This window comes from Roseibacillus persicicus (assembly GCF_014651675.1).
GTDB classification, from domain to species: Bacteria; Verrucomicrobiota; Verrucomicrobiia; order Verrucomicrobiales; family Akkermansiaceae; genus Roseibacillus; species Roseibacillus persicicus.
In genome coordinates this window covers 57,672-115,342 of record NZ_BMXI01000006.1, presented here as the reverse complement: position 1 = coordinate 115,342, position 57,671 = coordinate 57,672, and the positions used below count along the sequence as shown (strand labels likewise).

At 56.6% G+C, this 57,671-nt stretch carries 44 protein-coding genes (2 of these 44 cut by a window edge); 19 read left to right on the top strand and 25 right to left on the bottom strand.

Going from position 1 to position 57,671, the window contains the following annotated elements; all coding sequences use genetic code 11:
• The 5 genes from IE099_RS08475 to IE099_RS08455 form a co-directional block, all read left to right on the top strand.
• On the top strand, positions 1 to 2,957 hold the 3' portion of the coding sequence (locus IE099_RS08475) for an efflux RND transporter permease subunit (RefSeq protein ID WP_189569484.1). It extends 202 nt beyond the left edge of the window; 2,957 of the gene's 3,159 nt are visible here — the last part of the coding sequence; the start codon falls outside the window, past its left edge; the stop codon is at positions 2,955 to 2,957.
• Between the two features lie 34 nt (positions 2,958 to 2,991).
• Positions 2,992 to 3,552 carry a hypothetical protein gene (locus tag IE099_RS08470; RefSeq protein ID WP_189569483.1) on the top strand — a complete coding sequence of 187 codons (561 nt, stop codon included), beginning with the start codon at positions 2,992 to 2,994 and terminating at the stop codon, positions 3,550 to 3,552.
• Between the two features lie 256 nt (positions 3,553 to 3,808).
• Entirely contained in the window at positions 3,809 to 8,749 is a 4,941-nt protein-coding gene (locus tag IE099_RS08465; RefSeq protein ID WP_189569482.1) for a DUF1800 family protein, read from the top strand.
• 22 nt (positions 8,750 to 8,771) lie between these two features.
• Positions 8,772 to 10,220, top strand: coding sequence for a DUF1501 domain-containing protein (locus IE099_RS08460; RefSeq protein WP_189569481.1), 1,449 nt, complete (start codon positions 8,772 to 8,774; stop codon positions 10,218 to 10,220).
• Positions 10,220 to 10,720 carry a hypothetical protein gene (locus tag IE099_RS08455; protein WP_189569480.1) on the top strand — a complete coding sequence of 167 codons (501 nt, stop codon included), beginning with the start codon at positions 10,220 to 10,222 and terminating at the stop codon, positions 10,718 to 10,720. The genes IE099_RS08460 and IE099_RS08455 overlap by 1 nt, the downstream gene beginning before the upstream one ends.
• A gap of 54 nt (positions 10,721 to 10,774) precedes the next feature.
• On the opposite strand, the gene IE099_RS08450 is transcribed toward IE099_RS08455, so the two are convergent.
• The 7 genes from IE099_RS08450 to hisC all read right to left on the bottom strand — a co-directional run bounded on the left by IE099_RS08450 (position 10,775) and on the right by hisC (position 19,956).
• Positions 10,775 to 12,793 carry a cytochrome c biogenesis protein gene (locus tag IE099_RS08450; protein WP_189569479.1) on the bottom strand — a complete coding sequence of 673 codons (2,019 nt, stop codon included), beginning with the start codon at positions 12,791 to 12,793 and terminating at the stop codon, positions 10,775 to 10,777.
• Positions 12,790 to 14,049, bottom strand: a complete 1,260-nt coding sequence (locus IE099_RS08445) for a cytochrome c biogenesis ResB family protein (RefSeq protein ID WP_189569478.1) — start codon at positions 14,047 to 14,049, stop codon at positions 12,790 to 12,792. Before IE099_RS08445 ends, IE099_RS08450 begins: the two co-directional genes overlap by 4 nt.
• Positions 14,050 to 14,110: 61 nt before the next feature.
• Entirely contained in the window at positions 14,111 to 14,755 is a 645-nt protein-coding gene (locus tag IE099_RS08440) for a hypothetical protein (RefSeq protein ID WP_189569477.1), read from the bottom strand.
• Between the two features lie 95 nt (positions 14,756 to 14,850).
• Positions 14,851 to 16,194, bottom strand: coding sequence for a Trk system potassium transporter TrkA (gene trkA / locus IE099_RS08435; protein ID WP_189569476.1), 1,344 nt, complete (start codon positions 16,192 to 16,194; stop codon positions 14,851 to 14,853).
• A gap of 56 nt (positions 16,195 to 16,250) precedes the next feature.
• On the bottom strand, positions 16,251 to 17,582 hold the full coding sequence (gene mnmE / locus IE099_RS08430) for a tRNA uridine-5-carboxymethylaminomethyl(34) synthesis GTPase MnmE (protein ID WP_189569475.1): 1,332 nt from the start codon (positions 17,580 to 17,582) through the stop codon (positions 16,251 to 16,253).
• Positions 17,575 to 18,630 (bottom strand): hypothetical protein, encoded by a 1,056-nt coding sequence (locus IE099_RS08425; RefSeq protein ID WP_189569474.1) that lies wholly within the window; start codon positions 18,628 to 18,630, stop codon positions 17,575 to 17,577. The genes mnmE and IE099_RS08425 overlap by 8 nt, the downstream gene beginning before the upstream one ends.
• Positions 18,631 to 18,861: 231 nt before the next feature.
• Positions 18,862 to 19,956, bottom strand: a complete 1,095-nt coding sequence (hisC, locus tag IE099_RS08420) for a histidinol-phosphate transaminase (RefSeq protein ID WP_189569473.1) — start codon at positions 19,954 to 19,956, stop codon at positions 18,862 to 18,864.
• 226 nt (positions 19,957 to 20,182) lie between these two features.
• On the opposite strand from hisC, the gene IE099_RS08415 reads away from it, so the two are divergent.
• The 8 genes from IE099_RS08415 (at position 20,183) to IE099_RS08380 (ending at position 28,872) form a co-directional block, all read left to right on the top strand.
• Complete coding sequence (locus tag IE099_RS08415) at positions 20,183 to 22,351, top strand: family 1 glycosylhydrolase (RefSeq protein WP_189569472.1); 2,169 nt, start codon at positions 20,183 to 20,185, stop codon at positions 22,349 to 22,351.
• Between the two features lie 79 nt (positions 22,352 to 22,430).
• Entirely contained in the window at positions 22,431 to 23,117 is a 687-nt protein-coding gene (locus IE099_RS08410; RefSeq protein WP_189569471.1) for a peroxiredoxin-like family protein, read from the top strand.
• A gap of 64 nt (positions 23,118 to 23,181) precedes the next feature.
• The gene (locus IE099_RS08405) at positions 23,182 to 24,738 is read left to right on the top strand and encodes a sulfatase (protein ID WP_189569470.1); all 1,557 of its coding nucleotides are present in this window, start codon (positions 23,182 to 23,184) and stop codon (positions 24,736 to 24,738) included.
• A gap of 11 nt (positions 24,739 to 24,749) precedes the next feature.
• Positions 24,750 to 26,072, top strand: coding sequence for a putative molybdenum carrier protein (locus tag IE099_RS08400; RefSeq protein ID WP_189569469.1), 1,323 nt, complete (start codon positions 24,750 to 24,752; stop codon positions 26,070 to 26,072).
• A 76-nt stretch (positions 26,073 to 26,148) separates the two neighbouring features.
• Positions 26,149 to 26,964 carry an alpha/beta hydrolase gene (locus tag IE099_RS08395; protein WP_189569468.1) on the top strand — a complete coding sequence of 272 codons (816 nt, stop codon included), beginning with the start codon at positions 26,149 to 26,151 and terminating at the stop codon, positions 26,962 to 26,964.
• Positions 26,965 to 27,011: 47 nt separating this feature from the next.
• Positions 27,012 to 27,506, top strand: a complete 495-nt coding sequence (locus IE099_RS08390) for a peptidylprolyl isomerase (RefSeq protein WP_189569467.1) — start codon at positions 27,012 to 27,014, stop codon at positions 27,504 to 27,506.
• A gap of 92 nt (positions 27,507 to 27,598) precedes the next feature.
• Positions 27,599 to 28,480 (top strand): endonuclease I family protein, encoded by an 882-nt coding sequence (locus IE099_RS08385; protein ID WP_189569466.1) that lies wholly within the window; start codon positions 27,599 to 27,601, stop codon positions 28,478 to 28,480.
• Complete coding sequence (locus IE099_RS08380) at positions 28,381 to 28,872, top strand: septal ring lytic transglycosylase RlpA family protein (RefSeq protein WP_189569465.1); 492 nt, start codon at positions 28,381 to 28,383, stop codon at positions 28,870 to 28,872. Before IE099_RS08385 ends, IE099_RS08380 begins: the two co-directional genes overlap by 100 nt.
• Here the strand turns inward: IE099_RS08380 and IE099_RS08375 are convergent.
• The 3 genes from IE099_RS08375 to IE099_RS08365 are packed head-to-tail and all read right to left on the bottom strand — an operon-like array spanning position 28,869 to position 32,319.
• Positions 28,869 to 30,089 carry an MFS transporter gene (locus tag IE099_RS08375; RefSeq protein WP_189569464.1) on the bottom strand — a complete coding sequence of 407 codons (1,221 nt, stop codon included), beginning with the start codon at positions 30,087 to 30,089 and terminating at the stop codon, positions 28,869 to 28,871. The two genes, IE099_RS08380 and IE099_RS08375, sit on opposite strands and share 4 nt — an antisense overlap.
• A 9-nt stretch (positions 30,090 to 30,098) precedes the next feature.
• The gene (locus IE099_RS08370) at positions 30,099 to 31,088 is read right to left on the bottom strand and encodes a COX15/CtaA family protein (protein ID WP_189569463.1); all 990 of its coding nucleotides are present in this window, start codon (positions 31,086 to 31,088) and stop codon (positions 30,099 to 30,101) included.
• Positions 31,089 to 31,131: 43 nt separating this feature from the next.
• A complete protein-coding gene (locus tag IE099_RS08365) occupies positions 31,132 to 32,319 on the bottom strand; it encodes an AI-2E family transporter (RefSeq protein ID WP_229809446.1) in 1,188 nt (395 codons plus the stop codon).
• Between the two features lie 127 nt (positions 32,320 to 32,446).
• Between IE099_RS08365 and IE099_RS08360 the strand changes: the two genes are divergently transcribed.
• Positions 32,447 to 33,187, top strand: a complete 741-nt coding sequence (locus IE099_RS08360) for a 7-carboxy-7-deazaguanine synthase QueE (RefSeq protein WP_189569462.1) — start codon at positions 32,447 to 32,449, stop codon at positions 33,185 to 33,187.
• A gap of 14 nt (positions 33,188 to 33,201) precedes the next feature.
• Here the strand turns inward: IE099_RS08360 and IE099_RS08355 are convergent, their stop codons facing one another.
• From IE099_RS08355 to IE099_RS08300, 12 genes are all read right to left on the bottom strand, one after another.
• The gene (locus IE099_RS08355) at positions 33,202 to 33,528 is read right to left on the bottom strand and encodes a putative signal transducing protein (RefSeq protein ID WP_189569461.1); all 327 of its coding nucleotides are present in this window, start codon (positions 33,526 to 33,528) and stop codon (positions 33,202 to 33,204) included.
• Positions 33,529 to 33,730: 202 nt separating this feature from the next.
• Positions 33,731 to 36,136: a secretin N-terminal domain-containing protein gene (locus IE099_RS08350; protein ID WP_189569460.1), complete on the bottom strand. Its 2,406-nt coding sequence runs from the start codon at positions 36,134 to 36,136 to the stop codon at positions 33,731 to 33,733.
• A gap of 6 nt (positions 36,137 to 36,142) precedes the next feature.
• Complete coding sequence (locus tag IE099_RS08345) at positions 36,143 to 36,727, bottom strand: hypothetical protein (protein ID WP_189569459.1); 585 nt, start codon at positions 36,725 to 36,727, stop codon at positions 36,143 to 36,145.
• Entirely contained in the window at positions 36,724 to 37,263 is a 540-nt protein-coding gene (locus IE099_RS08340; protein ID WP_189569458.1) for a hypothetical protein, read from the bottom strand. The genes IE099_RS08345 and IE099_RS08340 overlap by 4 nt, the downstream gene beginning before the upstream one ends.
• A gap of 6 nt (positions 37,264 to 37,269) precedes the next feature.
• Positions 37,270 to 38,463, bottom strand: a complete 1,194-nt coding sequence (locus IE099_RS08335) for a hypothetical protein (protein WP_189569457.1) — start codon at positions 38,461 to 38,463, stop codon at positions 37,270 to 37,272.
• Between the two features lie 123 nt (positions 38,464 to 38,586).
• Positions 38,587 to 39,540 (bottom strand): type II secretion system minor pseudopilin, encoded by a 954-nt coding sequence (locus IE099_RS08330; protein ID WP_189569456.1) that lies wholly within the window; start codon positions 39,538 to 39,540, stop codon positions 38,587 to 38,589.
• A complete protein-coding gene (locus IE099_RS08325; RefSeq protein WP_189569455.1) occupies positions 39,537 to 40,301 on the bottom strand; it encodes a hypothetical protein in 765 nt (254 codons plus the stop codon). The genes IE099_RS08330 and IE099_RS08325 overlap by 4 nt, the downstream gene beginning before the upstream one ends.
• Positions 40,279 to 40,683: a PulJ/GspJ family protein gene (locus IE099_RS08320; RefSeq protein ID WP_189569454.1), complete on the bottom strand. Its 405-nt coding sequence runs from the start codon at positions 40,681 to 40,683 to the stop codon at positions 40,279 to 40,281. The genes IE099_RS08325 and IE099_RS08320 overlap by 23 nt, the downstream gene beginning before the upstream one ends.
• Positions 40,676 to 41,281, bottom strand: coding sequence for a pilus assembly FimT family protein (locus IE099_RS08315; RefSeq protein WP_189569453.1), 606 nt, complete (start codon positions 41,279 to 41,281; stop codon positions 40,676 to 40,678). The genes IE099_RS08320 and IE099_RS08315 overlap by 8 nt, the downstream gene beginning before the upstream one ends.
• A complete protein-coding gene (gene gspG / locus IE099_RS08310; RefSeq protein WP_189569452.1) occupies positions 41,259 to 41,699 on the bottom strand; it encodes a type II secretion system major pseudopilin GspG in 441 nt (146 codons plus the stop codon). Before gspG ends, IE099_RS08315 begins: the two co-directional genes overlap by 23 nt.
• A 201-nt stretch (positions 41,700 to 41,900) precedes the next feature.
• The gene (locus IE099_RS08305) at positions 41,901 to 44,447 is read right to left on the bottom strand and encodes a lamin tail domain-containing protein (protein WP_189569451.1); all 2,547 of its coding nucleotides are present in this window, start codon (positions 44,445 to 44,447) and stop codon (positions 41,901 to 41,903) included.
• A gap of 193 nt (positions 44,448 to 44,640) precedes the next feature.
• Entirely contained in the window at positions 44,641 to 47,265 is a 2,625-nt protein-coding gene (locus tag IE099_RS08300; RefSeq protein WP_189569450.1) for a lamin tail domain-containing protein, read from the bottom strand.
• A gap of 222 nt (positions 47,266 to 47,487) precedes the next feature.
• On the opposite strand from IE099_RS08300, the gene acs reads away from it, so the two are divergent.
• Entirely contained in the window at positions 47,488 to 49,446 is a 1,959-nt protein-coding gene (gene acs / locus IE099_RS08295; RefSeq protein ID WP_189569449.1) for an acetate--CoA ligase, read from the top strand.
• A gap of 4 nt (positions 49,447 to 49,450) precedes the next feature.
• Positions 49,451 to 50,320 carry a hypothetical protein gene (locus IE099_RS08290; protein WP_189569448.1) on the top strand — a complete coding sequence of 290 codons (870 nt, stop codon included), beginning with the start codon at positions 49,451 to 49,453 and terminating at the stop codon, positions 50,318 to 50,320.
• Between the two features lie 88 nt (positions 50,321 to 50,408).
• Here IE099_RS08290 and IE099_RS08285 read toward each other — a convergent pair whose 3' ends face one another.
• Together IE099_RS08285 and purE are read right to left on the bottom strand one after the other, a co-directional pair.
• Positions 50,409 to 51,533 carry a 5-(carboxyamino)imidazole ribonucleotide synthase gene (locus tag IE099_RS08285; RefSeq protein ID WP_229809456.1) on the bottom strand — a complete coding sequence of 375 codons (1,125 nt, stop codon included), beginning with the start codon at positions 51,531 to 51,533 and terminating at the stop codon, positions 50,409 to 50,411.
• Between the two features lie 22 nt (positions 51,534 to 51,555).
• Positions 51,556 to 52,053, bottom strand: coding sequence for a 5-(carboxyamino)imidazole ribonucleotide mutase (purE, locus tag IE099_RS08280; protein WP_189569608.1), 498 nt, complete (start codon positions 52,051 to 52,053; stop codon positions 51,556 to 51,558).
• 168 nt (positions 52,054 to 52,221) lie between these two features.
• Here purE and IE099_RS08275 point away from each other — a divergent pair, with 168 nt between their 5' ends.
• Entirely contained in the window at positions 52,222 to 53,121 is a 900-nt protein-coding gene (locus IE099_RS08275; protein ID WP_189569446.1) for a TIM barrel protein, read from the top strand.
• A 28-nt stretch (positions 53,122 to 53,149) separates the two neighbouring features.
• Complete coding sequence (locus IE099_RS08270; RefSeq protein WP_189569445.1) at positions 53,150 to 54,676, top strand: arylsulfatase B; 1,527 nt, start codon at positions 53,150 to 53,152, stop codon at positions 54,674 to 54,676.
• Between the two features lie 57 nt (positions 54,677 to 54,733).
• Here IE099_RS08270 and IE099_RS08265 read toward each other — a convergent pair whose 3' ends face one another.
• Positions 54,734 to 55,642: a helix-turn-helix domain-containing protein gene (locus IE099_RS08265; protein ID WP_189569444.1), complete on the bottom strand. Its 909-nt coding sequence runs from the start codon at positions 55,640 to 55,642 to the stop codon at positions 54,734 to 54,736.
• A 77-nt stretch (positions 55,643 to 55,719) separates the two neighbouring features.
• Here IE099_RS08265 and nqrF point away from each other — a divergent pair, with 77 nt between their 5' ends.
• Positions 55,720 to 57,671, top strand: partial view of an NADH:ubiquinone reductase (Na(+)-transporting) subunit F gene (nqrF, locus tag IE099_RS08260; RefSeq protein ID WP_189569443.1) — the 5' portion only. Its footprint extends 343 nt past the window's final position; the window shows 1,952 of its 2,295 coding nt (coding positions 1–1,952); the start codon lies at positions 55,720 to 55,722; the stop codon falls past the right edge of the window.

Sequence of the window (57,671 nt, the reverse complement as noted above, 5' to 3'; positions counted from 1 at the left end):
CGTTGGAAAACTCCTTGATGGGAGTCAGCGGCGTGACCCGGATGCGCTCCGTCAACGACATCTCGCTTTCCCTCATCTTCGTGGAATTCGAGTGGGGAACGGACATCTACAAGGCCCGGCAGTTCGTGCAAGAACGTCTCACCGGAGCTACCGACTACCTCCCCGACGGCGTGACCCCCTACATGACCCCGGTCGCTTCCCTGATGGGAGAAATCATGCTGGTCGGCGTCATCGATCCCTCTGGAAAAACCGAGCCTCGCGAGCTGCGCAACCTCACCGACTGGACCATCGCCCGACGTCTGCAAAGCATCACTGGTATCGCGGAAACCCTTTCCATGGGCGGCGGGGTGAAGCAAGTCCAAGTCCTCCCCGACCCCGAGCGCATGCTCGCCCTCGGCATCAGCTTCGATGAGCTGCGAGAGGCGACGGCCAATGCGGTCAAAAACACCACGGGGGGATTCCTCACCGAGTCGTCCCAAGAGATCATGGTGCGCAATCTGGCGATGACCTCTGACCTCAGCAAAATCGCCGAGACCCCTGTCCGTCACGAAAACGACCGCGTCACCCTCATCAGCGATGTCGCGGAAGTGCAATGGGGCATTGAACCCATGCGAGGTGACGCCGGTCTGGGAAGTCACCGGATCGATAGCGGCGAAGAGGCTCCGACAAAGGGCTATCCCGGGGTGATTCTCAGTGTCACCAAGTCACCCGGCTTTGACACCTTGGCTCTAACCGAAGAGGTCGAGAACGCCCTCGTCGATCTGCGCAAGACCCTGCCCGATGGAGTCGAGGTCTTGCCCGTCTATCGTCAGGCCGATTTCATCGAACTCGCGGTCGGGAATTTGGAAGAGGCTCTCCGTGACGGGGCAATCATGGTCTCGATCATCCTCTTTCTTTTCCTCCTCAATTTCCGCATCACCTTCATCACCCTCACCGCAATTCCCCTCTCCTTGGGGGTAGCGATTCTGGTTTTCCAGCTCTTTGGTCTGGGAGTCAATTCCATGACCCTCGGTGGCCTCGCGGTCGCGATCGGGATGGTAGTCGATGACGCCATTGTGGACGTCGAAAACGTCTACCGACGCCTGCGCGAAAATGCCTCGCGGGAAAAACAGCTCGACCGATTGACCGTGATTGCGAGCGCTTCGGCGGAAGTTCGCTCCTCGATTCTTTACGCAACCATTCTGATTATCTTGGTCTTCCTCCCCCTGCTGGGTCTTTCCGGCGTGGAGGGCAAGCTCTTCGCCCCCATTGCCATCGCGACCATCGTCAGTATGGCTGCTTCGTTCGTGGTTTCTCTGACTGTGATCCCTGTCCTGAGTTCTCTCTTGCTCAACCCCAAGGCAGGCAAAGAACATAAAGACACTTGGTTCGTGCGCGGGATGAAGTGGCTCTTTACCCAGACCTGGTTGCGCTTCTCCCTCTCGCAGCCCTTGCTTCTGCTCCTCCTGACCCTCGGGATACTCGGCTTTACCGCCATCACCTACCCGAAGATGGGAGCCAACTTTCTCCCCGCCTTCCGCGAGCCCACCGCAGTCGTTGCCACCACGATGTCACCGGGAACCTCGTTGAAGACCACCACCAAGATGGCCCACACCGCGCAGGATCTGCTGCTGCGAATCCCGGGTATTGAGACGGTTGGTTTCCGTGTCGGCCGGGCCGAACGAGGCGACCACGTGGTTCCGGTTTCAACCGCAGAATTCGATATCGAATTCGACAAAGAATCCTCGCGCGAGGTCAGCGAGATCAAGAAGGACATCAGCGCCGCCATGGCGGGCATCCCGGGCTCATTCAGCGTTGTCAGCGGCCCCTTGGCCGACCGAATCGGGCACATGCTCAGCGGCGTTTCGGCCAAGGTCGCGGTAAAAATCTACGGCCCCGATCTGGCCGAAATCCAACGATTGGGCGGTGAGATTGTCACCGTAGCCCGCAGCATTCCGGGACTCGAAGAGGCCCGCGGCGAACAACAAGCGCCCGTTCCTCAATTGCGAATCGAGGTGGATCGCAAACGCGCGGCCGCCTATGGGGTTTTGCCCGGAAAGCTCAACGAACAACTGGCAGCTCTCCTCGGCGGCGAAGCCTTGGCCGAAGTCTACGAGGGTGAGCGGGTCTACGACCTCATCATTCGCCTGCCCATTGAGTGGCGCGAATCTCCCAAGAAGCTGGAGTCGCTTTACATCGATACCCTCGATGGCAACCGCGTCCCGCTCTCCTACGTCGCGGAGATTCGTCAGGCCAAAGGACCGAACAACATTCTGCGCGAAAACTCCCAACGTCGCTATGTCGTCTCCATCAACCCCACGACCGAAGACCTCGGCGGAGTGGTCGAGACGTTGAAAAAGGAAATCGCAGAGAAGGTCGAGCTCCCCGTGGGCTACCGGATCTCATTCGAAGGTGAGTATGAAGCCCAGCAGGACGCCACCCGACGCATTGCCTTCATGTCCGGCCTCATTCTTCTCATCATCGTCTTCCTGCTCTTCAGCTACTTCAAGAGTTTCAACCTGGTGCTCCTGGTGCTGGCTAACATCCCAATCTCCATCGTGGGCGGGGTCTTTCTCACCCGCTACACCCTCGACAACGTCAGCATTGCGACTCTGGTGGGTTTCATCGCGATTTCAGGGATTGCCGCCCGCAACTCCATCATGATGATCTCGCACTACCTGCATCTGATGCGTCACGAGGGCGAACAATTCGGGCCCGCCATGATCATCAGGGGGACGGAAGAGCGGCTGGTGCCCGTTCTCATGACCGCGCTCTCGGCAGGGATCGCGCTCCTTCCCCTTGTCATTGCGGCGGAAGAACCGGGCAAAGAAATTCTCAACCCGGTCGCCATCGTAATTGTGGGAGGGCTCATCAGCTCCACTTTGCTGGGCTTGGCCATCACTCCGTCCTTCTTCTACGCCTTCTGTCGCAAGTCAGCGAACAAGTCGGTCACCCAAAACTCTCCGGCCTCGCAATAGAGGTCGCCAATCCAAACTGAAAACAAACAAGACAATGAAACTAAAAAAGAAAAACAATACCCTCCTCGCCATCGGAATCACCTCCTTGGCCTACCTCAGTAGCCCTCTCGCTTTTGCCGACGAGCATGACCACGCAAAGGAAGGTGTTGCAGAGCATGCCGATCATGACGACCACGAAGGACACGATCACGCCAAGGTGCCAGCCAGCCCGAACGGCGGTCGCATCTTGACCGAGATCGAGCCTCACGCCGAACTACTTGTAACCGAAAATCGCAAACTCCAAATCACCTTCCTTGATGACGAGGGCAAGAAAGTGGCTGTAGACCAACAATCAGCCTCAGCGCACACAGGTCAGCGAAGTGCGCCAGTTCGAATGACATTTGAGGTAAAGGACGGCATCCTCATCTCGGACAAAGCACTGCCAAAGGGAATGAATATTCCGGCAATCCTCCAAGTGAAAATCACCCCCGAAGCCAAGAGCCTGACGATTCGACTCAACTTGAATCTAGAAAACTGCCCGACTTGCGACTACCTTGAGTATGCCTGCACCTGCGACCACACTGCAGAGGACGGACACGAAGGCCACGACCACTAAATTCGCATTTCCCCTTTCGACGCCACCTTGGAGATCGCTCCGAGGTGGCGTATTTCATTTTAGGTAACTACTTGTTTGGACTTTCCACCGAATCATCCTGCAGAAGGCAAGATCGAGCACGTTCGCAATTCCATGATATCTCCAATCTTTCCAACCCCGCTGAATTGAACAAGCCAAGGCCATTTTTTCGCGGATTGCCTTCTTTAGGCAGAACTGATAATCATCCCCTTTTAACGGAAAAAGCTGCCCCCCTTTTATGAAAGCCCACTTCCTCACTTACTATCTCAGCGGGATGGTCGTTGCCTCGGCCGCCATTGAAACAGTTTTCCTGATCGGAGAGGACGATAGCAGCCATGAACCGTTTGGTCCCGAGACCGGAATCACCGAAGTCGCGCCAGGCTCCGCCTCCGCGCTCGACGATCACTATTACATCACCAGCGGGGAATCTCCTGCGAACTTCGAGCGCGCTCTCACGACCTGGGATCCGAGAAATGTGGTTCACTTCGACCTCAGTTCGACTCAGGCCAACCCCGACGGCCACTTCACCCTCAAGGTCGACTTTATCTGGTCAGGCAGAGTCGAAGAGGGCGCGGTCAGCAACGTGATCACCGTTCGGCTCAATGGAGAAGACCTTCACGTCACCCCTCCATTCGAGTCCTATCAGGAATTCATCATCGAATTCGATGCGGCCGAAGCCCTTGTGCAAGCAGGAACAAACTCTTTGGAAATTGCAAGAACCGGCGGCTCGCCGAGTACTTGGCTGGGCTTTGACTCCATCAGCTTGCAAGTCGACCCCACCGCCAATGAGGACAGCGATGCTGACGGACTCCCGCTCTATTGGGAAACCCTCTACCAACTTTCGGACAACGACCCTACGGATGCGGCATCCAGCGCCGACGAAGACCTCTTGACCAATCTGCAGGAATTCCAGGCCGGAACCAATCCTCGGAATCCTGATAGCGATGACGACGGCTTGGCTGATCATCTGGAGACCGCTAGCAACCCTCTCGACTCCGACAGCGACGACGACGGACTCTTGGATGGCGAAGAAACCAGCTCCAGCCCGATTCTAGCCGACACCGATGGCGACGGCTCCGGTGATGCTTGGGAGATTCGAACGGGCTACGATCCATCTAGTAATTCATCCACTCCTCCGGCTTTCTCCGGAGCCATTGGCATTAACTTTCGCTCGGGATTCGACGAAGAGCGAGGCCTCTGGAGCGACCGGGCACCCAATGGATGGATCCCTCAGACCAATTGGAACCACACTTCCCCTCTCAGGGAATGGGGAGTTGCCAATGGGGAAGCCTTGCTCACTGGAGACACCGGCGAAATCGTGTCGCCTTTGCCCGGAAAATTGGTTGATGCCGCCGGGAACGAGGTCGCGACCACGGTCTCCTTCAGCTACGACGGATGCTGGACCAGCGCGAACTCCGGAAAGGCTTCCGCGGAACTCTTGAACGGTTACCTGCGCAGCGACGAGACTCACAGAGTTCACGTCACCCTCGCAGGTATTCCTTTTGCCAATTACGATCTCTACGCCTATCTGGCTGCCGAGTATGTCGCCCCCGAGGCCACACTGCGTCTCAACGGGGACTCTGCTACCAATCGAACCCTCCGCGTGCAGGCAACAGCTCCAACCCGGGACTTTCTCCCCGAGTATCAAACCGCAGGCCCCCTGCTCCCTCGCTACAACGTGGTGCGCTTTGCCAATCTCAGCAGCCCCCAACTGGTCCTCGAATTACTGGAAGGAGATGGCACCAACGGACTGGCCGCGATCCAGATTGTCGACATCGATGCGGATTCCGACGGGGACCTTCTCCCCGATTATTGGGAGCTGCAACACCGGACCGGTGCCGGCTCCAGCAATGCCACGCAAGACTCCGACGGAGACCTCTTGGACAATGCGGGAGAATTCGCCCGAGGTACCGATCCCAATCGACCCGACAGCGACGACGACGGACTCAGTGACTTCGTCGAAACAAATTTGGGCACCTTTGTTGACCACGAAAATACTGGGACAAACCCGCTCTTTGGCGACAGCGACAATGATGGCGTGAGTGACTCCGAGGAAATCGCCAACCCTCTTCCCAGCAATCCCCTCTTGGCTGACACAGATGGTGACGGGTTGAATGATGCCCTTGAGCGGTCTCATCATTTCGATCCCAATGACGGCAATTCCGCGTGGATTCCAGTGCCCACTTTTGACGGTCCCGACCATCTCAATTGGCAAGTCACAAACGTCCAACTGGTCCAAAATCACGACACCCCTCCCGATACTGAGTATAACAGCCAGCACCCACTCCTTTCCATCAACGTGACCAACGCCCTGCAGCCTGGTTGGCGGACCTTCGAATTCCTTCTGACGGAAATTGAAGGCCGGGTGGGTTACTATCTGATCGCCCGTGGGCCAGGCGGTTTTCGCCATCCCGACAACTATGATCTCTATTTCGCCGATTTGGTCACCGACCTGCGACAGGCACTGGGGCTTTCCGGCTTTGGATCTTGTGACATCTCCGATCCGCTGACTTTCGAGATGCACGCCAACCCCAATCCCGCCCCTGCCACGGATTGGACGATCAACTATCGCGTCATCAACCAACGAACCGCGGCGACGGTGATTGCCCACAGCTTTTCCAACGGAGTCGTCGCCACAACTATCGCAGACCAGACTGCCACTTGGCGCGACCAAGAATCAGTCCCCGATCGGTCTTCAATCTACACAGGCCTCGGAGTAGACGCCTACTTCACCGCCACCCCTCTCGAAGACCTCCCCGCATTCATTGCTCACGCCGATAGCGACAACGACGGCATCCCCGACACCTGGGAGCTCACCCACGGACTCAACCCGAACAACCCGGCGGACGCAACATCTGATGCCGACTCAGACGGATTGAATAGCCGCGAGGAATTCTACCATGGAACATCTCCCAACGATTCGGACAGCGATGACGACGGAGCGAATGATGCTGAGGAAGTCCGCGAATTCAGCAACCCGACCGAGTCAACTTCCAGTCCGCCCTACCTAAGCGCGGCCCTCGTCTATGACCCGGACCTCGACAACAACGGTCTTCCCGATGCTTGGGAAGCAGCATTTCGCGCTATCGGTCTACAAGCAGACGGTGATGACGACAACGATGGCTACAGCAATGCGGAGGAAGCTTCAGCCGGGACCGACCCACTGGACGCCAACTCCCACCCCTTTCTTGACCTTGCCCGAACTGAAAGCGGTTTCCGGTTAAGCTGGCCCCGGGTTCCAGGCAAAAACCAGACTCTTCAAAGCTCCCCCAACCTCCTGAACTGGGAGCCTGTTTCTGGAAGCCCATCCTTGACCGGTGACCTCTCTTCACAGGAAATCATCGCTCTGAATCCGAGCTTTTTTTTCCAAGTCCAATCCCAAGACCAGGATTCCGACGGCGACACCTTGAACGACTGGACCGAACTCGCTTTGGGACTTTCCCCTGCCGGGGCCAACTCCAGCCAGCGGCCCGCGCCACTGGACCTGGACGGTGACGGCGCGGCCGATTCCAGCACCGCAGGCGACCTCATCTTTTGGCACAACACTTTCGCCAATTCTCTGGAGTTGAAAGGCGGTGGAAGCGTTTCCGCGCCGACTCCCTTCGATGCATCGCGACTCCTGCTTCAAGCGACCTTCGGTCCCACCATGAACGACATTCAAGACATGCGGCGGCTGGGACTGGAAGGATGGATCGACGACCAAATCCAGAATCAACCCGCAACTCACCTCGGGGATTACATCAAAGACATTCAGGAGGACTTCGACGGTTCCCGGACAGATCTTACCTACTCCTACAACGAGCTCGACGACTTTTTGAATGGCAGCAATGTCGATACCGCTTTCGCCCGCGCAGCGATCTCAGGTCCTGACCAGCTGAGACAAAGAGTCGCCTTTGCCCTTTCCCAAATCATCGTCATTTCGCGCCGCGACGCCGATCTCGCCAATGCTCTGGTCGGGGTCACCGACTTCTACGATCTGCTCATTGACCAAGCCTTTGGGAACTACGAAGAACTCCTCATGGCGGTGACCCTTCATCCCACGATGGGGCGCTATCTCTCCCATGTCGGCAACCAGCCTCCCGCCCCCGAGCTCAATCGCTACCCGGACGAAAACTACGCTCGCGAATTGATGCAGCTCTTTACCATCGGCATCTGGGAACTCGAACAAGACGGCACGCGTAAACTGGATTCCTCGGGCAACCCCATTCCGACCTATTCGAATGAAGAAATCACCAACTTTGCCCGCGTGATGACGGGGCTATGGTTCGGCGGTAATCCCTGGGGTTCCGGGGGATGGCAAGGACCCGACTACGCCGTCCCCATGTCCATGCATCCCGGCTACCACGACTTCGAGGCCAAGACCCTACTCGATGGATTCACCATCCCGAAGCGTCCTCCCAGTGTAACGAACGGTCTTTTGGATCTGGAAGATGCGGTGGGCAACCTCTTCCGACACGCCAACTGCGCTCCCTTCGTCAGCAAGGCGCTCATTCAATTCCTGGTCACTTCCAATCCCTCGCCCGCCTATGTCCAGCGGATCTCAGCGGTCTTTGACAACGATGGTCAGGGCGAGAGAGGCAATTTGGGTGCGGTGGTGAAAGCTATTTTGATGGACCCCGAAGCACGCGATCCTGCCATAGCCAACACTCCCGAATTTGGCATTTTTCGAGAGCCGGTCATCCGCACGATTCACTTGGCCCGACTGACCGATGTGAATCAAAAGGGAGACCTTGTTTGGTGGGATTATGGCAACTACTACGAGAGTTCGTTTCAACAGGCGCTATCCTCCCCTTCCGTCTTCAACTTCTTTCGCCCGGACTATCGGGCCCCTGGTGTCCTAACCGAGAACGGCCTGGTTTCCCCCGCCTTGGAAATCACCAATTCCTATAGCGCGGTATCTTTTCCCAACAAACTCTGGGAATATGCCGACCAGGGAATTTCGCTCTATCAGGACTATTCATTCCCTCCAGACTACTCTCCATTGCGGCCCTATGCCCACGACCACGAAGCTCTCTTGGACTACCTCAACCTCGTCGTGTGCGGAGGCCACCTGACTGCTCAAACACGGAGTATTATTAAAGAGGCACTGGACAATACCGACCCCACCGATGATGCCGCGCGAATGCGGCTCGCTCTCTACTTGGCACTGATGTCACCGCAAGGAGCAGTGCAACGTTAAGATTCAACCACCCCAGATTCCAATGAACCGTCGCAAATTTTTAGGAGAGTCAGCATGTGCAGCCTTGGGCTCTACCTCCGTGATGTCGACCCTGCTCAATCTCAAGATGGCTGGACAAGCGGTAGCCGCAGGGTTGCCAGCAAGCGGAACAGACCACAAGACGCTGGTTTGCATTTTCCTCCATGGAGGCATTGATTCCTTCAACGTGCTGGTGCCCCGCGATGCCGCCCGCTATGCCGAGTATGCGGCTTCCCGGACCAATCTGGCCCTGTCCAGTTCCTCCCTGCTCACCCTCAATCAGACTGGAGGCGACGGTGAGCTTTACGGCCTCCATCCCGGTACGGGTGAATTGGAAGAGCTCTTCAATGGCATGGGAGGCGATGCCCTCAAGCGAAGGTTGGCCTTTGTAGCCAATGTCGGCACTCTCATTCAGCCAACTAGTCTGAGCGACTATCAAAACGAGAACGTCAGCCTGCCCCGGGCCTTGTTCTCCCACATCGACCAAATTGAACAATGGCAAACCTCGCTTCCCCAAGGAGCGAGCAATCTCACCGGCTGGGCCGGGCGGGCGGCGGATGTCCTGCACTGCACCCACAATCAGGAGCTCACCTCAATGTCGCTTTCCTTCGCGGGTAACAATATTTTCCAAGTGGGCAACACCACCCAACAGTTTGTGATGACTCCTGGAGGGGCGCTCTCTTTTTCCCAACAGGGCTCGAATTCTTACAACCCGACGGTCCAAAAAAACATTGCAGTCAAGTCCCTGGTTGAGCAGCACTACACCAACTTGATTGAAACGGCCTTTGCGGATCTCACGAGACAATCCGTCGAGCAGCAGGAGTTCGTGCAGGAGCAATTTGACTCTCTGCCGGAGGATTTCGTCACCACCGAGTTCCCCAACTCTTCTATCGCCCAACAGCTACAAGGAGCACTTCGCATGATTCGCCTGCGCGAGGAACTGGGCCTGCGGCGTCAGACCATCTTTCTCTCCTTCGGGGGCTGGGACCATCATGGAGAACTGTTAGATAATCAGGATGCGATGTTGAGAATACTTTCACCAGCTCTGGGGGCTTTTCAAGCGGGCTTGGAAGAACTCGAACTCGCAGACTCTGTCATCAGCTTCACCGCCTCGGACTTCGGTCGCACTCTCCGTTCCAATGGCCGGGGCACGGACCACGCTTGGGGAGGAAACCAACTCGTGATGGGAGGGCCCGTCGCCGGCGGTCAAGTGGCCGGAACCTACCCCAGCCTTGCCCTGGATGGCCCCAATGACGTCGGACGCGGCGGACGACTGCTTCCTTCGACCTCGGTGGATGAGCTCTTTGCGGAGCTGCTGCTTTGGTTCGGTCTGGCACCAAACGACTTCGAAGAAGTCCTCCCCAACCTGTCCAACTTCTACGATCCCTACACCGCAGTCGCCAGTGACCCTGCCACCCTGCCGGTTGGTTTCCTCAAGCCCAATCAATTCTAGTGAATGCTGTTTCGAAGGTGCTTCTAACTGCCGGCACTCTGGGGCTGATTGCCTTGCTTTCTTTAAGAAACGAACGGAAACCGGAGTCCGAAGGCAAACCCCAGCTTTCCCAGATACCTGCTGAACCCGAATCCCCTCAAAGGCCGAACAGGCTGACCCTCGGGGACCAGATTCTCTCCAGCTATGCAAGCCCCCATTCGACTCCTAGCAGTGACTTGACCCTTTTTAAAAACTACTTGGCCAATGTCTTCCTATTGGTGAAGCAGCGCGATTCCCGTCACTACTCGACCAATGAAGACCTCGCCTTGTTCCTCTTGGGACGCCAAGGAAATCAAGAGGCCTATCTTTCGGAGGACTCGAAATTGCTGAACGCAGATCGCCAGTTGGTAGACCGGTTTGGCTCGCCCTTGATTGTCCATCCGCTCTCCAAAGACCAAATCGAAATCCGCTCAGCCGGACCTGACCGAGTGCCCTACACGGATGACGACTTGGTTCGATAGAAAATAAATTCGAGCCTCGGCTTGCTCAGGTTTGAGTTGGCCCCGGGCCACGTCCTAGGCTGGCTCGTTAGCGGGAACTTTCGCAGTCTCGTTCTTCTTAGCCGCCTTCTTCGCCTTCTGTTGGGAACTTTCCCAGAACGAATACGCCATGCCACCCACAATCACGAAGGTCGCAGCTCCGTAGAAATACCAGATCGCTTCTTTACCGTCCGTGAAACCATAGGAGTGAAGACCGGTCCCCAACATGTTGACGTGGAACCAAGAGAAGGTCACAACCACTCCTCCGAACGCGGCGGCGAGGTTGACACCCCACTCACGCAAAAGCCCTGCGGCGCGACCATGCAGGATGAAGAGCGTCCAGAGCACAATCATCAACGCTCCATTCTCCTTGGGATCCCAGCCCCAGAATCGGCCCCAGGAATAGTTCGCCCAGATTCCCCCCAAGACAGTCCCGATCAAAGAAAGAACGAGAGTGAAGCAGATGATTCCGTAGGTCATTCGGGTGATCGCACGCCGGAAATTTTTGTCACCGCCATCCAGTCCCAGCACGCGGCTGAAGATGTAGATGAAGCCAATCACCGCCGCACCCAAGCCTGCCGCATAACCAAAAGTCACCGTCAACACGTGGGTGGTAAGCCAGAAGTTCGAGCGCAGCACTGCCACCAGTGGGTCCAACGAGTCAGAAGCGGCCGCCACCTGGAACACGGCAGCGAGAACCATCCCGGCCATCCCCACCACGGGAGCTGCGACCAAAGCAATTCGGTTTTTGGTAGCCAGCTCAACCAGCAGGAACAGCAAAACCGTCCCCGCAGTAATATAGGGAATGGTCTCGTAGAGGTTCGTGACCGGAGGGCGGAGGACCACCATGTAACGATGGACGATTCCTGCCAAAATCAAAAACAAGCCGACGGAGGTAAAGCTCCAGAGCGCCACTCGCAACCACTTGCCGACTGCACCTTCATGGATAAAGAGATAAACCAAGAGTGCCAGCGCCCCAAAGCTGAAGGTGTAGAGCGCTTTCCGGAACCAATCCACCCGATTGAATGACAACTCGGTATCGACTGACCGCTCGGCATCCTTGCCTGCCCGAGTCATGGTCGAAGCACGGAAGTCCGCGAGATTCTTCGCAAAGCTTTTTTCACCCTCGCGGTATGCATCGTAGAGTTCTTCCAAGCGCTGCACATCACGCACCGCTTGATTGGGGTCAGCAATTTGCCCGGTCAGAGTGGCCTCGATCAGCTCTCCGACTGATGACCACTTTTCCTCTTCGGCAGTGGTGGGTGGAAGGGGGTGAAAGACAAACTTGGAGCTCATCACCGACTGGTCGATTTGCATGAGAAGCTCATTGATGTGAGGAGGAATGCCTCCGGATTCCTGGCTCTTGCGGATGGCATCGACGATTTGACCGGAAGTAGCGAGCACTGTGCTCATGGAAACCTTTTTCCCCTCACCTTCTCCAGCTCGCAGAATGATTCCCTCTCTCACAAAGTTGAAGTAATTGGTGAGATAGAAGTAAGTCTGCAGAGAGGTCGCGAGGTCGAGCGTTTGCTCTTCCACCGGCGTCAAATCCGCGCCCCGCGAGCTCAACTCCTGGTAGTCACCAGCCTTTTGCATCACCGTCGGCAAATGCGTCTCCAGCTCGGCATAGCTGTAGCGGTCGCGCTTCTTGCGGTCATCAAACTCAATGCCGAGAGACTTGAGCACTTCCGCGTTGTCGACCCGGAAACTCGGCAACTCGGCCGCAATTTCAGGTCGGAAAAAGATATCCAACATCCAGGCCGTTGGTCCAACCCTCACCTTTTCTCCCCCCTTGCCTTCGATAGTGATCCGGCGATCACCACGCATCTGCAACATGGCATAGCTGGCCCGTGTTTCCAGAGGCTTGATTCGTCCACCTTCCTGCACGGGAAGACTCGCGGCGAGGTCAATGACCTCCTCGGACCACGGTGCGTATTCAGGAATCGAAACAACATTTTTCTGAGGCTTCAACTCCTCCACTCCCTTGAAAAAGAGACCTAACAGGAGCCCGACCAACAGGACCAGGGCGATGATTTTTCCAACGACAACTCTCATGATACGGCAGACTTACGGGGCTTGGTGAGGAACAGGGTGAGCTTGTAGACAAAGTGTCCGATGAGGCCGGCCATCGAGATGAGCAGCGACCAGAGTGGCCAGTGGTCCGCGGGGTTGTGAACCACCTCGAAGACGGAATAATACTCGGCGGGGTTCGGGTCATCCTGCGGCCCCCAGTTCGCTTGGAAAAAAGTCCAGCCCCGTCGACGCATGGGCTCATTCATCTGAATAAGAACTTCCTCAGTTTCGACTCCATCAAGACGAGTCACGTCGCTTTCGTAGGCCGCCGCCCGGTTGGTTCCGGGGTCACGCTCAACGCGAAAATCATCCAATTGAACCTTGAAAGGAAGAGGCCAAAGCTTCTTGCGCATTTGCAAGAGATAGGGCCGTCCGTCCACGCTCACGGTGGCAGGTTTCAAGCTCCGGGAACCGAGCAGAAGCTCCTGTAGATTTTCACCACCTTTGCTCAAAACCGAAAGCTCAACTCCCGCCATGTGCGCTTCAGTTTCCTTGGCCCGAGGAAGTGCTTTGAGGTGAAATCCATCGATGACCTTTTCGCCTTTAACAGGCGGAACGAACTGGGCCGGGCTTACCTGAGCATTCTCGACGAGGTTGGTCACCTTCAGGTCAAAAGGCAAATTGCTGAGCTTGAACATTCGTTCTCCGCCGCCGCGCAAATCCTTGAGAAACTCCCAATCAACGAGATGGACCTTTGTCACTTTGCCATCAGCCAATTCGGAAATCTCAATCACTTCCGCGTGATAGTCACGGGCTGCGTCACTCACCTTTCCCTCATAGATCTGCAATGCTCCCCTCTTCTCGGTGAACTTGGTCACCCCCGCGGCCACCATCAAAAAGACGATCGAGAAGTGTGAGAGAAGGATACCGATCTTCTGCGGGCTTTTGCGAAAACGAATCAATCCCCCCAGGGTCAGGTTGATGGTAAACAGCACGCACAGCCAGAAGCCACTGGGCATGGGAAAACGAATTGTGATGGGCACCATCGCGCCGTCCTTCTGCCAAGGCTTTCCAATCTCGGGAAAGAAGAAGAGCTCCTTCCAGTTGAAGTATTTGTCCATCATCGGCTTCAGTCCGTTGACGGTTTGCTCCAGTGTTGCGAACCACGTCAGGACGAAAAGCGCCAGCAGCAGAAAAGTGGCGAGTTGTGTGCTCGACAGAAATTTGACTACGGCCTCCAGAGGATTACTGGCCGCGGACTTCTTTGGTCGAGAGTTGGGTGAATTGGAATTCTCCATGAAAAGCAGGGAATAAAAAGCTGATATCGGGGTGTGTTACGGAGCAACTCCCGCGAGTTGTTCACTTGCGAGCGAGAGAAGCCACGAATTTCACGAATTGCTCGCGTCGAGCTTGCACATCGGCTTCGGGACCAATCATTTTCACGGTCACAAGACGCCCTTGGTCTTCGACGATAGCTCCGAGAAGGGCTTGCCCGTCTTTCCCCGGACGCCCCATGCCCGGCTCGTAACGTCCGGTGGCTTCCACGAGGTAACCCTGTTTGCCGAGAAATTCCAGACGCCCCAATTCCGCGATGGGCTGGGTATCGGCACCGAACTGGCGATACCAGCGATCGACATTGGGCTGCAGGCCGCCGCCTGACACGCTGAGATACACCTCCCCCGCCTGCTCGCCGTCACCAAAGGTCAGGTTGACCTCGCGCATAGGGGCTTTGTCGGCCTCCTTCCAGTCGGCGGCTGGCAAGAGATAGATCCAAGCCGAACTTCCCGCGGCTGCCTCCGAACCATCTAGCGACTGACCGCTGGCTTGGATTTGAGATAAGACTTCAGGGGGAAGAAATTGCTCCGAACTCGTCGCATTGACCGCTGGCTCTTCGTCCAAGGTCGTCAGAACCCGGGTCTCGCTAATTTCGACTTCGTCGGGCTTGCGACAGCTTACAGTCACCAGACCGAAAAACAGAACAGGTAGGAAGGCGCGGGCTTTCATTCGGGGGACTAGTAAACCCTCCCCCTGATTCGTGCAAGTGATCCTCAGCTCTTTTCAACAAGGGCTGATGACGCTTGCAAAAGGCCGCTAAAACCTTACCCCAAAAGCTTCACAAAAGGCTTGAGGGACTTGCGACCGACCATCGCATACAGGATATCTCCCGCTTCCAATACGTCATCACGCCCCGGCACCTCCGCCTGCAATCCTCTTTGACGCCCCACCAAGACCACTCCGGGAGGCCAAGGCACCTCGCTCACCGGCTTTCCAGCCAGGGAGGACTTGCTTTCGATACGGGTCTCAATCACCTGCCCCGGCCCGAGTTTCTTGACCACGTGATACTTCTCCGAGGTCAAATAGCGTTCGATATCGCGGCGGGTGGCTTCACGGGGGCTAACTGCCGCAACCACTCCAAAGTGACGCCCACTGCTGCCAATCGCCCGGGCATAATCCGCGCGGTGAATGATGGTGAGGCAATTTTTCACCCCGATATTGTTAGCCTGCAGACAGGTCATGACGTTGTCCTCATCACTGTCACTGGTCGCCACAAAGAAATCCGCATCGCCAACCTGCTCGTCCTCCAACTCGGCCAAGACCGTGGCATCTACATTGATGACGGTCGTATTCGCGAGGCGGTCAGCCAACTCATGACAACGCTCTTGATCGGTTTCGAAAATGCGCACCTTGCAATCCCAGCTCTCGAGCATTTGAGCCAAGGAGAACCCGTATTCACCCCCACCGAAGATGACCACCTTGAGTCCTTCCAAACCACCATCAGACTTTTGCAAACTCGCCGCAAGCTTCCGCAGGCGGCGGGGTTCTCCGAAAATTGTGGCGATATCCCCGGCTTCCAGCGTGCTGTCCGCATTGGGGATCAGATGCGAATCCTCCCGCGAGATGGCGGCAATGCGGGTGCGTTCCGGCAACTTGAGTTCACGCAAAGGCTTGCCGATGGCCCCACTTTTGGCATGAACGCGCACCTGCTGAAGCTCGATCTTTCCCTGCGCCAGCTCCTCCACCGTCAGGGAGTCGGGATTGCGGATGAACTTTGCCAGCTCGATGGCGGTGAGGCGCTCGGAGCTAAATAGGTGGTCGATATTGAAGTGGCCCCGGTAATCGAAAAGCCACTCCTCCCGCTGCAGCCCGGGATGAACGCGCGCAATCACCCGTTCCACGCCCATGGCCTTGGCCATGGAAGCACTCATCAAATTCGCATTATTGCTGCTGGTTAGCCCCAAGAAGAGTTCGCACTCCCCCACGTTCGCCTCCGCGAGAGCGTTGACCGAATTGCCGTCGCCCCGAACCACATTGGCGTCGATGGACTGCTCCAATTCGGCAGCCAGCTTGCTATCGACTTCAATCACGGAGAGAGCATGGGAACGAGAAAGCTCTTGCGCCAAGTGACGACCAATCTCTCCGGCTCCAACGATGATGATGTTCATAATATTGAATCAGCCGTGCGGTGCGGCGTGGGACTGCTAGAAAACCCTATCCGAGGCTACTTTCCGATGCAAAATTGACTGAAAATGCTTCCCAAAATCTCATCGGTGTCAATCCGTCCGGCGATCTCTCCCACTGCGTGAAGGGCCTCGCGGAGCGGCAAACTGACGAACTCGGGCTCCTCTCCGGAGACCAACATCTGCCTTGCCTCTTCCAAGGATTCCTCGGCCCGACGCAGGCAATCCTGATGTCTGGCGTTGATCGCGATGAGGGCCCCACCCGAATTTCCAACGGCGCCACCACCCAACCGTTTGGCCACCTCGCGACGGAGTTCATCCAGACCTCTCTCCTCCAAGACCGAGATCCTTAACGCCTCGTGATCTTTCCATGCCCCATCTTCGCCCAGGTCAGTCTTGTTCAGCACCAGCAAAGCGCCCTCGGCGAGACGAGCACCGGGAGCTTGCGAGGCATCTACCAACTCGACCACCAGGTCGGCCTCTTCCATCCGCTGACGGGCCCGAGCCATTCCTTCCTTTTCGATAGTACTCCCCTCTTCCCGTAAACCGGCGGTATCGATGAGCCGGACGGGATACCCTTCGAAGTCCAAGACCTCTTCCACTGTATCGCGAGTCGTTCCGGCCTCCGCACTGACGATGGCCCGGTCGAAGCCGAGCAGCGCGTTGAGCAGACTCGACTTTCCAGCATTGGGCGCTCCCACAATGGCGACGCGTGCTCCTTCGCGAAGCAAACGGCCACGTCTCGCAGTCCCTAACAATCCGGTAATCACGTCCCGCAAATGGACAAAGGAAGCCTCCAAGGCTGCTCCCGTATCAGGCGAAATATCCTCTTCGGGAAAGTCGATATAAGCTTCCACATGGGCCACCAAATTGATGATCTCCTCGCGCATCGAGGCAACCGCTTGACCCAAATTCCCCGAGAGCTGTTCCCGCGCGGCCTTGGCCGCCAGATCGGTTTGGGCCGTGATCAGATCCATCACCGCCTCGGCTTGAGTCAGGTCCAACTTGCTGTTGAGAAAGGCACGCAGGCTGAACTCCCCCGCTTCGGCGGGACGCGCCCCACACTCCAGACACCGTTCCAAAACCCGTCGGGTGACATGGATTCCGCCATGCCCGCTAATCTCCACCACATCCTCGCCCGTGTAGCTACCAGGGTTCTGGTAGACCACAACCAAGACATCATCGATAGACCGCCCCTCGGCATCGAGCACGTCATCACGAAAGGTATATCGCGGACGCATGCCGTCCTTTCGAAAGCGCTTGAGCATCTTCTCCGCGACCTCAAAGACTCCCGTCCCCGAGAGCCGGATCAACGACACCGCCCCCATTCCGGGAGGGCTCGCGACGGCGGCGATGACATCCTGATTACTCACCCGCTTCCGCCTTCCAATTGTCTCGCTCTCCACCCAGTCCGAGAAATTCCCAGCAAATCAGCTCTCCCATCTGCAACTCGGGTTCCGGATCGTCTGACCACACCAGGCTGACCGTCGCATTCCGCACTGGAGCCTTGCGCACCACTCTCGTCCTCCACTTCAAAGGAGCCAGCACTTTGCCCAACTCGCTTTCATCACGAATGAGAACTTTGGCGTAGTCGAGTTGGTAGGCTGGGTCCGTAAAGCGATAGACGGAAGTTCCCGCGACATCGCGACCATCCAAATCAACATCTTCCTGCACAAAGACTCGAAAGATTCCCCGCTTCCGTGGCTCTGGATTTGCAATAAAGCGATTCAACAATCGATACTTGGTTTGGGCATAGGTCTGCCAATCCAGTTTAAGTCCATCGGGTGTCTTGCGGAAAAAGGCCATTACTTTGACCGACTCATCGACAAAGTTGTTCACCGAGGCCTCCGTCAACAACAGACCGTTGGGCTCTTCCAATCCGTACTTCACCCGCAAGGGAGGAATGGGCCGAAAGAAGTTCCGAATCGCGAACTGCTCGGGGCGACTATAGGTCATCAGAAAGATTCCCCGCTTCGTATCTTGATCACCCAACGAGACCGGGCTGAAGACGCTGACGGGCGTGCGATGCTCGATCTCGTCGAAATCCTGATAAATCGCCGCCATTTCAGATTCATTCTGCTTCCCCCGAATCGTGAGAGCGGCTCGCTCCTCGATTGACTCCGCAGCAACGAATTTTTGCAAAACCTCTTCTGCCTCCGGGATCCAGCCACTGGAGCGATAGGCGTTGTCCTGACGTTCGGCAAAGGTCAATCCCTCGCGTGCAACCTTCTGGTCGGCGTCAGTTGCCTTTCGGCCTGGCAGGAGAATTTTAAAGACCGCCGGAATCAGCGCCACAAAGATGACCCCCAGCACGATGAAGGGCAATTTCTTGAGCTTGGACGGACTCCCCCCCACTCGCTCGGGTAGGTCTTCCTGCGGAGCCTGGGGACGAGCCACCTTCTCTGGAGCTGGCTCAGTCACGGGAGTTTCCTTTTTCGGAGGAGCTTCCTTTGGAATGGAAGTCGTCGCGTTCCCCCCCTTCGAAACCGGCTCCTCAGGCGGAGGGGAGGTGATGACTTGGGCACATTTGGGACATGGTGCTTTGGTCGGAGGCAAGTCCGCAGGGATCTGAATCCCCGTCCCACAATGGGGACACTTGAAGATTCGAGTGGATTTTTCTTCAGACATATCAGTGGGCCGACCGCGTCAAATCTAGTTCGCCAAGACCTCGCGCAGGACCGTGAGGCAACGCTCGTTTTCCGCCGGGGTTCCGACCGAGATGCGAACCCATTCCGGCAGCTTGTAGCCACGCATGGCCCGAACGATCACACCCCGTTTCAGCATCTCAGCAAAAACCCGGTCTCCATCCCCCACCTTCACGAGAACGAAGTTGGCATGGCTGGGCACGTATTGGAGGTCCATCTCGGCAAAGGTCTTTTCGAACAAATCGCGACCGATGCGGTTGTTCTCAACCGTGGCCTGGATGTGCTCCTCATCGGCGAGAGATGCCAAAGCCGCCATCTGGGCCAACTCATTGGTGTTGAATGGCTGGCGCGCCTTTTGCAAAATTCCGGCCAAGTGCGCTGGAGCCAAGCCATAACCAATGCGTAGACCGGCCAAGCCTTGTGCTTTCGAGAAGGTGCGCATCACCACCACATTGCGCCCCTCCTTGATGTATTTAATCGTATCCGGAGCGTCTTCCAGAAACTCGAAATAGGCTTCATCAAAGACTGCGATGACGTGGTCGGGCAGCTGATTCAGGAAATGCTCAATCGCTTCGGACCCCACAAGGGTGCCCGTGGGATTATTGGGATTGGCCACAAAGACCAGACGCGTCTCGGGCGTCACGGCCGCAGCCATCGCTTCCAGATCGTGGACAAATCCCGGATCGGGAACCTCCACATAATTCGCGCCGAAGAGGGTCGCCATCAACTTGTAGACCACAAAGGCGTGCTCCGCAGCGATGAGGGTCGCGTCCTTGTTGAGAAAGCAGTGGCAGAGCAATTCGATGATCTCATTGGAGCCATTGCCGAGGACGACATTCGAGATATCGAGCCCGTGCTTTTCCGCCAAAGCGGTGCGCAGTCGCACCCCACCCCCGTCGGGATAAATGTGCATGTGGCGGGTCGCATCGGCCATCGCCTTTTGCGCCAGCGGAGAAGGCCCCAGAGGATTCTCGTTGCTGGCCAGCTTGACGATTTCAGCAGGATTCAGACCCAGCTCGCGGGCGGTTTCATCAATTGGTTTTCCGGGCTCGTAAGCCACCAGGTCGCAGACAAAGTGGTTGGCGTATTGCTCTAAAGACATCTGCCGAGACTCTCACTGCTGGCCGGGCGAAACTCAAATCCCAATTCAGGCAGTAAGCAATGGATCTGCCTGAGGACGAGCCTTGGGCGAAATGGCCACTCTCCGAGCCCGCCCCCTGCTTGCCCCCCATCAATTGCGTGGAAAAGCGGTCCGATTTGAGAGTTTTTCGGTTCTTGTCTCGATTTCCAATTGAGGAGAAGGGCCATCAGGCACACAGTCGGTTCTCGTGGAATTTCCTCCTAACTTTCTCTTTGGAGTCGCTAATGCCGACCATCAGGTCGAGGCGCATGATCCTGAACGGGAGGACGTTTGGGATTTGTGGGAACGCAGCCAGAACCTGACTCCCCGCAAGCGCGCGGTCGACTTCTGGAACCGCTATCCCGAGGACATCGATCATGCCGCGGAGATGGGCTGCAAGCTCTTCCGCTTCTCCATCGCTTGGGCCCGGGTGCAACCCTCGGCTGACGAGTGGGACGAGGACGCCATCCAGCACTACCGTGAGTTGGCTGAATACATTCGCGACAAGGGCATGAAGGTGATGATCACTCTCGTTCACTTCACCTGGCCGGTGTGGGTCGAGCGCGAGGGCGGCCTGATCGGCCCGGACTTCCCCGACCGCTTTGCCGACTACGCGGAAAAAATGGCGCATCATTTTGGCGATATTGCCGATTACTGGGTGACCTTCAACGAGCCCACCCAGCTGGTCTACGGGTTCATCAAGCCCTGGTGGCAGAACAACTACTACATGCCCCCGGGCCTCCCCGAAGGCACGGGTGCCAATGGCGAAGCAGAAGCGATTGGCAAACTGGTCTATGGGCTCTTTTCCGCCCACGCTCGGGCCCGAGTCCGGATCAAGGGTCTGGACCCAAAAGCCAAGGTGGGCGTCAACCCATTGGTAACGGGCTTCCCCCCCTGGTTGCAAAAGATTCTCGACCATCAACTGCACACCCAGTGGCTGCTCAAAGCAACCTACCGCTTCAGCATGGCCGAACCTCTCATCGCGGGGAAAGGCAAGGTCGACCTCGTGATCGGCGGAATCAATGCGGAGAGCCATGCCAACCTGACCTTCAGTGACCCCTATGTGGTGACGGGAAAGGCGGTGATGACTCTCAATGATGGAAAAATCGGAGAGCTCTCCCAGCTTGCAAACTGCGCCGCCGGCTTTGTTGGTCCGGCCGTGGATCACGCCCTGGCCGCGACCCACCTTCCGGAGAGCTGCCATCTCAGCGCCTTCGCCAGCTACGCGGAAGGACGCAAGGCGCTGCGAGACGGCACGATCCGCGCGCTCTACGGGGATGAGCTTCTTCTCATGCCCCAGCAGCTTGAGAACAAAAAAGACTTTCGCCTCCTCATCTCCGGGTTAACCCGTGAAACCCACTCCATCGGAATGCCGCTTGGACACAACGGTGTGCTGGCGCTACTCAACCGCGTCATCGCGGATTTCAATTGCGAGCAATATGGAGCCTGTTCTCCGGAAAAGCCCGACGAGCCTCATCTGGAGCCCATGCCGCCCGTCTCTCTCGCCGACTACTTTGCCAACGATTCCTTGCCCGGTCCGCGCAAACTCATCGACGGCGAAGGCATCCGGCGCATTCGCCGTCGCGGTCACCTCAAGGTGGGCATCCACGCCGATGCACCTGGAATTTGCCCTTCCTGCCCGGAGGATGGCGTTGAAGTCGAGTTGGTCCGCTCCGTCGCCGAGGCCCTCTTGGGGGACCGAGAGAAGGTGGAGTTCGTCACTATCGATCCGACCAAACCTCTCAAGGTCTTGGAAACTCGAGCCAGCCGCCTGAACTTGCTCTGGCGCTTTGCGGGTGCCGCCGGGCTCATTGCCAATTCCAATTGGTGGTATCTCGGCATCCGGGGACGGTTGCCGGAGAGCCTCTGCCCGGCCGAAGCCCATCGCGCGCAGGATTTTGTCGGGGTCGATTACTATTGGGGCCTCCCCACCACCCGGCTCCATCAATTCAACCGTTTGGTCGAAGCGGGCGAGGGACGGTTCCTCAACGCCCCCGTCTGGCCCGAGGGTCTCGGCCACGCCCTCCGTCGCTATCACCGCTGGTTTCCTGACCAAGAGATCATGATCATCGAGAACGGTTGCGTCCCAATGGCTGATGGCGTCACCCGCCAAGAGTATCTGCGCGCTCACTTGGCGGAGATCTCAAAGGTCTGCCAAGAGGGAGTCCCGGTGACAGGCTATCTCTGCTGGTCGCTCACCTCCAATCGCGAGTGGGGCCATGCCTTCAATCACCAAACCGACTTCGGACTCTATCACGTCGCCCTCGAGACAGACCCCGATCTCAAACGGGTCCCCTCCAAGGAAGTCGGATTCTACAAGGACATCATCGCCGCTCACGCAGCCCATCATCGCAAGGAAAAGTCGTCCGATTCCTAGACTCGACGCTCCGGGATTTTTTCCAAGCATTCCCCCTCGGCCCCTTGCCCCCGGAGGCTTCCTCGCTAACTTCCCATGCATGTCAAAAAGCTTACGTCAGCAAACAGACGCCCAGATTGAAAAGACGCGCCAAGCCAAGCCCGAATTCATGCAGGCCGTCGACGCACTCATGGAATCGGCCCGCGAATTTCAGGAGGGCAAGAAAGCAATCGGAGTCGGAGATACAGCCCCGGACTTTGAACTCCCCAACGCAAATGGAGAACCGGTCTCTCTTTCCAAGCTTTTGGCGGAAGGACCCGTCGTGGTGACCTTCTACCGCGGAGACTGGTGCCCCTACTGTAATCTCGAGCTCCGCGCCCTCCGGGAGAAGATGCCTGACTTTCGCGCTCTGGAAACCCAATTGGTGGCGATAAGCCCTCAAGTCCCGGACCAATCTCTTTCATCCTCTGAAAAGGAGATTCTCCCCTTCGCCGTTCTCTCCGATCAAGACGCTCTCGTGGCTGCCAGATATGGAGTGGCTTGGGAGGTTCCCGCACTACTGCTCGAGCACATGCGCAACGATCGCGACTTGCACTTGGAAAGACTCAATAACGGCAACGGCAAGATTCTCCCCATTCCCGCGACTTTCGTTGTCGACTGCAACGCTCAAGTCATCTGGCAGCATGTGGATGTAGACTATCGCACACGGGCCGAACCAGACGATATCGTCGCCGCGCTTGAGACGCTAAGGGAGAATTCGAAAGGCGGAGTCGGCTCATCTATTTAACGGAAACCCTCAACTTGAAAAATGGGTGCTAGGCACCTCGTTCATAGGGAGATTTAATCGCTCTATGAAACTACCCCTCCTCCTGCTGAGCCTCACGGTCTCGCTCTTTGCGGAAAAGAAGCCGAACATCGTATTCTTCCTCGTCGATGACCTCGGCATCAAGGACCTGTCTTGCGAGGGTTCGACTTTCTACGAGACGCCCAATATCGATCGACTGGCCTCGGAGTCCATGCGCTTCACCAATGGCTACTCCACCTGTCAGGTCTGCTCGCCCTCCCGGGCATCGATTCTAACAGGTCAATATCCTCCCCGCCATGGTATCACCGCCCACATCGGCGCCAAAGTCGGGGAAGACTGGGATCGCAACGACGTCCTTCTTCCCCCCGAATACGTCCTTCATCTCCCCCACGAAGACACCACCCTCGCGGAGGCGCTCAAAGAAGGCGGCTACGCAACCTGGTTCTTTGGCAAATGGCATCTTGGCGATAAAGGCTCTTTCCCCGAAGACCATGGGTTCACTGTCAACGTGGCCGGGAACCACCATGGCTCGCCTCCCGGAGGATTCTTTTCTCCATTCACCAATACGAAAATCGAGAAGAATCCTCCCGCCGGAACTTCGCTTCCCCTATGGCTGGCGGATCAGACCAGCGAGCAAATTGTGAAGCAACAGCAGGAGAATCCCGACCAGCCCTTCCTCGCCTATCTCTCATTCTATTCCGTTCACGCTCCCGTCCAAACCACCCGCGAACTTTGGAAAAAATACCAGGAAAAGGCCGCGCAAACCCCGCACAAGGGCGACCGCTTTCTCGTCGATCGCACCCTTCCGGTTAGACAAGTCCAAGACAGCCCCATCTATGCGGGGATGATGGAGACTCTCGACCAAGCGGTGGCCAAGGTCCTGGATACGATTGAGGCACAGGAACTGGAGAACGACACCATTGTGATCTTCACCGGCGACAACGGCGGGGTGACCGCCGGCGATGCCTATCCGACGGCGGCACTGCCCTTGCGAGGAGGAAAAGGCCGTCAGTGGGAAGGCGGTCTGCGTGCTCCATTTTACGTCAAGGTTCCAGGTCTGACCAAGGCCAACTCCACGAATCCCACCCCAGTTATCGGCACCGACTTCTTCCCCACCCTTCTCGACTTGGCCGGACTCGACCTCATGCCCGAACAACACGCCGACGGAATCTCTCTGAAGCCCCTTCTCGCTGGAAAAGAAATCAAAGACCGCGCCCTCTTCTGGCACTATCCCCACTATGGCAATCAGGGAGGGGAACCTTCATCCATCGTTCGTCAGGGTGATTGGAAACTGATTCAGTATCTCGAGGACAGACGTCTCGAACTCTACAATCTCCGCAACGACATTGGAGAACAAAACGACGTATCCAAAGAAAACCCGGAGACGGTCAAAGCCCTCTTTGCGCTCCTTGAGAAGTTCCAAAAGGATACTGGCGCCACCTTCCCGGAGCAAGACTCACGCTACAATGCGGAAAAGAAAAAGCAGCAACTCCACAACCTCCATACCAAGAAAAAGGAGCAACTCGAGAAACAGCATGCCCGCTATCTCGCCCCTGACTTCCAGCCGAACAAAACCTGGTGGGGTTCTCTCCCTCACGACTAGCGAACAAGTCCATGGATGAAAAAGACAGCAACTCCTTCTTGCCTTCCACCATTCTCAATCGGGGAGCCTCCGGGGTGGAAGAGGAAGTGCTGGAAGCGGCCCGGGAATGCGGGTTGCAGGTTGTGCTGGCCGACTCGCTCCCCGGTGAAAGCGAAGAAGAAACGGTCGCCCGCATGGTCTCGGACTCCGACGCCACCCTGGTCATCCTCAATGAATCCGCAGTCGGCCTAGAGGAAAAATCGCCTCTGAGCCAACAGGCCCTTGAGGTTTGCAAGAAGCTCGAAAAACCCTCCCTGCTCCTCGTGCGAGAAAGCTCGAATCCCGAGGACCTTCTTCACAAATTACGCCTTTGGCTGATTCGGCACCATCCCGACACCTTGCACATCACCGGGCCGACCCTCAGGGAATCCTGCGACGTCGCCAACCTCGCATCCTATCTCCTGCGTCGTCTCATCGGAAAGGTCCCACAGGCAACGCATGACCCTTTTTTAGGATTCGCGTGCGTCGCCACCATCTTGGCCATCATCGGCATTCCGATTCTGGAAAAAGTTTATTTGGAATCCGTCCGCATGGATTTGCTTTGGCCGGTGATTCTGGTTTCCACCGCGTTTGCCATCTGGCGAGGCAGCCTCGGCGCACTTCGATTCTCAATCATCTACTGGGCCCTCAGCGCGATTGGCTCTTCCGTGGAGACGGCCTATCACCTCATCAGATGGGTTCCCTATCGAGCGGAGAAGATTGGTCCTTTCTTTCCCCCAAACGAAAAGGAATTTTGGATCGGCTTGGTTGGACCGGGATTTCTTTCCTTGGGAATCCTACTCCTTCTTTGCCGAGTTCTTCGGTCGAGAAGCATTCAATTGTGGACCAGGAGCACTCGAATTTGGACCGCGGTCGTGTCTCTCTTCATTCTCTTCGGTCTCATAAATGTGACATCCAACCCTCGCGAGGAGGTCTCCCCCGCACTCACCGCCTCACAACGATCCGACTACCAGTTGATCAAAGAGCACTTCAGACAGTACGGCATGGACCGGCGGCCAGCCCAAGAAGAAGAACTGGCGCGCAAGCTCTCAGAGAGCGGCCACATCATTCGAATCACTGCCCACTCCCCATCCCTACTGGGTTGGTCCCTGGGACCTCGGAAACTTCTGCCCATTGAGAAGGGGTCCCAAGTCATCACCCACTATTCAAACGGCGAGACGAAAACAGAGATCGTCGACTCCTTTGGCCCGCTCTGGACAGGTCATAATCGCGGGGAGTTCATCCAGACCCAATCAGGCGACTGGGTTGGGCTCGATGTCGAAATCGGGACTTATACCCCGCGAGAGATGGAGTAGACTTCAATCACTCTCTTGCATCCTTTATTTCGACAGGAATCCCGGACTGCTTCCGTTAGCTCACTCAACCTCTGCAATGAAAATCATCCTCGTTCTCGCCGCCCTCCTTTCGCCCCTAATGGCCTTTAGCTATCCTCCCAAACTGGATACCCGCTCGGAAGTCTATCGCACTGTGGACGACAAGGAGCTGAAAGTTTGGATCTATGGCGAAAGCGATCCCGCGAATCCCAAGCCTGCCATTCTCTTCTTTTTCGGCGGAGGCTGGAAGAGCGGATCTCCAGAACAATTCGCCACCCAATCCCAGCACTTTGCCGAGCGCGGAATGATCGCCATTGTCGCCGACTATCGCGTCAATTCCCGCAATCAGGTCAAAGCGGTCGAATGCGTCAAAGATGCCAAGGCCTGCTTCGCGTGGGTTCGCGAAAACTCGGAGCGCTTGGGAATCCTGCCTGACAAGATTTGCGCTGCCGGGGGTTCCGCTGGTGGTCACCTCGCCGCCGCCACCGGCACCCTTCCCGGTTTCGGCAACGAAGAGCGCCCCAATGCGATGATTCTCTTCAACCCCGGTGCCGTGATGGCCGACTTGGGTGACTGGGAGATGAAAGGCTTCGGAAAAGGCACCGACCTCGGCGTTCCAGCAATGGACCTCTCGCCCGCCCACCACGTGGGCCCCCACACCCCACCGACCCTGATTCTACATGGCGAAAAAGACACCACGGTCCCCTTGGGCTCGGCAAAGGCCTTTGAGAAAGCGATGAAAGACGCCAAGCGCCCCGTCAAGCTGGTGACCTATGAGGGCCAAGGCCACGGATTCTTCAATCGCGGCGAAAGCTACAACGCCACCCTGAAGGAGGCCGATGACTTTCTCGTGGAACTCGGCTGGCTGAAGTAAATTCAGTCTGGACTCTCGACCGAGCTTTCTGGAGTCTCCCCCTCCTCATGGACGACATTAAAATCACCATTCACACCAACAAGGGCGACATCAACATCACCCTCTTCCCCGATGACGCCCCCGTCACGGTCGCCTCTTTTCTTCACCTCGCTTCCAGCGGATTCTACGACGGCCTGACCTTTCACCGGGTCATCTCCAACTTCATGATTCAGGGTGGCTGCTCTTCCGGCACGGGAACAGGTGGCCCTGGCTACAAGTTCGAGTGCGAGTGCAAGCCGAACCGTCGTCACAGCAAGGCTGGCATCCTTTCCATGGCCAACGCGGGACCGAACACCAACGGCTCCCAGTTCTTCATCACCCACGGACCCACTCCCCACCTCGACGGCAAGCACACCGTCTTTGGCGAAACCACCGAGGGTCAGAACGTCATCGACTCCATCCGCAAGGACGACGTGATCAACAGCATCACCATCCACGGCTCGACCGACGAGCTCTTCGCGGCTCAAGCGGACCGGATTGCGGATTGGAAGGCCGCTTCCTAAGTCGTCATCGACGTCACTTTGCCAGCCCGGCGTCGTGAGACTCCGGGCCTTTTCGTGCTTGTTTTTCTCCGGAGGAACAGGACAACTGAGCTATGTTCAAAGCCCTCGTTGCCAGCGGCCTCCTTGTGGCTTTTCTTCCCGCCGAGCCGCCCGCCGACTATTATCAAGCGACAAAAGATCAGCGCGGCGAAGAACTGCGCCAGACCCTGCACGACCTCATCGACGACCATACCGCTCTCGAATACCGCGACACCCGCGAGGCCATCGCCGCCGTTCACGAAGATCCTGAGAACCCCGCGAACCTGATTCAGATCTACACCCGCCGCTCCGTCCCGAAGGTGAAAGTGGACCTGTGGAATCGCGAGCACCTCTGGCCGCGGTCCCGAGGCAATACCGATAAGCGAGGCCCCGATGACACCGACCTTCATCACGTCTATCCCTCCGACTACGATGTCAATGGCAAGCGCGCTTCCCTGCTCTTCGACATCACCCAGCCTCCCCGCCCCGCGAACTTCTGGTCCATGGACGAGGATTCCTTCCAACCTCCCGCTATCGTCGTAGGTGACATCGCGCGCGCTCTTTTCTACATGGCTGTCCGCTATGATGGTTCGGACTTTCAAACCTCCGACCTCACCCTCGTCTCAGCCGATTTCAATGGCGCCGAAATGGGGAACTTGAAGACCCTCTTGCAATGGCATGAGGCCGATCCTCCGGACGCAAATGAGCGGCGACGGAACGACCTCATCTTTGAAAAATTTCAGCACAATCGAAACCCGTTCATCGATCACCCGGAATTTGCGGGCCGCATCTGGGGACTGGAAGCCACCTCTCCGAGCTTTCCCTCCCCTGACAATGATGATAAGATTCCCCCAATATGCGCCGAATCTTCCTCCTCACCATCCTCACCGCACTCAGTTCCTGCGCCGACCGAACCCACCCCGAAGTCGAAGGAGCCAAGTCCAGTGAAACCCTAGCGGCCACCAAACTCGCCCAGAAAAAATCTTCTCCCCCGCCGATTGAGCCCAGGAAGAAGCCCAATCTGGTCGCGGGAAAATACCGTGTCAAAGCAACCCACCACGGCAAAATGTCCTGGTATTCGGTCAAGACCAACGGCGGGACCAAAACGGCATCAGGCCGTAAATTTTCCAACAATGGCGCAACCGCCGCTCACCGAACTCTTCGTTTTGGCACCAAGGTGAGAGTGACCAACTCAAGCAACGGGCGCTCCCAGATAGTGACCATCACGGACCGCGGACCATTCATTAAAGGACGCATCATTGATGTCTCCATCGGCACGGCCCGCAAGCTTGGCTTCGTGAACGCCGGGGTGGTCAACTGCAAGGTCGAGGTTCTGAGCGAACCCTAGGCCTCCTTCTCGCCTCCGAGACTCTCTTTCAAAAGCGGCCAGATCATCAGGGTAGAGATAATCATCAGAGAAGCTCCGATGACGCCCACGAGTTGGGGCGAAAAGGCCGCCGCGACCGTAAAGCCGATGAACGGAGCGGCCGTGCCCCGGCAACCGGTTAGAAAGGTGTGCACGCTCATGTATTCTGCTACGTGTTCAGCCTTTGCAAACTTGGTCACCCACAAGCTCCAGGCCACATTGCCCCCCGCCTTGCCAATCCCGTGCAGCGCCAAGCCGAGGTAGAGAGTCCAAAGCTCGCCGCCGAGAAAGAATACCAAGACCGCCGCGATGAAGAAGAGGTTGATCACCACCCGAACGATGAAAAAGTTCATCCGGTCAAAGACAAAACCCCAGAGTAATACCGTCACCAGGAAGCAGGCTTCGGGCGTAATGGTAGTGATGAAACTCGCCTGATCCGCCCCCAGGCCATAGCCGTAATCCGGATTTGCGATGAACTCGACGAAGATGCTGAAGCAAAGCAAATTGCCAAAACCAAGCACCATCCAGGCAATCAGAATCAGCCGGAAAGGCCGGTCTTCCCGCACATGGCCAAAGGCATCAAAGAGCCTCACCCCCACCGTTTTGCGCAGCTTGATTGGGTCCATCGCCTTCACGCAAATTCCCATCAAGACACAGCTGAGAGAGTAGATCCCCAGCAAGGCCGGGAAATCTCCCGGGTGCTCCCGAAGCCAAAGCCCGAAGCCCAAGGCCGCGAGAACCGCTGCCCCCTTCCGGACCATTCCCGTGACCGCAAAGAGCTGCCCCCGATTGATGTCGGGATAATGGCGACGATAAATCTGGGAAAAGAGCGGTAGCGAAAGCGTCAGCCCCAACTGCGCTACCGAGATTCCCACCAGATAGACCACCAGACTCTCCGGATTGAGCGCTGCTACTAGAAATCCAGTAGCAGACAACCCGGCGATGAAACAAAAGGCATCGTTAATACTGCAGCCGATTCGCCGGATGAACTGCACTACAAAAAGACTCAGCAGCAAGCCCACGCTGGCGGAGGCCACCAACACCGCCTTCTGGGTCTGGCTCGCCCCGAACACGGAGACTGCCAGGAAGACCGCGAAGGTCGTCCCCACAGTTTCAATCACCCCCGCGGGAATGGATCGCAAAAGCTCCAGCCGAAAGGTCCGGACATTCCAATCACTCTCAGCTACGGATTCGGCCACACGCGTCTTCTAACTTCTTGCTCGCTGCAATACCAAGCTCCAGTCACAAAGAAGTGTCACCATGATGGCCGCAACTCCCACATGAAGCACCTGCACCCAGGGATAGACCCCCACTTGCGCGAGAATCACCCCCATCACCATCATGGCGAAGACCAGTCCAGTCATCAGCTTGGCCCGCTTTTCAAAGATTCCCAGCTTCCAAGTCTTCCATCCCACCACACCCATCAGGATCACAATCAGCCAGGAGAAGCTGCGATGCACCAGGTAGACCGCACTCTGCTCCAGCTCCCAGATCCACTGGGAACGAATCTCCCCCTTGTGCGAGCGTGCCAACATATCGGTCAACTCGCGCACTTGCGATCCTAGTATTCCTTCCACCACAACCAGTGCAAGCAGACCCCAGACCAGCGGAGCCACCCGGCGTCCGGACTCAAAGGCCGGTTGGTCACTCACCTCCCGTCGACAGTAGACGAGGATGAAGATCAAAATCATCGCCAGCGCCAAGTGCAGGGTGATGATCCCCGGCTTGAGCCCCGAGTAAACCACCATCGCCCCCATCACGGCATTGACCAGAATGATGAATAGGGAGAGAAAGGAGAGCACAATCATCTTTCGCCGACTCTTTCCCATCGGGAGCAAAAAGGACGTCACGACCGCGCCCAAGGCAAAGAAGCCCACCGGCAAACTCGTCAACCGGTTCACAAATTCGGTCCAAGTGTGCACCGGGTTGAAGTTCTCGAGGATGTGCTCGGGAGTCACCGTCGAAGGGTCGCGTCCAAGCCTCTCGGCCTTTTTCTCAAAGCGCTCATAATTGATTTTACTCAAATCAACCTGTTCGACCTTCCACGGCGGAATCAGCTGTCCCCAACACTTGGGCCAATCTGGACACCCCAGGCCGGCACCAGTTGCCCGCACGATGGCTCCGACAAACACCAGCAAAACCACAAAGGCCAGTACCCCGGTGACCATTCTGCGAAACCACACCTCCCCTTTCGTCATGCGGGGCTACCCTAGCCTAGAAGTGAGCCGCGTCTAGTCAGGATCACGGAGTTTCCACCACCGCCCCGTCAGCTTCCTTGACGGCGTCCTTGAGCTCTTGCACCCGCTCGGTAATGCGGGCTTTATCCTCCTTGCTCATCGCCACTGCCAACCAACGGAAATCTTCACTATTGAGCATCGCGACCTTGATCAACATCGTCAGCGGAACGGCCAGCAGCATGCCGACTGGCCCCCAGAGCCACCCCCAAAACATCACCGACAGAATCACCATCAGGGTGGAAAGGCCAAAGCGTGATCCCATCATCATGGGCTCCACGAAGTTCCCGAGGAAAACGTTGATAGCGGTATAACCCGTCGCTACCGCCATCGCCTGCGGGCCTCCACTAACGATGAGCGCGAGGATAGTTGGCGGCACCCCGGCGATGACGGAGCCCACCACCGGAATGTAGTTGAGGGCGTAAGCCAAGATACCCCACAAAATGAAGAAATCGAGATCCGCCACCCAGCAAAGAAAGCCCGCGAGGAAACCGGTAATGAGGCTGATCACGGTCTTGATTCCCAGAAAGCGCTGAATATCCCGCGTGGCACTGAAGAGGCGCTCGAAGTCCGGCCCTTTCGCTTCGCAAATCGCATTGAGGCGGCGACCATACATGCGGGCCTCGGTCAGCATGAAAATCGTCATTAGCATCACGAAGAAGGAAGTCCCGAAGAACGACGCCACCCGGCCAACCACCCCGGTGCTCAAGCTCCAGACCTGGCCGAAATCGATTTGCTCCAACTGGTCGAGAGCTTTGGTGCGGAAATAGTTGTCGACGGTTTCGCGAGCATTTTCAAAATTCCGCTTCTCCAACTGGTCCACGATGAACAGAGAAACATCGCCAATCTTTTGCTCGACCAAGCTTTTGTAGGACTCCGGATCATTCGCGCCGGTCCCCGTCCACTTGTCACCAAAGTCCCCGACTAGAATCACCGCAATCACCACCACACCAGCCAGGAAGGCAAAGTCCACCAAGACCGTCAGCAGCACCGCCAGCCAGCGGGGCGCGCGATGCTCCCGCAGCCAATTGGTGATCGGGAAAGATACGGTGGCGATAAAGAAAGCCAGCAGAACAGGGACGAAGATGCTCGCGGCAGCCTTCAGGCCCGCGATGACGATCACGGTGCATGCAATCAGGAAGACGAGCTTGAGCCCTCCACTTGCTTCCCCGTAGCCTCCTTTGTTTAACATCATATCTCGTCCCCCGGCAGTTTAACCTAGATTCGCGTCTTCCACCAACGACTTCGTGCAGGAATTTTGTTCCGATTTTCCACCGGATTCCCTACTGCTAGTCCGCGCGCCGCCCCGCCGACTCTTGCCCATGAAACTTGCCCGCCTCCCTGATGGTTCTCCCGAAGTCTTTCGCACTCTCCAAGGCGAAGGACCTTCCATGGGCTGTCCGGCGGTCTTTCTCCGGCTCTCGCTCTGCAACCTCCACTGCGTTTGGTGCGACACCCCCTTCACCTGGAACTGGGAGGGCACCCCTTGGCCGCATCTCGACAAACGAAAATTCAGCAAGTCCGATTACATCGTCGAACAGACCCCAGCAGAACTCACGGCCACCCTCGAGTCCGCCAGCCGCCCGGGCGATCGCCTGGTCATCACCGGCGGAGAACCACTTCTGCAGCAAGGCGAATTGTCCGCACTGGTCACGCTTCTCTCCCCGAATTTTTCGGCAATCGAGATTGAAACCAACGGCACCCAACTTCCCATTCCCGCTCTCGACTCACACATCGCGCAATACAACGTGTCGCCCAAGCTCGCGAATTCCCAAAATGCGCCAGAACTTCGGATTCAGGAAAAAGCGATGAAGTTCTTCGCGACCTGCGAACGGGCCTTTTTCAAGTTTGTCGTGGTTTCCCAAAGTGATCTCAAAGAGGTCGAAGAGCTCCAGCAACGTTTCGAGATTCCCGCCAGCCGGATCTTACTCATGCCCGAGGGGCGCTCTGCGGAAGCCCTCGCGAAAAGCCGCTCCTGGTTGGCCCAAGAATGCCTCGACCACGGATACCGTCTGACCGACCGCCTGCACGTGCAGCTCTGGGGAGACGAGCGCGCAAAGTGAAGCCGTTCTCTCAATCACCCCACCGGCTCGGCGGCAGTCTGGCAGTTCCAACACTCAGACATCGAGTCCGGAACCGACTCCTTGCAAGAAGGACAGGTCCAGTCCTCACCCAACGGTCGTTTCTCGTCTTCGAGAAAGGTTGAAACGATCTGCAAGGCGCGCTCCTCGTCCTCTTCGTTGACCACACAAATCGCAGGATAGAACTCCGGAATCGGGATCTCGGAGAGCCCCGACATGGTCAGATTCCGGTTGCGGAGGAAAATCTCAATCCCCGCTTCAGTGAGAATCGACTCCAAGAGCCCCACCTTGGCGTGGTCATGATGCCGAAAGAGCTCCTTCATGGATTCACTCTCGGTCGTCCAACACGCTCTTGCCAATCAAAACCCCTCCTCCGATGCAGAAAACAGTCCCTCCGACCAGTCCGATCGACAAACCGACCGGACCTTCCAAAGGACCGTTTCCAGCCAATAGATAAATCAGCAGCCCCAATACCAAAGCTATAATCCCTGCGATTCGCTTAAGCATCAGGACTCGACTTGAGAACTACTTCTTCGCCGCGCGCATCTGCTTGTCGTAGATCGCTTGCTGGATTGGGGACATGGGACGGCGGGCCGCAGGTTTGTCTGCCGGCTTTGGCTTACTGTTAGAATTGGTCCCAAATATCCGACCAGCAGCACTATTCACTCTTGGCTCATAGGGACGAGCATCGAACTGCTGCCGAGCCTCTCCACTCAGATTGCTACCGTAATCGTAGACGTCCTGATATTGGTTGATTGCGACTTTGCCATCTACTATGGTTGGACGGATCATAATCACCAACTCAGAGCGTCGAAAGCTATCATCATTACTCTTGAAAAGGTTACCGAGCAAAGGAATAGAACGCAGAATAGGCACCCCGCTGTCAGTAGCGGTAACATCCTCTTCGATCAACCCACCCAGCAAGACTGCAGATCCGACAGGGACAGTAACGATGGTGTCAAGTTGGTCCGACAACAAGTCGGGAATGGTGAGTTCCCCGACGTCACGGTCTTCCCCGACCGTGTCGCGTACAATTGAAATCTCGAGTGTTATTTCATCTGCCGAATTCACCAAAGGACGGACGAGCAACTCAAGGGCAACATCACGGTACTCAACGTTAGTTGACTGGCCACTCGACCCGTTTAGCCCTTGGAAAGTATTAGTCGGAATCGCAATTTGCGTTCCCGAAGAAATGCGAGCTTCTTTGTTGTTGGTCGTAAATATGGTCGGGCGAGCAAAGGCCTGGAAATTGGTGTAAGTCTCCAAAGCATTTACAAAGACACCAAAATCACCACTCAAACCACCAGCGGCCAATCCAGCGCCCGGAGTCACGAGGTTCGCGAATTGGGTAATGGAGTTGCTCTCGATTATACCACCACCACCACCGTTATTGGTGGCAAAACCTACACCATTTCCATTGAGCAACTGGCCTAGGTTGACCCCGAAGGTCAATCCATCAGTAACCGAGTAGCGGCCAAAAACAGCTGAAATCGCGACCTGCTCGTTCTTCACATCTAACTTTTCAATCAAGTTCTCCACCAATTCAATGTGATGGGGCGGACCTTGCACGATGATGCTGTTGGCCACGTTATCGCTCACCAACAGAGTTTTCCCGACCAAAATACTTTCCGGTTGAGTCGGACGGTCCGCGCCATTCAATGCTGCAGAACCGCCACTTCCTCCTCCAGAAGAACCACCGAATCCGCTGCTGGAATTCGTGCTGCGGCTGTTGCTGTTGGTATTGTTGTTACCCAAACTGCGGTTGTTGGCATTGGAAGTTGAACGATTGTTGCCACCAGTTGCCGAGCCGCCTGTGCCGGCAGAATCTCCCAAAGTACTGGAGATCGCGGTCTCTGCGATTGGGATGAACTCGTAGACGGGGAGATACTTGAGCTTACGCACCAGGAAGTTGCGGTCGCTGGTTTTCACATCCCATTGCTCGATCAACTGCTTGATGAAAACGAGGTCCACCGGGCGCCCCATCAGGAAAATCCGGTTGGTCCGGCTGTCAGGAGTGATGGTGGGAGGATTCTCTTCTCCGCCCGCATCTCCGCCCCCGCCGGCAGCATTGTTGGCAAGGCCGGGGATAGGAGGAGTATTCGGAGTCGCCTGCTGACGCTGCACCCGCGCCGAGTTGGATTGGGACTGCTGGGCGTTGAACATCTCATTGAGCTGGTCCGCGAGCTCTTGCACATCGGCATACTCAACCTCAACCCATGCGGTGCCCACTTGCGCCGAAGGAACATCAATCTCGTTTTTGAGCTTCAACAGAGCCTGAATGAGATTCGCCTTTTCCGTGATGATCAGGGATGAAGCATTGCGCACTTCCGCGATCGTTCCACCGGGACGGAACTGGCCAAACACCTGGGTGAAAGCTCGCTGAGCTTCCTCGGGCTTGAGATATTGAAACTTCATGACGTAGGAAACCACTCCGGTCTCCAACGCCAACTGGGCGGGGTCGGTGACGATTCGGACGGGCTCGGCGGTCTGAGGTCCCCCGCCCTGCTGATTCGCTCCCAGCAAGGTAACGATGTCAGGATTCCGCAGCGAAGTATTCAACTGGTAACCTTCCAAAAGAAGATACTGCTCGAGTAGTTCTGCCACCTCCCGATTGGTCATTCCTCCCGCCTGCATGAAGGAGAACTGCACATCCTTGAGCGCGGTCGGAATCAGCACCCGCTTTCCAGTCGCACTCTGATAAACATACATTAGCTCGGCAGCAGTGGCGGTCGGGAATTCCAATCCTCCTGGAAACGGATCGTCGGGATTGGGCTTCGACAATAGCTGGGTTGCGTTCTGAGGGAGAGGATCACCCTCGGGCTCTTCTCCCGCAATCCCTGGAATCGGAGGCAATGCCGGCCGGGGAGGATTCTGCGCTGCAAGGAATCCGCTGACGGCGAGACTCAGGACTAAATACTTCGAAATGGACATGATAGATTAATTCTTGGGAGGAACTGGGACGCGACGAACACGAGGGGTGGCTTGCTTGGTGTTGCCACTTCTTTGATTATTGTTATTGCTGGTGGGAATGGGTGGCTGGGCCTGCTTTTGATTTTGTTGGGCCGCTCTTTGCGCAGCTGCCATTTGCGCCTTGTTCTGTTGGGCTACGGCTGGTGGTTGCTGCACGACAAGGAACTTCTCCTCGTAACCAATCCACTTCTTTTTCCCCGCGAGCTCCACGAGCACTTCACTCGACATGTAATTGGCGGGATCGCGCTTCACATCGAGGATTCGGAAACCCTTTTTATTTGGAATTCCCGGTCCAATGGCGACCCGGGCTTTTGGGTCCTTGGTATTGATCAAGCTCACCAAGTAGCCCTGACTGGATTGGGTCCAACCACCAAGCACGTAGTCATCGAGTTCACTCGGAGGCTCTTCCGTTCCTGGCCCCACAACCTCGGGCTGGTCAGTAATCAAGGAATTTTCCCAAAGCTGGCGATACTTCGTCAGCGGCTCCTTGCGGGGAGCCTGGGCCGCGATACAGGCGACTGAGGCGATGAGAAATGTCAGAGTAAGTTTCATATTTGATCTCCTTCCGGTACGAACCATTGGTCTAGATAGATGCGGCAGTCTGCCCGCTCGGCGTCGTCGCGCTGGGGCTCCAGCTTGACAAAAGTAACAACCCGAAATTCGTTGGGATTATGAAGACGATCCAACCACCGATAAATTGAGGCCTCGGTTCCATTGACTTCCATATCGTAACGAGCCCGATGATAGTGAAGATTCGGGTCAATCACTCCGTCAACGAAACCCTCCTTCTTAATTTTCAAACCCGCTCGCACCGCTTCATTGGAAGCCAATTGCTGCATTCGAGTCTTCATTTTCCCTTCGGAAGTCGGCTTGGGCTCGAAGCGGTTGAGCCACTCTTGATCTTTGGCCACCGCATCCAAGACGGCCCCCATTCCCTCGTTCGCCTCGGCTTTCTGTTCGGCGCTTTCCATCGTGGCCTGCATTTCGGCCATTTTGGGTGCATACCAAACTCGGTAGGCCAAAAAGTTGACCACCAGGAAGGCCATCACCACCAGCAGGATGAGTAAATTTCGTTCGCGTGAAGTCATTAGAATTTAAAGCGCAAGGCTTGTTTCATAGATAAAGCTCCAGGCGCCAGTATTTGTCTGTCGAGGGCTCTTAATACTCCACTCAAAGCTCGAAAAGTAGTCGCTCTTCTTCAGGTTTTCGCCGAATTCCAAAGCTTGCTCAGGGGCAGTGCTTTCCCCTTCAAGAATCATGAAGCGCTTGAGAGAGGCCCCTTGGCCCGCCTGGAACTGCACTTCGTTGTGCATCTCCGCCACCTTGATGCGCAGGCCGTCTTTGGGCGCAGCTTGATAAGCGCGGAAATACTGTTCGATAGGCCAATACTCGTTCTCCACCACCGGCTGGAGTTCATCCCATTTTGAAGTGAACCGCGCGACCTCCTCGGCCACCGGATTGGACGCCGCGGCACGCTTCTCCGCGATCTCCGTGCGGGTCTTGGCATCATTAAACTTGTAGGTTAAAAATCCGATGAGACCGAGGTAAGCGATCACTCCCGCCGCCACTGCCAATTTGGTTTGTCGTGCTTTCTGCATCGCCACCCGCTCCGCACGAATATCCGCCGGAAGGAGGTGACTCACGACCTCGGGGATTCGAGGCGAGGGCTTGCGCACGGCCTGCACATCGAGCTCAAGATATTTGCTCAGCGCCGCCTGGCTTTCGTCGGAGGGAGGAAATTCCCCTTCTCCAGTCCAGATTTCGCACTTTTCCAATGTCGCGGACAGCACTTCCTGCATGGAAAGCTGCGCCGTTCCCAGCGCCACTTCGCGGGCCAATTGCTGGTCGAAAAGAGCACCCGGCAAGGCCTGGAAATAGACGGTCTGTCCTTTGGCGTCGGAAACCGCAAAAACCCAGCGACCGAACTCGCGCCACAGCACCACTGCATTAGGCGGCATGGGGAGACATCGGGCGGAAATATCAAAGGCCTTGGGCGACTTCTTGGGAAGCCCTCCTTCAGGCGGGGGCGAAAGCACAACGGGAAGTAGCAGAGCTTCTTCCTCGTCGGTCCGCAGGGTGAAACAATCACTCAGGGAACCCGCCGCATCACTGGCTCGCAAGCCACTCCGCTCCAAATGAAGGTCGGCCAAGTCGCGGAACATTTCCTTATCCCCGGTAGCAGCAACAAAGGGAGCCGCCGAGACGTCGCGGACCGGAAAAGCCATCGTCAAATTGCCCCCAGGTACTCCATCGACGGAAAGCGCCTCCCGCTCGGCCGTGGCTTTCAAGAGGCTTAAGGATTCATTCCCACGCCAAATTTCCCAGCCTTCGGCCCCTGGGAAGAGGAGCACTTGGTCATTTTTCTTACCTTTTTGACTCACGTAATTGTTCTAACTGATGAAATTCACAGACTATTGCACGATTTCCTCGCGACGTTCTAGCAGAGTAGGGTTCCCCTCACGATTCCTAATAATTAAAGTCACCCGCCTTTTTACGTCACCCGACCAGCCTGTGCTTTCCAATCGGGTTGTTGGACTATTGGCGGTGATGCGGTGCCCGTGTTGGGCAAACTCCTCCTCGGTCATGTAGACCGCCCCCTGAGGACCGGCTGCAGCTTCGGGTCCTTGAAAAGGTTGATCATCCTCAGTGCCCCGAATCCCATCCGGACCTCGAACCGTTTCGGGGATGATATCGGCGTCATCGATCGACACATTGAGCACGCGGGCCAACTTCTCCGCGCTCGCCTCATTCACATCGAGACCACTCTGGGTCCAGACCGTGAACCAGTCCTGCCAGTTGGGATTCACCCGCTCCAAGACGTCCATGCCCCTCACGAAGCGCATTTCGTCCAAACTGTAAAAAGGACGGTTAAAGGGACGGTCCAGAAAGCCCAGGCTCTCGTAGTACGGAGCTTCCGCACCATTGAGTTCCTCGGTATCACCCGCGTCCACCCAGTCGACGAGAGCATCCGCGAGGGCTTGGGCTTCTTCCAGCTCCATCCCCCAATCGAAAAAGAGTTCACGCAGCCAGCCCTTGTCATCGGCCACGGGATCCTGATTACTCAGAAGCAAATTGATGTCGAGCTTGTCGGCCTCGGACTCAATCTGGCAGCTGAATCCTTCGGTCCCGCCTTCCATCACCTGGCGCAGAATCGGGTCATCACGTTGCACCACGGGATTGGCTCCCACCGCGATGCCCATCTCCGCAAAGTGCCGCGCTCGCGTGCCCTGCGTCTGGGAAGCAACCAGGTCGCTTTCAAATTTGACCAAAGTAATCACGGAAAACAGGGCAATCCCGAGGATGGAAAGCAGCCAAAAGACCGCCACCATCGTTGAGCCTCGATTCCTCTGCCGCGCGCCCTTCATCGTGTTCCTCCTCCCGGAATGCTTGGAGTCGCCCCGCCTTGGCCCGGGGTTGGGGTTGGCGTGGTGGTGGTTCCTGTCCCTTGCTGCTGTTGATTGATACTCCGCATCAAGGCGGCGGGATTGGTCTTGGGCGGAATCCAGAAGTAGTGAATGACCTCTTCCCCATTGGGCTCGAACACGGCATTGAGCTCAATCTGCAAGGGAAGTCGCCCCTGAATATCCCAATCGCTAATCCATTCCATCGTGCGAGAGTCCAGCACCCGCAGCTCGAAGCGCCAGATATCGCGATACAGAATGATAGACCCCGCAGGTTCCTGCCTGTCCTCAGCAAGGCTGTCTTCATCATCCAGAAGAGGCTCCTCGTAGTATTCCAACACCACATTCACACCCCCACTGGGAACGGGCACCGTAGTCAGGACAATCGCCTGAGCAGAGATAGGCTGCCCCGCAAAGGCAAAGGACACGGGGGCGTTCTGGATCGTTAAGGTCGGGAGAAAGCGCTGCGAAGTGTCCTGAGTCACCAGCTCCACCACCGCATTACCGGGCAATTGCTCGAAGTTCCGGCCCAGAAAGTTCAGAAACGCCTCCCGCCGGGTTTGGTAGCGGCCCTCTTCCACCACCTTTTCAGCCAGACTCATCGAGCCCGTGGCAATGGCGAAGATTCCGCTCAACAAGGCCGCGGCGAGACCCATTGCCAGAATCACCTCCAGCAAAAGATAGCCTTTGGGTTGGGTAAAATTATTGCCGGTATAGCCGCGCATATCGCCAGGTTTCAGTGGTTTGACTTTGATCCATGCCGTCCGCCCGCCAATAGGCAGTGACTTGGATGCGAAACATATTGGAGAGCACTTGGCCGTCTTGATTCTCCATTTCCTCGATGGGCTCGATCACGGTTTCGATCTCCACCCCCAGCTCCGCCAGCTCGCGGGTCTCCGTCCCCTCTTCCAGATTCGGCACCGACATCGCCCGACGCAATTCACTATCGAGAATGCGCGAGAGCCTTTGCCCACGATGAAGCTCAAAGGTGAGATTCCCCACATCATTGATGGCCACCACCATCGCGGTGCCGACAATAGCAAAGAGCGAAACCGCGATGAGGACCTCCATCATCACGAAGCCACGTTTTGGGGAAAAATTAATCATAGATCTCGCTGAACTCGTCAGCCACTCGGGCAGTTAAAGGGTCCATTTCCAATTCGGTCCAACTTTCGCCAATCTCCAGTCGCAAGGAAATCGGCTCGCACAGACCGCTTTGCTCAAAGTTCCAGAAGATGACCGGGTCTTCCGGCTTTTCCTGATGAAACCAGGCTTGCTGGGCCGCCCCCCACCGTCGCACGAAGACCTCCATTCCATCTGGGAAAGTGTATGAATCATAGTCGACAATCAGCGATTGAATCTCGTTGGCATCAGCCTCTTCCTCATCATAAGATGCGCCCAACTCGTCACTGGGGCCGCTGGTATCAACCGTCGTGAGCTCTGCCCCTTGCAAAATCACCTGATTCCGCTCGAACCGCAACCAAAACGGCTTCTGGTGCAGGATCGCCATGGTGTGCCCCCGGGCGGAAAGAGCTTCCAACGAGACCGTCGCCTTCTTCATGCGCTCCGACGGACTGTCGGGCTTGTATTGCATGAAGACGAAGCTCACCAGCAGCGCCACCAGACTGAGCGTGACCATCATCTCCAGCAGGGTGAATCCACCTTGCCGGGAGCGTGACGGCCTAGTCTTGACTGCTGATATCATCTTCGTTGTCAAAAATGCCGTCAGGACCGGCGGAAATCACCTCCGGAGTGCTGGCATCCTTGCTGCCGGGGTAAACATACTTGAGCTCCTTGCCCCAGGGATCGGTGGGAACTTCGTCGTAGAGAGAGTTGTAACGCTTCGGCACGGGCGCCATCGAGGGCTTGGTCACGAGAGCTTGCAAGCCCTGAGCCTGCGAGGGATACATCCCTCCCAGCATCCGGTATTCCCGCAACTTGGTCTCGACCCCCTTCACGAGAGTCTCGGACATCTTGATGTTGGCAGTGTCACTGGATTTGCCCACCACCGCAACCGCGACGGAGAGAATGAGTCCAATAATGCCGAGTACCACAATCATCTCCAAAAGGGAGAATCCGCGGGCGTGAGAAGCGTGAAGAGTCTTTTTGCCTGTTCCTTTCATATCTATCAATGGTTTGTGCTGTGCCAACACAGTCTATGCAGGATGAAACGCCCGCGAAATGAAAAGTTGTCAGCAATTTTTGGCCTCAGCTCCCACCCTAGGGGCAAACAGCTTCCCCAGCCGTCTCTCACTCTCTTTTTCTACAAAAAAAAACCGGCAACTCGAAGAGTGCCGGGTCTCAAAGGTTCAATCGAGTCGGACCTACTCAGGAGCCGGCGTGCCAGCTTCCTGAATCAAGTAGAACGCCTTCCCAGCAGGAGGAGCAGTATCGGTGTAAGTGCCCGAAGCCACTCCAGCACCATTGGTCGCCTCTCCCCAAGTCGTCAAATCCGTGCTCACATAGATGTCCGAAGACCCAGAAGCCGTGAAGTTAATCACAAACTGCCCAGCCGAGTAGGAACAATCGGAGATGGCGACGATGTAGTCGGAAGGCTCTGTCACTTCGAAGTATCCCAAATAATTTGTATCACCGTCGACGGCCGCCTCCACCGTCGCCAAGTCGATTTCCCCCCAAACCGAGGGATAGTCCAAGAAGCTGGAAGCAGCCACCAAATCCCAACCCGTATCGAGACTCAGACGGACCAAGCTCTTATTCGACGCATCGCTAGCCGCCAAACTCACCGCATCAGCAATATTTGAAGGATTGAGAGCGCCGCTGTAAAGAACCACAGAATCGTCTCCGTTGAAGTTGGCCACACCGCTATCAGTCACATCAGCAACTCCTGCAGGAGTATCCGCGCTGCCATGGGCGACAACGAACGACTCTCCAGCAGCCAGAGTGACTTCGGAAAGGTCGAAGGCTGAAGACGATCCACCGGTCGCCGTCTTCCAAGATTCCCGATTGCCGTTAGCCCACAAAGTCAATTGCCAGCCAGCCAAGGTGATGGAAGACGAACCAACATTCGTCAGCTCAATGAACTTATTGAACGATGTGCCTTCGGAATATTGGGTAATCAGAACATCCGAAGCACCAATTGTGGACTCATCGTCCGCGACCGACACGGTGGCAGTTCCGTCCTCAAAGCCAGTAGCACTGGCGGTCAAGAGAACCTCCTGCAACCCGTCCTCATCCATGTCATCGACGGCATCCAACATGACCGTCAACTCCTCCTCACCTGCCGCAAAACTCAAAGTGGCAGATTGGAAGACCACTTCAGTCGGGTCTGCGCTTGAGAGAGTAACAGTGAGCGGATCTGTCGAATTGTTGACACGGGTCACAGTCGCGGTCGCAACTCCGGCACCGTCTGCTTCCGAGAAGAAAGTAGTGTCGAGTTCAATTCTAAGCCGGTCAATGAAAACGCCATTCGTTTGACCGGGGGTTGCCGACGAAGCCGGCTGCGGAGCAAACTCGATCAAGCTTGCGGTCGTTCCCCCGTCGGAATCCAAATAATAACCAGCAGGCGAATTAAAACCATCGTTGATCGTAATATCAGCAACCGTAGGGGCTCCCGCATTATTTGCCTGATTAGTAGCATCGTCGTCCTGACTGAACACTGTGAAGACAGCATTGTCGTCCGCGTCAAAAAGGATCATTGTAATATCAAACAGTCCAAACCCTGGCTCAACCTGCAGATCGGGAGTAATCCCATAAATGCTCTCGAAGACAGAATCACCCGCAAGATAAAATTCGCCCGGAGCCAAAAGAACAGGACTACCGGAAGGGATGGTGAACGAACCAAGAAGGTTTCCGAAATTTACGGTATCACCGGTATCACTGCCATAGGCCTTCACTGACCACCCCGCCAAATCAACAGCAGTCCCTTGGTTGTTATAAAGCTCTACAAACTGAGGGTCGTCTCCCCCGGCCTTCACCTGCATTTCGTTGATAACGATCTCGGGAAGTTCCAAGTCATCGTCTGCAACGAAGACATCAACAGTACCATCCTGATAACCGCTTGCGGACGCAGTTACAACGACGGTCTGAAGGCCATCGATATCCATATCGTCGACAGCATCCAATTCAAAGGCAACGAAGTCATCACCGTCCACAATCGTAACAGTGGTCGGGCCATCCAGCTCCGTCACGTCACTGATCCCAATCGTGATTACTAAATCGCCAACAACAGGCTCAGGAACAATGATTTCACCAAAGATGACTCCCTCCCCATCCCCCTCGCTCACGGAGGAAGGATCCAAGGTCAACGTAAGCTTGGGGAGAGTAAAGTTGGTTTCGCCCGGAGTTGGCTCCTTTGTTTCGAAGGTTTCCGAACCATCCGGATTTCGCTGGATCGATTCAACAGTGTGCAGAGAGTTGGCTGACTCGTCATACTGTGTCGTTTCGCCAAGAGCAGTAAGAAGACCGGTCGCGTCGGGGTCACTGGCCCCGTATACCAAGGCATCGACCAAATCGGCGCCGCCGAGAGGAGCAGTCTCTGTCTCGGCGATATACGCGGCAGCGGTCGCTCCGTTGTAGAGTCCAACACCGTCCGGACCATTTTGAATCGAACCATCAGGAATCACGATATCCACGTTCGGCACCGCCGCGTTTCCAATCACTAGAAAGTCTCCCGCAGCAATTGAAGCAGCACCCAAGTCAACGGTCTGGTATTCCGAATCATTGCTTCCGTTGAAAAAAACAAGCGCGTGGCCAGTCAAAGCGACGGCCTCAGATCCGGCATTGTAAAGCTCCACAAACTCAGCGGTATCAGAACTCGGAGTGTCGGAGTCGATCTCATTAATTACTATCTGCGAAAAGGCCGCCGGGGCCGCCAGTGCCGCCGTCAGGCCGTAAAAGTATTTCATTTTCATGGGGAATTGTGGGGTATCTAAAGCAGTTGCCCAGCGCGGACCTCAGCACGAACCGGGCCGATTGGCGATTCAATTCCGTACCGCCCCTGTGACAAATCTGTGACAAAATTCCCATAAACCACTTACCCTGAATACTCAAAACAAAAAAGGGCGCTCTCGTGGCGCCCTTCAGTTTTAAGGAAATCAGCCCAAATCAAGGTGCTTCTGCCCCGGCCTCCTGAACCAGGTAAAAGGCTTTTCCTGCCGGAGGATTCTCATCGAGATAAGCCCCGGTTCCCACCCCTTCCCCGCCATTCGCGAGCTCCCAGGTCACCAAATCCGAGGACACATAGACGTCGGACGATCCTGTTGCCTCGAAGGTCACGGTGGCTCCTTCTGGGTTAATCGCGAAACCGGTGACTTCCACCGCATACTCGACCCCGGCCGTGAATGTGAACGCCGACGGAATCAAGTCAGGACCGGCATCCTCCCGCGCATCGCTGGCAGTAAAGCCGCTCGAAGAAAAGAGCTGCCCTTTCAAGCTTTCCAGACTGCCTTGGATCGAGCCCGTATAGACCGCATTCTCGCTCCCGGGCTCGATCGATACAGCCCCTTCGCTCGCGAGCGCGGCAGGCAAGGATGAGGTCGCCGAATCGACGGCCTCACTATTCCACGCACCGTTGAGCTGAATTCCAGCCAGGAACGTGGGATTGTCGCTGTCTCCCTGATAGGCAAAAATCTGGTCTCCGCTTTCCCCCAAGTCGATACCACCACTCGCCGCGGTGCCCACGTCGGGTTCGTTTTCGGTGAAAGTGACCACCGTGCCTGCGGGAACATCCGCAATGGCCAACCAAGTCATCTGACCGTCGCCTTCTTCGATGAGGAACTCGCCGTTCGTATGCCAGCCATAGTCAGTGAAAGTGATCCGGGTTCCCGCATAAATCTCGCTCAAAGCGACAAAGGCAAAGACTTCCGGCTGGTCGGTGATCGCGGCCACGAAGGCGATGTCACACACTTGGAGGTCTGGAATATCAGCATCCAGCACCGTTGCCTCGCTCGCAGCCGAGAGAAGACCGGAAGCACTCGCCGTAATCCGGACCAGACTCAGTCCATCCCGAACCCCGTCCTGCTGAGGAACTCCAGCAAAGGTGACCGAGGCCTGCCCGTCTGGAATCACCACCGTGCCAGGGAGAACCAACTCGGTGGTGTCGTCACTGAAAAGAGTCACCGTGACATCTCCCACGGTGTCGGGGATGCGCGACACGGTGAAGGTGATCACTTCCGTGGAATCCTCCTCGATGAGCTCGCGATCGCGACTCAGCAGCAAGCGGGGCGCGACCACATTGCTGACCGTCGGGGTCGCGGAAGGCGCTCTTTCCCCGAAGCCAACCAGCTCCAGCGAATTGCTCGCCTCTCCCCCATCCGAGGTGAGGTAGTAACCCGCCGGACTGTCCTCTCCAGCGGACGAGGCAAAGACTTCGGCGGCAAGGGCCGTGCCCTCGGAATTCGGAACCGCATCGAGTTCGCCATCCTCAATCAGAGCGGAGAAGACAATGCCGCCTCCCCCGTTCAGGAGAACCATACACGTGTCCTCATCCGGCAAATCCAAGCCCGAAACCGTTTGATCGAGATTCACTCCATATACGCTCGTGACCTGGGGATTCCCAATCGTGAAAAACCCCTTCGCGGGAATCGAACCACTGGCGATGGTGAAGCTCTGCTGGAGAGCACCGAACCCACCCTCCGGATCGGCGGCATAGAATTCGACCTGAAATCCATCGAGCGTCACCCCGGTATTGCCGGAATTGTAGAGCTCAACGAACTCGGGACCGTTGCTTTCCTCTCCCTTCAACAAGACCTCGTTAACGACGAGAGTGGGATAGCTCAACTCATCATCCGCGACAATGAGGGTGGCTTTTCCAGTCTGATAGGAAGGCTCACCTCCCGGACCGGTGTCTTCTGAAATCTCAAACTCGATAAAGCCATCTCCTTCAATCGAAGTATTGGGAATGGTATCGATCGAGAATGAAATTTGGTCGACCCCCACCCCGAAGAAAGCAGTTGTTGGTGGCGCAGAAATTCGAGTCAGCGACCCCGTGGAAATGATGTTTACGCTCAAGGAAGAATCCAAACTGCCCTCCCGGGTCACGACGATGGTCGAAGCTCCAGCCCCCGCATCCTCGTCCACCTGCACCGGACTGGGCACGACTTTAATCCTCGGGAGCTGGGTATTGGTCTGACCCGGTGACGGTGCGGCCGCGATGAAATTGAAACCTCCGTCCGGGTTGCGCTGAATCGACTGCAGGGATTTCTCGCCATTCAGATCCTCATCCGGCTGGTCGCTGGGTGGGAAGACCGAGCTCAAGGAACTATCCTCCTCAGTTCCACCCCGATAGATGATAAAGTCGACCAGATCCAAATTGTCGACCGGGCCTGTTCGCGTTCCGGCAACAAACTCCTCGGCAGTCAACCCACTGTAGAGAGCCACCGCATCGGTTCCATTCTGGATATGGTCGGTCTCCGCGCCCGGCCCGAAGGAAAGGTCGACATTGGCCACCCCACTGTCCCCCACCACAAAGTATCCCGACGGGCTAAAGGAATACCCGTCCAAATCCATCACCCGATAGGCCGAATCCGAGCCGTCGGCTCCATTGAAGAACACGAGGGCATAGCCGTTCAAACTCGCATCTCCAGGTCCAGGGACCTGATAGAGCTCGACAAATTCGGCGTTGTCAGTCCCGGGAGTATCGGCATCGATCTCATTGAGAAGAACCTCGCCTGACAGAGAGGCAAATCCTACGATAGTTAAGATCCCAATGATATCCGTTGTGTCATACATTCCTGCTCCTTAAATTAATTGTGACTTTTTGGCAAGCACGCAGTCAACGAGTTACGAGAGAAAAAGCGGGTTCTCCCGCGAGGCCCCAGAACCGATCCGGAAAATCTATCAGAAAAAGAACCCGAGTGCGTCATCACTTGTCCAACTCGGATCACCCTCTCTTCGCATTTTGGAGATTGTCTCATGAGGCTGCGTCCGCTTGGTTAGTTGGCACGCAAATCCATGAGCAAAAACATCGAAACTCACCTCCACGAAAAGAGGATCTTCAAGCCCAGCAAAGAGTTTTCCAAACAAGCCCGCATCTCCTCGATGGCAGAGTATAAAGCCCTCTATCAAGAGTCCATCGACAAGCCGTCCACCTTCTGGGCTCGCGAAGCCAAAGAACTGTCCTGGCAGAAGAAGTGGACCAAGGTTCTCAACTGGAAAGCGCCTTTCGCCGAGTGGTTCGTGGGCGGCAAGCTCAATGTCAGCGAGAGCTGCCTCGACCAACACCTGAGCACCCACCGACGCAACAAGGCCGCCATCATCTGGGAGGGAGAGCCCGGCGAAACCCGCACCCTCACCTACCTGCAACTGCATCGCGAGGTCTGCATTTTTTCCAACATTCTTTTGAAACAAGGCATCAAGGCCAAGGACCGGGTCATCATCTACATGCCCATGGTGCCCGAGGCCGCGGTTGCCATGTTGGCCTGCGCCCGCATCGGAGCCGTCCACTCCGTCGTATTTGGCGGATTCTCGGCAGACTCCATCGCGGATCGCATCGAGGACTCTGGAGCTACCGCAGTCATCACGGCCGACGGAGGCTATCGTCGGGGCAAAGTGGTTCCTTTGAAAGACAGCGTGGATGCGGCCTTGGAAAAACAGTCCGGCGTCAAGACCGTGATCGTTCACCAGCGCACAGGCGGCAAGATTGCGATGAAGAAAGGTCGCGATGTCTATTGGCATGAGGAAGCGGCTCAGGTCTCATCCGTCCACGAGGCCAAGGCCTTTGACTCGGAGCACCCTCTCTTTATTCTCTACACCTCCGGTTCAACCGGCAAACCCAAGGGAATCCTCCACAGCAGTGCGGGCTATCTCACCGGGGCCTACACCACCTGCAAGTATATCTTCGATATGCGCGATGATGACGTCTACTGGTGCACCGCGGATGTCGGCTGGATCACCGGACACACCTACATTGTCTATGGCCCCTTGGCCAACGGAGTGACCCAGGTGATGTATGAAGGGGCTCCCAACTACCCGGACTTTGGCCGCTTCTGGGACATGGTGGAGCGCCACAAGGTCTCCATCTTCTACACTGCCCCCACCGCCATCCGTGCCTTTATTAAAGCTGGTGATCATTTCCCCGAGAAACACGATCTCTCCTCCCTGCGCCTCCTCGGAACCGTTGGCGAGCCCATCAATCCGGAAGCCTGGATGTGGTATCACGAGAAAATCGGCGGCGAACGCTGCCCCATCGTCGACACCTGGTGGCAAACCGAGACCGGAGCGATCATGATCTCCCCGCTCCCCGGTGTCACCCCGACTATCCCCGGAACCGCGACCTTGCCCTTCTTTGGCGTCGATGCCGCCATTCTCGATGAAAATGGAAATGAATGTGGTCCGAACGAAGGCGGCAAGCTGGTCATTCGCAAGCCTTGGCCCTCCATGACCCGCACCATCTACAAGGACAAGGCCCGCTTCCGCAAAACTTACTGGAAGGACTACGAAGGCAAATACACCGCCGGAGATGGTGCTTTCCGCGACCGCAAAGGCAACTTCTGGATCGTCGGACGCCTCGACGATGTCCTCAACGTCTCCGGACACCGCTTGGGAACCGCCGAAGTGGAATCCGCTCTCGTTGAACACAATTCCGTGGCTGAAGCGGCCGTCGTGGGCCGCCCCCACGAAATCAAAGGACAGGGAATCGTGGCCTTTGTGACCTTGAAAGAAGGCGTCCTCGATAGCCCGGAGCTCAATCAGGAACTCCGGACGCATGTCGCCCAAGCCATTGGAGCCATCGCTCGGCCAGATGAAATTCACTTCGCTCCCGCTCTACCGAAAACACGCTCGGGCAAGATCATGCGCCGCCTGCTGAAGGAGCTGGTATCATCCGGCAAAGTTTCTGGCAACATTACGACCCTGGAGGATGTCCAAGTGATTGAGGCCTTGCAAAAAAGCATCGCTCAAGCCAATTCCTGAACACATGACTCGAACCGGTTTCTTACTTGCGAAGCTACTCACCAGCTTCGGTATTGCCCCCCTTGAAAAATATCGCATGTCGGCTGCGTTTGAGGCCCACCTCATGCGCGATGCCGAAGTCATCATCGGCGAACTCGCTTGGGACAACCTGGAAAGCGTCGAAGATGTTTCGACCGAGTACTGGAAACTCCGCAAACTCACCAAGAAGCATGACGAGCTCGAAGAGAAAATCGAATCGCTGGAGATCCAGCTCGACGACTCCCAAGAAGCCCGCGCACGCGCCCTTGAAGATGTGGCTGAAGCGACCAAAGACAAGGTGGAAGCCCGGGACAAGGTGGCCGACAGCATCGACCGCCTGCACCAGGAGCGCGAGGACATTCAAAAGGATGGTCGCTCAGTCAAACGCGCCCACTCCGGCCTGAAAACCAAGCTGGAATTTCTGTTGGAGGAGTCCGATGGAGAAATGACTCCGGAGGCCAGTGCCACTCAGCAGGAACTCAAACTGAAACGCATCCAGTTCGAGAAAATCAAGGACCGCCGCAACGTCATCGACGGGCGCATCACGGAATTGCAAAAGGACCTCCACGCTCTCAACGAGGAGATCGAAAAGGAGAACAAGATCATCCGCGAGCGAGCTGAAGGTCAGTTCGGTAAAATTGGAAAGATCAACAAGGAACTGACCAGCCTGAGCAACCTGCTCGGAGCCATCGACACGGAACGGACCGAACTTTGCTCCGAAGTGGGCAAGTTCATCATCCAGAACGCAAAGGACCCGCAGATTCGAGAGGCCGTGAAGTCTCATCGCGGACTACTCAGCTTAATCGAAGAGGTTCGCGCCTCAACCTTCCGCCATCGGAAGGTCATCGGTCACTAGGGCCCGAGGAGGCTGGAGGAGACCCGACTCTTCCCGAACTTTCCCCGCTTTCTTTTAACAAAAGCAGGGAAAGTCACGGCGGGGTCCATCAACTCTCGCCCAAGACCGCGTTCTTGAGAGCAAGAGCATTCTCCAGCGCCTGTTCGCCCAGGAAGTTGGCGTGGCCACACTTGCGCAGCCCCTTGCTGCTCGTCTTCCCATAGAGATGCCAGGTCGCATTCTCTTGGAGAGCCAGCTTCTCAAAAAGACCTTCGCCACGCCACATATCGCCGAGTAAATTCAGCATTACGACGGGGCAAAAGAGTCGACTGCTTCCCAAGGAAAGACCGACCACCGCACGAAGCTGCTGCTCGAACTGCGAAGTCTCGCACGCGTCCATGGTGTGATGCCCCGAGTTGTGCGGACGGGGCGCCATCTCGTTGACGATGAGCCCCTCGCTCTCGGAGACAAAGAACTCCACGCCCATGATGCCGCGATACTCCAGCCCCTCGGCCAGCTTCTTGGCCAGCTCCTGAGCTTGCGCGACAACCTGCGCATCCACCCGCGCGGGGACAATGGAGTAATCAAGCACGTGCTCGCGATGAACATTCTCCGCCACATCGTAGACCTCCATCGCGCCATCGGCACCACGCGCGACCATCACGGAAATTTCGCACTCGAAGGGAATCCACTTTTCCAACACCGCACGGGGAAAGTCGAAGTCCGCCCAGACCATTTCCCAGTCCATGCCTTCGTGCACCCGAATCTGGCCTTTGCCATCGTAGCCAAAGGCCGCCGTTTTCAGCACCCCTTTGCCACCTAATTCGGTCACGCCTGCAGCCAGGTCGGCGGCGGTCTCAATTACGCGGAAGGGCGCACAGGGAATCCCCTTTCCCTGCAGGAACAGCTTTTCGCGTTCGCGGTTCTGACAAATCGCCACCGCTTCGGGACGGGGATGAATCCCCACCGCCGCATCCACCGCACGCAGCACATCGTGGTCGATGTTCTCGAACTCGACCGTGGCGACATCCACCTGCTCCACGAAGTAGGCTTGCGCCTCGGCATCGGAAAACGGCTTCAGAATCACCTCATCCGCCACCCCTTGCGTCGGTTCCGCGACCTCGCTGCCGCTCCACACCACCGTGCGATAGCCCAGACGACGGGCCTCCAGACACAACATGCGGCCCAACTGTCCACCGCCCAAAATCCCCAGCGTTCCTCCCGGTAAAATCATGCTCACTTCGAAAAAAAAAGAATCAGTCCTCTGGCGGCAGCGTTTTGGCAAGCACGGTATCGCGCTGATCGTCCCGGAATTTCAGCAACTTGTCGCGCAACCCCTCGTCCCCGTTGGCGAGAATCGACACTGCCGAGAGCCCCGCATTGGCCGCCCCGGCCTCACCGATCGCAAAAGTCGCCACCGGAATTCCCTTGGGCATTTGCACGATGGAAAGCAGCGAGTCCATCCCGCTGAGAGCCTTCGAGCGCACCGGAACCCCGAGCACAGGCACAATGGTGGATGCGGCGATCATGCCGGGCAAATGCGCGGCCCCACCTGCTCCCGCGATGATGCACTTTAGCCCACGCTCCATCGCGCTGCCCGCGTATTCCATCAACAAATCCGGAGTGCGGTGGGCGCTGACCACCTTGGCCTCGTAGGAGACCCCAAATTCTTCCAAGACCTCCACGGCCTTTACCATTGTGGGCCAATCCGAGTCACTTCCCATGACGACTCCCACCTGAACATCTGCTGCCATGCCTCCAGCCTGTGCAATCGCCACCAGACCGACAAGGGCAAGTTTCGCCAACTGAAGTCCGAAAACCGCGCCCCTCGGCAGTAGACTCTCACCAACTCTTCAATTGCCTATCAATCACTCATAATGCTGCTGCACAATCGCCCCAATTCCCGACATACTCTTCAACCAATGAGACTCTCTACCAACCGCCGCCGGTTTCTCGCCACTTGCGCTGCCGCGACCCCCGCTCTACTCGCGGGACAGGAAAAAGAAGCCGCTCCCAAGCTCAAGGGCAACATTAAGCAAGTGATTGCCGCCTGGCCTTTCAATAAAGCCGCCGGCTGGACCTACCAACAGCTCATCAAACATGCGCAAGATCTCGGGGTCGCAGGAATCGAGCTCTTTCCCGCCGAGGATCTCCCACTCCTCAAAGGCACCGGTCTGGTCTGCGGAGCCACCAAGTCCCACACCTTTGTCCGCGGAATGAACAACAAGGGACACCACGCGGAATGCTTCGAGATTCTGGAAAAGACCATCAAAGCGACTTCCGAAGCGGGCTTTCCCAACGTCATGACTTTCACCGGACTTCTGGATACCTCCCAGGAACCCAACGGCAGCGTGGTCACTCGCGAGGAAGGGTTCGAAAACTGTGTGGCCGGCTATCGCAAAATCGCCCCCATCGCGGAGAAGGCCGGCGTCACCCTCGTGCTGGAACCTCTCAATACCCGCAACGACGAAGCGATGAAAGGACACCCCGGCTATCAGGGCGACCACATCGACGAATGCGTGGAAATCATCAAGGCGGTGAATTCCCCCGGGCTGCGGCTCCTCTTCGACGCCTATCACATCCAAGTCATGGATGGCGACCTCATTAAGCGCTTCGAGCAGCACAAGGACCTCATCGCCCACGTCCAAGTCGCCGGCAATCCCGGTCGAGGCGAAATCGGCGACGAGCAGGAAATCAACTATCGCGGGCTCATGAAAGCCATCTTGAAAAGTGGCTACACCGGCTACGTAGGCCACGAGTGGATCCCCACTGGCGATGCCTTGGAAGGATTACAAAATGCCGTGTCCATTTGCGACGTTTGAAGACATGACTCTCACAGAAAATCTCATCATGATAAAACTCCTCACAACCCTCGCCCTCCTGGCCCCTCTTTCGTCAGTCCAAGCCGAAGTTGCCGGCAGCCGTCCCAACATCGTGTTCATGCTCTCCGATGACATGGGGTGGAACGAACCGGGCTTCAATGGCGGTGACGCCTTTCACACCCCTCATATCGACAAGCTGCGCAAAGAAGGCACCAGCTACACCCGCTTTTATGTCCACGCCGTTTGTGCCCCCACCCGCGCGGCCTTTCTAACCGGTCGCTATGCTTTCCGGACCTGGAGCGACTGGCGCTCGGAGGACTTTGGCAAGCCCAGCTATCTCGCAATGCTCGACATGGAGTTGGCCAAGAATGAAGCAGGCGAGGAAACCCGCCGCATTCATGCCGTCCCCACCGAGGAACGCACCGTGTCCGAGGCCCTCAAGGAAACGGGCTACACCACCGCCTTGATCGGCAAGTGGCATTGCGGCGAGTGGCTTCCCGAGCACCTTCCCATGGGTCAGGGCTTCGACCACCAATACGGTCACTATGCTTGGGGCATCGACTACAACAACTACACCATCCCCCACAACGCCCCCGCCCGCTACGCGGTCTATGACTGGCATCGCGACCAGAAGCCCGTCTACGAACAAGGTTACACCACCGACCTAATCGCGAATGAGACCGTCCGCCTCATTGGCGAGCAAAGCAAAGACCAACCCTTCTTCTTCTACGTGCCCTTCAACGCGGTACACGGTCCCTTGGAAGAAATCCCCCGTTACACCGACAAGCTCGACAAGCGCTATGCGGCCCTCAAGTGTCTCGATGATGCGGTGGGACGAATCGTGGGCGCAGTGGACCAGGCGGGATTCGGCGACAACACCCTCGTCATCTTTGCCAATGACAACGGCGGCCTGCGCGAAGAGATGAACGCTCCCTACCGTGGCACTAAGAACACGAACTACGAAGGCGGCGTGCGCGTTCCTTGCGTGATGCGTTGGCCCGACAAACTGCCAGCTGGCGGAGAAAGCGAAGCTCTCTTCCACATTGTCGATCTCTACAACACCTTCGTTACCCTCGGAGGCGGCAGCCTGAAGCAAGAGCGCCCCCTCGACGGCATGAACATGGTGCCCACCCTCTTCGACAAAGCCGAGAGCCCCCGCGAGGAAATCATCTTCGAGGTCTCTGGCTCCGTGCGCTTCCCCGCCATGCTGCGCGGGAAATACAAGCTCATCGGAGAAGAGCTCTACGATCTGGAGGCCGACCCTAGCGAGAAGACCGACATCGCAGCCCAGCATCCGGAAATCGTGAAGGAGCTGAAGGCCCGCCTCGAATCCGCTGGCGAAGAGCGCCCGCCCCTGGAAGGCATGGACCGGCTCATGAGCCCGGCTCTCCCCTGGGTCTACGGTCAGGAGGAAAATGCCAATGCGCCGCAGTGGGTGAAGGACCACGTGCAAAAAGTGCGCGACACCCAGCCCAAAGAATGGGCTCCGGGAACAACCCCATGGCCCCAAGCCCCCAAGGACGGCAAAATCATCTACACCGGCGACGGACGTTAATCTGCCGGGACGAGGTCGACAGCCCCCACCGGCAGTCCAGACCTCCCCCCTTTCCAATCAAGAATTTCCCGCTCGAGGCCTGGCTTCGGCGGGATTTCTTGTGTCTAGGGAGACCGGCTCTTCCCCCCGGCTCACCTCACTGGGAGAAAGGCCGAAGAAAGACTTAAATGCCCGACTAAAATCATTGAATTGGGAATACCCCAATTGCAGCGCGACCTCTTTCACCAACAAGTCGCCTTCCACAAGTCGATCGTGTGCCCACTGCAATTTTAGTTTCTGGATGAAGGCGGCGGGACTCATTCCCACTCGCTCTTTGAATAAGCGGTGCAAAGAAGACTGCGACACATTGAGATAATCACACAAACGCGCGACGGGCTTCTTACTATCCAGATGAGCCAGTATCCAATCTTGGGCCTGCTCGAGTCGATCCTGGGAAGGAGCCTCGGGATCTCCCTCTAACAGCCTTTGCATCAGAACTTCGAACCCCATTCGACAGCTCTCAAAATACTTCTCGCTCAATCCATCTGTCGCCACAGCCTCCCGCCGGCACAGCTCATGGTTTCGGACGAATGGCTCTTGCCGCGTCTTGGTCAGATTGAATTTTTGAAAGCCATTTTCTTCACAACCAGCCTGCTCTCCCAGCCTCAGTTCATCCCACATCCACAACACGAACTTGCATTGGCTCCCCTGCCTACGGGTCCATCCAAAGGGGCACTCCGGGCCAATCAGCATGAGCACTCCTCGCGGCAACTCAATCTTCTCACCCCGCACGATAATCTCGGGATGACCCTCTTGAATCAAAAGACTGACCCATCCTTCGTGTCGGCAGGGAGGCAGATTCTCCTCGGAGAACTCTCGCCTTCCCCAAGCGAGATACCGCAAGGACCAATCCTTCCCCTCTCCTGCTTGCCAGAATGACCGGTCCCGACGCGGCAAATAGAGGTTTCTCGAAGGCTCACTCAGCATAGCATTAGAAGTCAGCTGAATTTCCCTGCGACTTCAAGAGCATTGTTACGCGATGTTGGTCGTGACAGCTTTTTTCAATGAACAGGGCGTCCTCTCCTCCAGCAGAATCTCTTCTGCAAGACTATAGCCTCGTCGGCGCCCAGACGCAGCGAGCCATTGATGAAGGACTCGCCGAAGCGGACTGGTATACTTCCCCGATTTCACGCCAGGATCTCAAAACCGTGCTTACCCGCAAGGACTGGCCTACCCTGCGGGACTGCGCGATCTACTTCGGCCTCATTGCAATCTTCGGCTATCTCACTTTCAGCCTCTGGGGCAGTTGGTGGGCTTTGCTGCCCATGATGTGTTACGGAATCCTGTGGGCCTCTGCTTCCGATGCCCGCTGGCATGAGGCTGGCCACGGCACGGCCTTCAAAACAGATTGGCTAAACAATGCGCTGTATGAAATCGCATCCTTCATGGTCCTCCGCGAATCCATTCCTTGGCGTTGGAGCCACACCCGCCACCATAGCGACACCATCATCGTCGGCCGCGACCCCGAGATCGCGGTCCCCCGCCCACCCAATCTGAAAAACATGTTCCTGAAGTGCTTCAACTTCCAGGCATTCCGGCGCTACCTCAAGAACATCACTCTCCACTGCAAGGGCCAGGTCACCCCCGAGGAAGCGACTTTCATCCCCGAGTCCGAACATCCCAAAGTCTTTCTCCGCGCCCGAATCTATGCCGCCATCTATCTGACTCTCTTCGCCCTCGCCATCCTCTATCAGACATGGCTCCCGTTCGTCTTCGTCCTCGGGCCCAACCTCTACGGGGCTTGGCTCATGGCGGTCTACGGATGGACCCAGCATGCGGGCCTTGCCGAGAACGTTCTCGATCACCGGCTCAATTGCCGGACGATCAAGATGAACTTCATCAACCGTTTTCTCTACTGGAACATGAACTACCACCTCGAGCATCACATGTTCCCGCTCGTTCCCTACCACCAACTTCCCAAACTTCACCAGTTGATCAAGGACGACTGCCCCCAGCCCTACCCCAGCCTCATCGCCGCCTATCGGGAAATCATCCCCACTGTTCTCAGGCAGATCAAGGACCCTGGCTACTATGTGAAGAAAGCCCTCCCCGCCACGGCCCGGCCCATTGGCACCATCCCCAACAATGACCCCATCACCGCCGAACAACCTGAAGAAGCCAATAGCTGGGTCAAGGTTTGTGATGCCAGCCTCCTCGAGCCCAACGACGTCATTCGATATGACCACAAGGGACACACCTATGCAATTTACCAAAGCGACGAGAACACCTTTCATGCCACCGACGGCATCTGCACCCACGGGAACACCCACCTCGCGGATGGCTTGGTAAAAGGTCAAATCGTCGAGTGCCCCAAACACAACGGACGATTCAATCTCTCTGATGGAGCACCTGTCCGCCCTCCCGCCTGCGTTGCACTCAAGACCTACCCAGTCGAGATTCGAGATGGACACATTTTCCTCTGTTTGCACCCCACCCCATCACAGCAAGCCAAGCAGGAAAGGACCCATCGCTTCACTGTCGTCAGCAACAGCAATGTCGCCACTTACATCAAGGAGCTTGTCCTCGAGCCCGAGACTCCTGACGACCTCCCAGCCTACCAACCAGGCCAGTACATGCAGTTAGACATCCCCGCTTACGACGAGATTTCTTTCGAAGAAATCGCGGTCTCTCCCCTCTTCCATGAGACTTGGAACGACCACCATGTCTACGACTGCAAAGCCCGCAACACCCTCGAGACGAGACGCAACTACTCCCTCGCCACCGCGCCGCAACACGAACCCGACCACCTCAAATTCAACATCCGAATCGCCACTCCTCCCCGCGGTCAGCTCTGCAGTGCGGGGGTGGGCTCCACCTACATCCATCGTCTCAAACCAGGAGACACGGTTACTGCCATTGGTCCCTTCGGGGACTTCCTCCTCAAGGAAAGCGACCGCGAAATGATCTACTTGGGTGGGGGTGCCGGCATGGCGCCTCTGCGCTCCCACCTCCTCCA

Bases quoted from the DNA above. Each gene is read 5' to 3' on its own strand.
- IE099_RS08470 (WP_189569483.1), top strand. From the start codon at position 2,992: ATGAAACTAAAAAAGAAAAACAATACCCTCCTCGCCATCGGAATCACC.
- IE099_RS08465 (WP_189569482.1), top strand. From the start codon at position 3,809: ATGAAAGCCCACTTCCTCACTTACTATCTCAGCGGGATGGTCGTTGCC.
- IE099_RS08460 (WP_189569481.1), top strand. From the start codon at position 8,772: ATGAACCGTCGCAAATTTTTAGGAGAGTCAGCATGTGCAGCCTTGGGC.
- IE099_RS08450 (WP_189569479.1), bottom strand. From the start codon at position 12,793: ATGAGAGTTGTCGTTGGAAAAATCATCGCCCTGGTCCTGTTGGTCGGG.
- IE099_RS08445 (WP_189569478.1), bottom strand. From the start codon at position 14,049: ATGGAGAATTCCAATTCACCCAACTCTCGACCAAAGAAGTCCGCGGCC.
- IE099_RS08440 (WP_189569477.1), bottom strand. From the start codon at position 14,755: ATGAAAGCCCGCGCCTTCCTACCTGTTCTGTTTTTCGGTCTGGTGACT.
- trkA (WP_189569476.1), bottom strand. From the start codon at position 16,194: ATGAACATCATCATCGTTGGAGCCGGAGAGATTGGTCGTCACTTGGCG.
- hisC (WP_189569473.1), bottom strand. From the start codon at position 19,956: ATGTCTTTAGAGCAATACGCCAACCACTTTGTCTGCGACCTGGTGGCT.
- IE099_RS08410 (WP_189569471.1), top strand. From the start codon at position 22,431: ATGTCAAAAAGCTTACGTCAGCAAACAGACGCCCAGATTGAAAAGACG.
- IE099_RS08405 (WP_189569470.1), top strand. From the start codon at position 23,182: ATGAAACTACCCCTCCTCCTGCTGAGCCTCACGGTCTCGCTCTTTGCG.
- IE099_RS08400 (WP_189569469.1), top strand. From the start codon at position 24,750: ATGGATGAAAAAGACAGCAACTCCTTCTTGCCTTCCACCATTCTCAAT.
- IE099_RS08395 (WP_189569468.1), top strand. From the start codon at position 26,149: ATGAAAATCATCCTCGTTCTCGCCGCCCTCCTTTCGCCCCTAATGGCC.
- IE099_RS08390 (WP_189569467.1), top strand. From the start codon at position 27,012: ATGGACGACATTAAAATCACCATTCACACCAACAAGGGCGACATCAAC.
- IE099_RS08385 (WP_189569466.1), top strand. From the start codon at position 27,599: ATGTTCAAAGCCCTCGTTGCCAGCGGCCTCCTTGTGGCTTTTCTTCCC.
- IE099_RS08380 (WP_189569465.1), top strand. From the start codon at position 28,381: ATGCGCCGAATCTTCCTCCTCACCATCCTCACCGCACTCAGTTCCTGC.
- IE099_RS08370 (WP_189569463.1), bottom strand. From the start codon at position 31,088: ATGACGAAAGGGGAGGTGTGGTTTCGCAGAATGGTCACCGGGGTACTG.
- IE099_RS08365 (WP_229809446.1), bottom strand. From the start codon at position 32,319: ATGATGTTAAACAAAGGAGGCTACGGGGAAGCAAGTGGAGGGCTCAAG.
- IE099_RS08360 (WP_189569462.1), top strand. From the start codon at position 32,447: ATGAAACTTGCCCGCCTCCCTGATGGTTCTCCCGAAGTCTTTCGCACT.
- IE099_RS08355 (WP_189569461.1), bottom strand. From the start codon at position 33,528: ATGAAGGAGCTCTTTCGGCATCATGACCACGCCAAGGTGGGGCTCTTG.
- IE099_RS08350 (WP_189569460.1), bottom strand. From the start codon at position 36,136: ATGTCCATTTCGAAGTATTTAGTCCTGAGTCTCGCCGTCAGCGGATTC.
- IE099_RS08345 (WP_189569459.1), bottom strand. From the start codon at position 36,727: ATGAAACTTACTCTGACATTTCTCATCGCCTCAGTCGCCTGTATCGCG.
- IE099_RS08340 (WP_189569458.1), bottom strand. From the start codon at position 37,263: ATGACTTCACGCGAACGAAATTTACTCATCCTGCTGGTGGTGATGGCC.
- IE099_RS08330 (WP_189569456.1), bottom strand. From the start codon at position 39,540: ATGAAGGGCGCGCGGCAGAGGAATCGAGGCTCAACGATGGTGGCGGTC.
- IE099_RS08325 (WP_189569455.1), bottom strand. From the start codon at position 40,301: ATGCGCGGCTATACCGGCAATAATTTTACCCAACCCAAAGGCTATCTT.
- IE099_RS08320 (WP_189569454.1), bottom strand. From the start codon at position 40,683: ATGATTAATTTTTCCCCAAAACGTGGCTTCGTGATGATGGAGGTCCTC.
- IE099_RS08315 (WP_189569453.1), bottom strand. From the start codon at position 41,281: ATGATATCAGCAGTCAAGACTAGGCCGTCACGCTCCCGGCAAGGTGGA.
- gspG (WP_189569452.1), bottom strand. From the start codon at position 41,699: ATGAAAGGAACAGGCAAAAAGACTCTTCACGCTTCTCACGCCCGCGGA.
- IE099_RS08305 (WP_189569451.1), bottom strand. From the start codon at position 44,447: ATGAAAATGAAATACTTTTACGGCCTGACGGCGGCACTGGCGGCCCCG.
- IE099_RS08300 (WP_189569450.1), bottom strand. From the start codon at position 47,265: ATGTATGACACAACGGATATCATTGGGATCTTAACTATCGTAGGATTT.
- acs (WP_189569449.1), top strand. From the start codon at position 47,488: ATGAGCAAAAACATCGAAACTCACCTCCACGAAAAGAGGATCTTCAAG.
- IE099_RS08290 (WP_189569448.1), top strand. From the start codon at position 49,451: ATGACTCGAACCGGTTTCTTACTTGCGAAGCTACTCACCAGCTTCGGT.
- IE099_RS08285 (WP_229809456.1), bottom strand. From the start codon at position 51,533: ATGATTTTACCGGGAGGAACGCTGGGGATTTTGGGCGGTGGACAGTTG.
- purE (WP_189569608.1), bottom strand. From the start codon at position 52,053: ATGGCAGCAGATGTTCAGGTGGGAGTCGTCATGGGAAGTGACTCGGAT.
- IE099_RS08275 (WP_189569446.1), top strand. From the start codon at position 52,222: ATGAGACTCTCTACCAACCGCCGCCGGTTTCTCGCCACTTGCGCTGCC.
- IE099_RS08270 (WP_189569445.1), top strand. From the start codon at position 53,150: ATGATAAAACTCCTCACAACCCTCGCCCTCCTGGCCCCTCTTTCGTCA.
- IE099_RS08265 (WP_189569444.1), bottom strand. From the start codon at position 55,642: ATGCTGAGTGAGCCTTCGAGAAACCTCTATTTGCCGCGTCGGGACCGG.